Raw genomic sequence first — 57,671 nt, forward strand, 5'->3', positions numbered from 1 at the left:
GGGTACCACATCGCTGCGCGATGTGCAAGCGAACACCCGCGCTGCGCGCGGGTGTTGCCGCTCACGCTCCGCGTGAGCGCTGGCGGGTGGCTGCGCCACCCGCACACCTTGCTTGCTGCGCAAGCAAGGTGACGGTCCGTCCGCTGCGCTCCCGGACCCGCGGGACTGTGTCCCGCTACCAGGCTTCCGCTTCGCTCCAGCCTGGCCGGCGGGTCCGCTGCGCTCCCCCGCCTGACAGTCCTTCCGGCTGCGCCCTCAGAACCGTTGGGCCCGCTGGCGCGGGCCGGGCTGGCTGCAAGGGGTGGGGGTCGCTCGTTTGTGTGGGTTCCAGTGTAGCGCGTGCATCAGCTTGATGCAGCATGTACCGTTGGCGGGAACACGGGACACCCACCAACCACCCGGGAACCTCCCCGGAATTCCGAGAGGAACGACCGCAGATGACCGGTCACCACGAATCTACCGGACTCGATCCCGCGTTGAGCAGCGATTCTGTGCGCCGGGTGACGCAGTACCAGACTGCAGGCGTGAACGCCCGGTTGAAGGTGTTCGCGCTCCTGGAGGCGCAGGGCGTGCCTGCGAGCGAGGCGGACAACCTGGTGGCCGGGGCGGTCGCCGGGGCGCAGTGCCAGGTGGTGGAGCTGGGCGGCATGGCGCCGGCCTCTCGGGGCTCGCTGTTCGCGGACGGCTGGGATGACGGTGTGGCGGCCATGAGCGAGGCCCTAGTGGGCATCGCGGAGCGGGAGTGGTCGGCGGCGCGGCGGCCGGTCGGCCGGGGCCGCTGAACTGGCCGTACATGTCCCGGACGTGAGGCAGCGTGAGTGGGTCGACCTGGTGCGGCTGGAGAGGTTCGTCCGGGAGAACGTGCTGTCGGGCACCCATCCGCACACCACGGCGCGGCGCCGGGTGCTGGAGGCGCTGGGTGAGGCCGGCGGTCTGTGCACGGCCCGGACGCGGAACGCGGACGGGGATGTCGTCGTCTGCACGCTCGCTGCCGGGCACTACGACCCGAACGACAAGCCGCCGTTCAAGGACGGAAAGCCGGGCGGCTGGCACAAGACGGATGCGTCGATCCGGAACGACTTGGGCGCGGCCTGCATTCCGCACGCGGCCCTCTGAAAGACCACAGGATTGACCGCTCAGGGAGGCATGGAAATGTCAGCGATTCAGCTCAAGGAACACCAGGTTGATCAGTGCTCCGCGTTTCGCAGGTGGGCGGGATTCCCTGCAAGGTCATCTGTGCCCCCTCAGGGTGCCCGGGGCACGATCGTGTCGGCGACCGGTTCGGGCAAAACGATCACAGCCGCCGCGTGTGCGCTGGAGTCATTCGCGGACGGCCGAATCCTCGTGACGGTGCCCACCCTGGACCTGCTCGCGCAGACCGCCCAGGCGTGGCGCCTGGTGGGCCACCGGGCGCCGATGGTCGCGGTGTGCTCGCTGGAGAACGACCCGGTGCTGAAGGAGCTGGGCGTGCGGACCACCACCAACCCGATCCAGCTCGCCCTGTGGGCCGGGACCGGGCCGGTGGTCGTGCTCGCCACGTACGCCTCCCTGGTGGACCGCGAGGACATCGACGCACCCGAGGGCCAGCGGATGGTTCGCGGGCCGCTGGAGGCCGCTCTGGCGGGCGGAGAGCGGCTGTACGGGCAGCGCATGGCGGGCTTCGACCTCGCGATCGTGGACGAGGCGCACGGAACCGCCGGTGATCTTGGTCGGCCGTGGGCGGCGATCCACGACAACCAGCGGATCCCCGCCGACTTCCGGCTCTACCTCACCGCGACCCCGCGCATCCTCGCCGCGGCCCGCCCGCAGAAGGGCGCGGACGGCCAGGAGGTGGAGATCGCGACCATGGCGGACGACCCGGAGGGCACGTACGGCGCGTGGATCGCGGAGCTCGGGCTCTCGGAGGCGATCGAGCGGGAGATCCTCGCGGGGTTCGAGATCGACGTCCTGGAGATCCGCGACCCCTCCCCGGTGGTCGGGGAGTCGGAGGAGGCGCGGCGCGGCCGGCGCCTGGCGCTGCTGCAGACCGCGCTCCTGGAGCACGCGGCGAAGTGGAACCTCAAGACCGTCATGACGTTCCACCAGAAGGTGGAGGAGGCCGCCGCGTTCGCGGAGAAGCTGCCCGAGACCGCGGCCGAGCTGTACGTCAACGACGCCACCGACGAGGACCTGGCCGCCGCCGACAAGCTGCCGAAGTCCTCGATCGACGCGGAGTTCTACGAGCTGGAGGCAGGCCGCCACGTCCCGCCGGACCGCGTCTGGTCGGCGTGGCTGTGCGGCGACCACCTCGTCACCGAGCGGCGCGAGGTGCTGCGCCAGTTCGCAGGCGGCATCGACGCGGCCGGGCGCCGGGTGCACCGGGCCTTCCTCGCCAGCTGTCGCGTGCTCGGGGAAGGCGTCGACATCACCGGCGAGCGGGGAGTCGAGGCCGTCTGCTTCGCCGACACCCGCGGCTCGCAGGTGGAGATCGTGCAGAACATCGGCCGCGCGCTGAGGCTCAACAAGGACGGCAGCACGAAGGTCGCGCGGATCATCGTGCCGGTCTTCCTGGAGCACGGCGAGGACCCCACCGACATGGTCGCCTCCGCCAGCTTCCGCCCTCTTGTAGCAGTCCTCCAGGGCCTCCGCTCGCATGACGAACGTCTGGTCGAGCAGCTCGCCTCCCGCGCGCTCACCCACGGCAAGCGCAAGGTCCACCTCCAGCGCGATGAGGACGGGCGGATCGTCGGGGCCGGCGGCGAGAGCGACGGCGAGGACCAGGAGGACGACGACACCCAGGCCGCCGCCGAAGCGGCCCTGCTCCACTTCTCCAGCCCGCGCGACGCCGCGACCATCGCCGCGTTCCTGCGCACCCGGGTCTACCGGCCGGAGTCCCTGGCCTGGCTGCAGGGCTACCAAGCCCTGCTCCGGTGGCGCAGGGAAAACGGGATCACTGACCTGTACTCCGTCCCCTACGACGTCGAGGTCGAAGTGGGGGCGACCAAAGCGTTCCCGCTTGGCCGATGGGTCCACCAGCAGCGCAAGGCGCTGCGCGCAGATGAACTCGATCCTCACCGCAAGGAGCTGCTGGACGCGCCCGAGGCTGGCATGGTGTGGGAGCCGGGCGAGGAAGCGTGGGAGGCCAAGCTCGCCGCGTTGCGCTCCTACCGGCGGGCCACCGGGCATCTCGCACCCCGCCAGGACGCCGTGTGGGGCGAAGGCGAGGCGATGGTGCCGGTCGGACAGCACATGGCCAACCTCCGGCGCAAGGGCGCGAAAAACGGCCTGGGCAAGGACCCGGAGCGGGCCGCCATGCGCGCGGCGCAGCTGACGGAGATCGACCCGGACTGGGACTGCCCGTGGCCGCTGGACTGGCAGCGCCACTACCGCGTCCTCGCGGACCTGGTCGACGCCGACGGCGTCCTGCCGGCCATCGCACCCGGCGTCCTCATGGACGGCGACAACATCGGCAAGTGGCTCCAGCAGCAGAAGCAGCCGGGCACGTGGGCTCGGCTCCTGCCCGAGCAGCAGGAGCGGCTGTCGAAGCTGGGCGTCAAGCCGCTTGAGGCGCCGTCTGGCGCCCCGTCGGCCGGACGCGCGGCCAAGGGCCCGAGCAAGGCACAGCAGGCGTTCCAACGCGGCCTGGCGGCACTCGCGCAGTGGGTGGAACGGGAAGGCGCCCACCGGCCGGTGCCAAGGGGCCACAGCGAACAGATCACGGTCGACGGCGAGGCGGAGCCGGTGACCGTGAAACTGGGCGTATGGATCTCGAACACCAAGTCGAGGCGGGACCGGCTGGACGCCCACCAACGAGCAGCACTCGCGGAGCTGGGAGTTGAATGGGTATGAAGGACGTCACCACCGCGACCGGCACCACCGTGGTCGTCGTCTCGGCCCTCCACCACGTGACGGCGGGCCAGCACGTCTGAGGGCCCCCGCCGCAGGGTGCGGCGGGGGCCCTCAGATGTGGCTGGGCGGGTGTCAGTCCTCTTGTCGTACGACGGTGCGCATGGGGCGGCGCCGAGGAACGCGTCTGTTGTTTGCGTGCTGCAGGGCCTTGGCCGCGGTCTTCTGCCGCATCTCGGTGGCCTCGAGAACGAGACGTGCCTCGAGCCAGTCGTTGTACTCGGGGTCGCTGTCGGTCATGCGGAGGCCGGCGAGAATGCCCTTCATGGCGTTCACGGTCGGCAGGATCTTGGCGTTGAGGATGTCGGAGATCGTGGTCGTCGAGACGGGCTGGCGCGCTTGGGTGGAGCGGTGGGCCATCGCCGCGTAGGTGGGGTTGCCCTTCCACAGGCGCAGGTCGCGCAGACCGATCGCGCAGTCCTGCAGGTTGAGCACGGACTTGGGCATCAGTCGCTGGTAGGCGGCGCGCTGGGCGGGGTCGTCGGGAATACCGGCCTCGCGGCGCTGGCGCTCGCTCGCACACATCTCCCACTGAGGGCGCCAGTCGTTGGGGTCCTCACCGAAGGCGGTCAGGTACTCCACCATCGTCTTCCACGAGGGGCACTTCGTGGGGGCGGTGGCCCGGGAAAGCGTCGCCGGCGAGAGGCCGGTGATCTTGGCGAGGTCCTTGAGCTTGATGTCATCGGGCCTCAGCTCGGCGAGCTGCCGGGCGAGGCGGGCGATCTTGCCGGTGTGGGTGGCGTTCTCACGCCGGGGTCGTCCCATGGTCGTCCTCCCTCGGAACCGGGAGTGTCCGGAGAGGGGAGGCGCGCCGTGCGCCTCCCCTCTCGGACTTCTCTCAGTTCGCCCCGCCGGGCTGCTCGTCGGCCGTGGCCGGGGCGGACGGGGGGACGCGGCGCTGCGGCTCGGCGGCCGGGTGCTGACCGGTGGGCTGCGGCTTCTTCTTCCGCTTCCTGCGGCGGTCGGCGACCACCAGCGCGGTGATCGTGGCGGCGCCGACCTTTCCGGCGGCCACCGTGACGGCGGTGGCCGTGTGCTCCTCGTACCCGAGCTGGATCAGCCCGAGAGCGGAGACGCCGGCGAGGGCGACGGAGCCGAGCGTGATGCCGATCTTGGTGATGATGCCCGTGGGCATGGTGACGCGGGGGCGGCGGAAGCCGAAGCCCCCGTGCGCGGGCGCGTTGATGACGCAGCCCGCGCCGGTGGTGGAAACGGGGTGGTTACCGTTCCAGTTGATCTTCATGTGGAGCCCTCCCCTGAGGCGCTTACTTGTGAGTGACCCGGACGATCCCGTCCGTTTTCCTTTTGGGTACGGGTTTGCCCTCCCGTACCTGAACGAAGAATCGCACGCCCGCATACACCTCGACAAGTTCCTGATCCAGAGGTCCCGGAATAACGGCGATGTTGATCTAGGAGGCTTCGATCTTGCCGATTAATGGCCAAGGGTTTTTTCTCAGCTATCGGGCGTTGGGGATGCACAGGGGGGCGCGCCGCGCATTTTTTTGCCCCATACAAGCAGGTCAGAGCTGCGGGTGGAACCGAAGATTCCGGATTCCGGGGAGTTTCACTACTCAGCGGTAAAGCAGCGTTCGACCTGAACGAAAAGGGCGATATAAGCGACTCATGAAGAAGCCCTGTTCACCTTGTCGACCCTCTCTCCATATCTCGCCACCCCCCTCCTCTATTCCGGCCCCCACGCCCCGCACATGCCTTCTACGCAATCAACGACCCCTTCCCTCACGCAGACCCGAAGTCCAGTTTTTTCCATGAAACAAAGAAGCATGAAAAAACCAAAAAACTGCAGGTGGGGAGATTTTTGCGATCTCCTTTTTCCGGGACGTTCGGCGCGGATCGGATGAGCCGCCTGCGCTTGCTTTGAGAGCCAACCGTCGTAGAGGCTGTTCGCCATGGACCGGCGGGTACTGCCCGAAGGTCCACCCCTGAGGCGCCTTACTTTGACCCGGACAGGCGCCCGTCCACCTGGCCATTGCCCTGGCCACGGTCGCGGTGCGCAGGGCTACTTGCGTGCCGCCCCGACGTAGCAACAACCGTTAGACCAGCAGTGATCCGACCGGCACGAACGCCGGCAACCGACGCTCAGCAGCAAGGGAGGGACGAACAATGGCGCACCTGGCATCATCGCCACCGCTCCTGTTCGCACTGCTCATCGGCTCCCTGATCTGCGCCGTCGTCGCCGCGCCGCCGCGCCAGCTGACAGCGTCCGCGCTCTCCAGATCCCGGGCCGCACGGCGGCCGGCCTCAGCCACCAACTGGGCGGGACCAGGACGACAGCGGCGCCGATGGCCCGCACAGCTGCATCCAGGCAGCGGTCCACGCCAGCGACCCCGCAGGCCCTAGCCGCCGGTCCGCGCATCCTGCTGAACGGATTCCCGGCTGCCCTTCGCACAAGGGCAGCCTCCACCGCGCCGCCAACGCCATCTGTCCGGCCGCCGGCCGCGCCGCAGCCTTGGGAGAGGCGAGAACCGCCCTGCCGTTGCCGAGCACCCCGACCCCGGCCTGTGCAGCGAGTCCGCCACTGCCCGCACGGGCCCCGCTCCGCCGGATCCGCGCCGCCGCAGCCCCTCGCGCAGACCGTGGCGGCAGCCCCTGAGAGCGCATAGCGGCCGCACTCCGCAAACCCTCGCACCGACCCGTCACCAAGCCTCTGCAAGGCTGCCCACAGGGCTACAGCCCGATTCCCGAACCACCTGGACGCTGCCGTCAAACCCAAAGCGGCAGACACACGAGCCGGCGAGAACCACCGCGCCAAAGAGGCGCGCTACAGCCACGACCCGCCCTGCAGCAGCCATGCAGCTGCAGCCCGGCAGTCCAGCCCCCTGCGCAGGAAGCAGCCGAGGACTGCCCCCAGGGCACACAGCAGCTGGCCGCAGGAATGCCCGAGCAAGCGGCGCAAGCCTGCCCAGCAAGACCCCCACGCCGGGCCTGCGCAGCCCGTTCCACCCCAAAGTGCGGGCTTCTGCGCGCTGCACCGGCCTGTGCAGCGCCCCACTGGCCTGTCAGGCAGATCCCGCGGTTGCGCGTCCTGCCCGGCAGCACAGGCCCCCGCACAGCTCCCCACAGCAGAGCCCCCGGTCAGATCCCCCATCGTTCTGCAGCCCCGAAAGCGCACCGGGCGCTTCCCTTCCACAGTTCCGTCCTCTTCGGCAGCTTGGTTCTTCCACAGCATTCGGACAGATCCGGCGAGTTCCGCCGAGGCCCGGGATGCACCCCTGACGGGCAGCGGTCCGCTTGCCCCAGCGCCGAGTTCTGCGCTGAAGGTCCTCGCCGACAGGCGGCGCAGCGGTGTGTGCGAAGGGAGCGTACGGTCAGTCAGCCTGCAGCCAACGGCCAGCAGCCGGATCCCATCTGCCGGTGGCGTCATCGCCCAGCAGCGGCGTGAGGAATGCATCGGCGGCGGACGCCGCGGCATCCCAGGTGTCACACCCGTCCAGGCCCGTCACATCGGCGGCTGCCCGCGGGTAGCCCGCTCTCCACGAATCGTGCGGCATCGCGAAGGCCCGGGGCAGGCGCAGCAGGGCGCCGCCACCCGACCGGCGGGCGGCCTCGGTGCGCAGCGCGTGCCGGGCCTGCGCGGCATCGACCGTCTCCCGCTGGCTGATCAGCAGCAGGTCCGCCAGGTCGCGGAACCGGCTGGAGGGGATCGTGCCGCGCCACTCGTACATGGCGCAGACCTTGTCGGCCATGTGGTCGACCACCGGATACAGCCGGACCTCGGGCCAGTCCGCCGGCCACGGCATCGCGACCGTCGGCTCGAGCCGGGCCGCTTCGGGCACGGCGGTAGGGCTCCGACCGACCACGAGGTCGACATGGATGCTCTCGGACTTGCGCACACCCAGCCGCACCTCGAAGCTCTGGCGCGCGCCGCCGCTCTCGTCGCCATGCGGCTCCAGACGCGTGGGGACGAAGGTGAGATGGTCCTGCAGGTCCAGCGCGGCCGCCGACAGCAGCGCCTGGACCGCTTCCTCGATGCCGGCGCTGCTGTCGGCCCGCTGGATGTCGATGTCCTTGCTCAGGCGCGCATCGGTCGAGTACCGCAGCAGCAGCGCCTGCCCGCCCTTGATCATCCAGCCGTCGGGGTCGGCGATGAACACCCGCGCCGCGAGCCGCTGGAAGAAGAAAGCACGCCGCAGGGCCCCGGCGTCCTGGGCAGACTTGGCCTGCCGCCGGGCATAGTCCTTCAGGGCGGTATCGAGCGCCTTCGGGGTGGCGTAGCCGTCGTGCATCGAGCTCCCCGGGTCGGTGATGCGCCGACCCTAAAGCTCCCTTCCGGCGGATGTCAGCAGTTTTCCTCTGCTCCGGTCTGCTGCGGGCGGTCCGGTGGCGGGGCTGCCGGAAGCCTCCCCAGAGCCTTCAGCGTGCTGTCGTAGCGGGCCAGGGCCTGCTGCATCGGATTCGACCTGGCTGCGAGCGAGCCGAGGGCGGACTGACGTGCGGCGGCGCTCTTCATCATCTGCTGCAGAGCACTGGGCCGGGCCAGGGCAGCGCGCAGGCCGGCATCGCGCGCTGCCGCATTCTTCATCAGCTGTTCCAGGGCACTGGGCCGTGAACCGAGCGAGGACAGGGCGTCCTGCTTTTCGTCCAGGCTTCTGGCCACCTGCCCCAGCCCGTGCAGCGAGGACTGCTGCCGGTGGAGGGTCTTCATCAGCTGATCGAGGGTGTCGGGGTGGGACGCCAGAGTTTCCACGGCGGTGACGGCGGACGCGAAGCCCGCAGCGGCCGCCTGTTCACTCTCCCGGCTGCGCAGCGTGCGACCGGCCTGGTCGCACAGGGCCTCGAGCAGGTCCTCGCCGGAAGCCACGGCAGGCAGGCCGTAGGCCCGGGCGAAGGAGCCGACACGGGCGGCCAGGAGCCCGACGTCGAGCAGGCCCTTGAGATCGGCATCGGCGATGACGGTACCGACATGCGCGCCATCGGCCCTCGAGCGCAGCAGATCGACGACCGTCCGCTCCACAGTGGTGACCGGCAGCCCGTCCACCACCGTGACGTCCCCCTCCTCCAGGGCCAGGCGGTGCAGCAGCACGCCCTCATCCCGGGTGGTGCGCCGCACCGGGACGATGAGTTCCACCCGGTCGGCAGGAAGGTCACCCAGGCCGTGCAGCTCACAGGCCGAGGCATGCGAAACCACGCCCGAGCGCTCGCTGTCCGCGGGGCGCTGCCAGGCCGGCGTCTTCGGATCCAGCCGCAGCCAGGCGACTTTGGTCTGCAGGTGCTCCGGCGGCACGGCCGCCGCGATCAGGTACACCCCGCGGCCGACGCCCTCCAGCAGACCGGCCCGCTCCAGCCGCAGCAGGTCCACCCCCTGCACACCGTCCAGCTTCGCCTGGGCAGCGGTCACCAGACCCCACTGGTCAGAGGCCCTTTCTCCCAGCCTTCTCAGCACATCAGCCCGCTCCATACAGCAATTATTGCACCCAGGAACAGCATTGTTTACAGCTAATCGGTAACTTTCGCTGTACCGAACTAGCCCAGCATGTAACTTTCGCTGATCTCACATGAGGCAGCGGGCCCGCGGGCAGCCGGGAACGAAGCCGTGGGCCCGGGTGAGCAGGTCGCATGGGCTGCGGCCCGCGCCGCGCCGAGCCGCCGCAGCGCCAGCAGCGCTCTCCCCACCGCCCGGAGCCCTGCTCCCTCTTTCCCGAGGCACACCCCGGGCAGGCGGTTTCCGTCATCCCATCGGACGAGGACCGGACGCGCCCAGTGCGGCCCGGAGGCCCCCACAGCCCACCGAGGCAGCAGTGACACCGACCAATTCCGCTCCACAGCAGACCCCGAAGGGGATCTGCGGGCTGGTGGGTTAAGGAGTGCCCGCTGAGGTGCCGCGCTGTTTGGGGAGCCTGACCACACGCCGGCGCGGGGTGACGGCTGCGGGCTCGGCAAGGCGCTCCAGCCGCAGGAAGTGCACGTTGCGCATGTAGAGCGCTTCCGCCTGGAAGTCAGTCTCGTTCACTGGGCGGCGCTTGGTGGTGATGAGCCCCGCGTGCACCAGTTCTCGCAGCCCCTTGCTGCGGGTGTCCTCGCTCAGCGCGAAGCGGCTCTCCGCCTCCCTGGGGCTGAACCACAGAGCACGGTCCTCGCCGAGCCCGCCGTTCTCGCACAGCAGGGTGAGGAACATGGCCACCGCGGCACCGGAGAGAACGGCGATGTGCCCGCGGGTCCAGAAGGTCTGCGGAATCTGGACGTAGCGGTGCAACAGGGCGCCGAGGTCGCTGGACTCCTTCTCCTTCTTCGCGGCCGCGCCCGGAGCGATCCAGGGCTCTCCACGACCGGTCTCGTCGAGAACAGTGACCAGGTTCAGGCGGCCGGTGCGGGTCACGTCGATGAAGCGGTGCTCCTCCAGCCACGCCTGCGCGTCTCCGATCCGGCGGGCTCCTGCCTTCTCGGGATCGGGGAGGTCGAGCAGCGTGGCCCAGGCGTTGTGCCGAATGGCCAGTTCCCGGGCGGTGTCGTCCTTCTGCAGCCACAGATAACTCAGGTAGAGCTTGAGCCGGACCTGGCCGCCCCGGCCACCGCGGAGCATCCGGGCCAGCGGCGGCGGCTCTTCGGCGTGGGTGAACCGTTCGACGAAGGTGTACCGGACCTGCGCCCTGCGCCGCCCCAGCCGTGCCGCGCTCTCAGCCATCCTCAGCGAGCGCGCCGAGGGGGCCCTGGTCGCTTCTGACGTCCGTTCCGCTTGCACCGGGTCCTCACTGTTCATCGAAGTAGGAGAAGTTCTTAGAGTACTTTAGTGCCGGGCGCTAGCAACAAACCACCCCTGAGCAAAGGTTGGTAATGAGCGTGATGCTGACGTCATCTGACCGGTACAAAGGTAGGGTTCCCAACGGCTGCCCCGCATAAGCTTGTTGCCCCCGCTCGGCGGGGTCCTGTACCGTCGAAGACACAGCAGGCCGAGGACGGATCTCCGGAGGGGTTGTACCCCCCAATCTCCGCGTGATCGACGGTGCCTGCCGCAGGGTCAACCGGCAGTCGCAGCCCGTCGTCCACCAGGAGATGGTTTCGGGCAGTGACGGCGGATCAGGGCTCAGCGGGGTCGTGCCTCCCCGCTCCTGATCACCGGAGAGCACCCGCCCGCCCCGGGGGCCTCGTCCCCCGGGGCACTTTTCTGTGCACACGCGCCGAGGCCTGATGGCCATTCTCGCTGAACTGCCGCTCCGCACCAACGCAATCCGTCTCTGACGGCCCAACAGTCCCAGCTTCGTGCCAGCAAGTTGAACCGATCCGCCGCCCCCTATCACTGAGTACGCCCCGCCATGCCCGGGGCAGATGAACCCTGCCGGCCGAAGGTGGGGCGGCATGCCCCTTCGCCGGTACGTGCCCGGGTTCCGTAGCCCACGACGGCTGGTGCCGTCCCGAAGACACCAAAACCGGCGGGAAGGGGCCACCAGGTGTGGGAGACCTGATGCCACGGGCGGCGGGAGCAGCCCCCGCGAGCTGATCAAGCAGGGGATGAACGTGGGAAAGATCACGCAGGGGCTGCAGCGCGCGCTGCGCACCCGACCCGTTCCCCTGGGTACCGAGGCCCGCCTGCGCTTCCTGCTCGCGGCGCACCGGGGTTCCACCCGGCAGGTGGCCGCCGTGCTGGGGGTGTCGCAGCGCACCGTGCAGCGGTGGGTGACGAAGAAGCCCGGAGCACGGCGCCCGCCTGGACCTGCGCAAGCCCGGGCGATCGAGGAGGCGGTCCTGGTGCGGTGGCAGCCCCGGGTTCGGGCCCGCCTGCGTGCCCGGGCCGAAGCGGAAGGCTTCGTCCTCCACACCAGGGCGCGGTTCGGGTTCGCGGCCGCGGCGGGGTCCTCCGACGATCCGCGGGTGCGGTGGATCACCCAGTCCCTGCCGGGAGAGGTGGCCCGTGAACTGTTCGCCGCCAGGGACGCCGGCGCGGGCGAGCAGCAGCAGATGGTGATCCTCGCCCGCGCACTGGGGCACGCCTACTTCCGCGACGGCGGCCGGCGCGGTCATGGCCTGCACATCGCCTTCACCGACGTCGAGTTCGCCGACTTCTCGATCGGATGACCTCCTCGCCGCCGGGAATCCGCGAGGCACGCGGCCGATCCCGCCGGCGAGACGGTTCAGCCCCGTGAGGGCTTCTCGCACACGCCCAGCATCGCGTCGTACTTCTCGGCCTCCCGCCGTTCGCGCCAGTCCCACTCGACGCGGCCGGCCCGCCTGGCAGCGGAAGGCTGCGGCGGGCGCAGCCTGGCCGTCTCCGCCAGGCGCAGCAGATGCGTACGGTCCCCGGGCGCGGCGAGCAGTGCCTGATCCTCGCCGGAGACGAGGCGGGCGAAGCAAGCCGCGGCCCGAAGGAAGACGCGCGCCCAGCCGGGTACGGGGTAGGCGGCGCAGCCATCGGTGTAGCGGGCGCGGTCGTGCAGGGCGAGCGTGGCCGCGGTCTCGTCGTAGTCGCGGAGGCCGGCGGTTTCGAGCTGCTGGAAGGAGGCGCCGGTGAAGAGCGCGGCTGCCAGGGCTGCGGCCAGGCGGGGGTGCGCGGTCGAGTCGGCCAGGCGGCGGGCGACTTCCCGGACCGTGTGCGCGGTGAGAGGTGCGGGTTGTGAGCGGTGTCGCCAGACGATCTGCGGCGGTGTGCAAGAGGCCCGGCAGGAGGCGGGGCTGTCGTAGGAGACGAGGCGGTCCAGAGCGGGCAGGGTGATCCAGCGGCCGGACCGCCGGACAGCACCGCCCGCGTCGTCCGCGTGGGCGGGCGGGCTGTCGCCGTAATGGTGCTGGGCGGCCTCGGGGTCGGTGATGACTGCGTGGTCGACCGCTTGGAGGGCCTGATGCAGGGCGGCGGGGAGGCGGGGGCGGTGACAGACCAAGGTTAGGTAGATGCCTGTGACCGCGCGCAGCTGGAGGAGGCGTTCAGCGCGGCGGGCAGTCAGGCGGTGGGCGCGCAGGACGGTCAGACGAGTGACCGGCTGGGCTGTCACCCATGCGGTGGCCGCTTCCCAGGCGGGCTGTCGGCCTGAGGGGAAGCGGCCCGGCAGCAGCGGCGGCCTGCCCAAGGCGGCCAGGAGGTCGTGGGCGAGCGCGGTGTCGTTGGTGGTTCCGGGACCGGGGTGCAGGGTGATCCGGCCCGATGGCGGATGGTGCGCTGCCAGGGCGGCGTGGGTGTGGACCACATCGTCGTGGGGGTCCATGACCAGGGTGAGGGCCGGCACTCCCATGGCGGGGAGCAGGGCGGGCGGCATAGGGGTCATGCGAGGCGGCTGAAGGCCCAGCGCAGCAGGTCCTGGTCGACGCGGGCACGCCCCGTGCGGGCCAGTGCAGTACGGGTGTGGGCGGTCAGCTGGGCCCAGGCGCGGAAGTTGCCGTGTGCGGCATGCTGGTCGGCGAAGGTGATGTCCTCGGGGTCGGCGTCGGCCCAGACCGGGTGGAACAGCGGGATCACCTCGAGGACCTCGTCTGGTGTGAGGCGGGTGAACTGCTGCCAGATGAAAACACGGGAAGACAGCATCGGTTCGCGGCGCAGCACGGTGTGGCAGCCCGCGCCGCCGACGAAAATGATGGCGAGCTGGGTTGCGGGTTCATCCCAGAGGTAGCGGAAGTATTCGAAGGCCTCCCCGTTGAGCCACTGGGCCTCGTCGACGAGGAAGGTACGGGGGCGTTCGGCCAGGGCGGTTTTCAGCAGGCGGTCGAACTCGCTGGGGTGGCGCGGCGGTTCACCGGCCAGGTCGAGCGCGGTGAACAGTTCGTAGCGCACCGCGCGGGCGGTGGGCCGGGCCCGGAAGGTGATTTTGCGGACATCCTCGCCGGGTTCGAGTTCGCGCAGGCAGGTGTTGACGGCGAGGGTCTTGCCGAAGCCGGCCCCGCCGTGGATGCACATCATGGCGCGGGCGGCGACGGTGTCGGTGATGTTCTCCCGCGCCGCCAGCAGCGCGCGGGTGGTGACCACGGAGGCGTCGGGCAGGTCGACGTACTGGTAGGTGGCCGCGGTCACGAGGCATCTCCGTCTTCGTCGGTGGTGAGACGTGCGGCCCGCCCGCCCGGGCCGTCGAGGGCAGGAGTGGGATCACCGCCGGGCAGGACCGGGGCGGGCCGGCCCGGCGTTGTCAGTGCGGCCAGGGAGGCAGGAGTGCGCCACCCGACCGGAGGCGCAGCGGGCGGGATGAGGTCCGGTAGCGCGAGATCCGACAGGTCGGTATCGGTGGCCTGGGCGAGCTCGGCCTCGGCCTGCGCACCGGTCAGCGCGCCGAGCCGCTGAGGTGCCTCAGGCTGGGTGGCGGCGGCGTAACGCTCGCGCTGGGAAGCCTCCAGGTCCTTCTTCAGGCGGCGGGAGCGGGCGGACCGTGCCCGCCGTACCGCGCGGAGCTGTTCCTCGGTGGCCTGATCGGCCAGGTCCGCAGAGCCCAGGTAGCGGCCGGTGGCCGCGTGGTACACCTCGATCCGGTGGTCGTGGTGAGGCATGAAGCGAACCCTCACCTGGATCCCGGCCTGCCCGGTCATCCACGCCCCCACATAGTCGCGTCTCCTGAAACGGATGCCGCGGGTGGTCAGCGTGCGGGTGCCGGCGTCCTCCAGGGTGAACGTCCACAGATCCGTGGCCGGCACGTCCCGCAGCAGGGTGGGATCGTCCTGCCACGCCTGAAGCGGAGTCTTGCCCCGCAACGGTGAGGGGCGGTGCTCGGTGTTCCACCAGAGCGTCCAATCCAGCAGCCGGGCGGTGAAGTCCTCGAAGCCCAGCAGCACTTCGTCCTTCGGGCGGGAGGAGCGTTTGCCGGGGCGCGGCTGACGGGCATAGCCAGGCAGCGCGGCAAGGAACATGCCCTCCACCGCCCGGTTCAGGCCCTCCACCGTGCCCTTGAGGTGGGGGGTGTAGGCGGGCAGGTCCTCCACCGTCACGTCCAGGAGATCGAACGCGGCCGTCACCGTCCGGGACAGGAAGTCCTTGCCACGGTCCACCCGCACTTTCTCGGGCAGGCCACCGAACGGACCGTAGGGGTCCTCGCGCAGGACCGCGGAGCGCAGCGCGGCCAGCACCGACTCCCGCGACGGATCCCCCGGCGTGACCGCCACGCCGGTGATTGCGTTCGTCGCGCAGTCGGTGAACCAGGTGATCCACGGCCTGCGGGCCTTGCCATCGACATCGACCAGCACCGGCGCCTGCATGTGGTCCGTCTCCCACACCTGGTTGCGCCAGCCCCGCGGCCGGGCCAGGAACACATCATGCTTGCGCGCCGCCCGCTCCCCACCCGCGAGCCCCGCCCGCTCCCCCGGCGTCAGATCACGGCGGATCGCCCGGTGCAACGTCGGAATCGACGGAGGCGGCTCCCCCTCGCCCTTGACCGCGCGAGCGGTCAGCTCACGATGGACCGCCGCGACGTTGCCCTTCCACAAGGCCAGCAGGCGGCGCACTTCCGGGGTGACGGAGAAGCGGTCTTTGCTCTGGGCCCGCGCCCCGGGCTCCGCGGCCGCGGACTCGTCACGCTCGGCGGCGGCAAGCCACCGCCACACCGTGCGCTCGGTCACTTCCAACGACTGAGCCATCAGTCGTACATGCCGGGTCGTCAGTTTCTGATCCTGCCTCAGGGCGAGCAGCCGGCGCACGGCAGGGCCGCGCAGCGCCGACAGGGAGGAAGAAGGCAGACCTCCCCGTGCGTGCGGACCGTCCCCGTGCACGCCGGAGCGGGAAGTGCCCTCTCCCGGCCCGGCCGCCGCACCGGTCACAGCGGCCCCATGAGCCGTGCGCAGGCCCGCTCCAGCAACCGGCGGTCCACCACCGCACGGCTCTTGCCGTAGATCTCGGCAGTCAGGTGCGAGGTGAGCTTCGCCCACGTCCGGAAATTGCCGTGGCCCACATGCTCGTCCACCCACACGACATCGTCCTCGCTCACGTCCTCCCACAGCGGGTGGAAGGCCGCCATCGCCGCTGCCACCTCGCCCGGGCGAAGACGAGGCACCAACTCCCAGGTCAGCACCCGAGAGGCCAGCGCGGGCACCCGGCGCAGCGCCCGTTCGCTGCCCGCACCCGCCAGCACGAGTGCCGTGTCCGTGTCCGGGTGGTCCCACAGGCCGCGCAGAAACTCCAGCGCCGGCCCCGGAAGGCGCTGTGCCTCGTCCAGTACCAGCACGCGCGGCTGCCGTAGCGCGTTCACCAGCATCAGGTCGGCCTCCCCCGCCCCGCGCGGCAGACGCCTGCCCAGCTCAAGGGCGTCCGCGAGTACCCGGCGCAGTTCGGGGACCGTCGGGTGCACACCGACGTGGACCCGACGGACTCTGGCCGGGTGCGGCAGCTGGGACAGGGCGTACTGCAGCGCGACGGTCTTCCCGTGCCCGGCGTCGCCGTACAGACACACCACCGCCCCGACCGCGGCCGCGTGCGCGACCGTCCGTAGCACCGACCGCACAGCGGACGTATGCACCACCTGCGCGCCCGGCACCAGAACCGGGACCTGCGCCAGATGCTTCTGCTCGCGCAGAAAAACCTGCCCGCTCGTACCTTGGCCGGCCACGACGTTCAGGCCGAGTTCGCTGAGCGGATCGGACCTGCGTGGCCCGGCGACCTCAGGCTCCCGCTCGACCATCAACGCCCGCCCCGCCCGGCGGTCTCTGCGGATCACCCGGTGCAGTGTCGACGCCGATGGCACCGAGGCCCCGCCGCCAGCCGCGGCCAGCCGGCGCCTCAGCTCAGCGACATTCCCTCCCACCTCGCCCAGCAGCGCCCACACCTCGTCCGACACCGCATACCCCTGCCGGACCGGCGCCTCCACCTGCCCGGTCGTCTTAGCCTGCTCCAGCCAACGCCACACCGTGCGCTCCGAGACACCCACCGTCTCAGCGACCGCACGCACATGCCGCGTGGCCAGCTCCCCCGCCTGCTGCCGCTCCAGCAGCCGACGCACCACCAACCCCCTGGGCAGCACAGGCCCACGACCGGCCCTTACCTCTTGGTCCACCCCACCATCACACCGACCCAGCCCGCCTCACCGCATAAGAACTCACGAACCTGAGACACCATCAGCCGCCATGCGATAAAGCCCCACGACAGCGATCCCACCCGTCAACCTCTCACCTCATGACAGCGGACCACCCACCCGCAAACGCCCGCTGACCAGCCCCGTAACGCCAACCCCTGAACCAGCGCGACTGACTCTCACCACCACCGACACCAACCCGAGAGATCGCACCAGGCCGGACGTGGTCGCGCAGGTCCCGCCGGAGGACAAGATCCGGGCGGTGGCCGAGTTGTCGCGGGAGGATTGCGTCGCGGCGGCGGTCGCGCCGGAGATCCTGCGGCGTCCGGATGTCGTCGCGAGGGTCGCGCCGGCCGACAAGGTGAAGGTCGTCGAGGAGCTGACGCGGGACGAGTCCGTCGCGACGGAGGTGACGACGGGTCTGCTGCGCAGGCCGGACGTCGCATTCAAGGCGATGAGCGACCACACCGCCCGCCATCAGGTCAACCGGGCGCAGGTCGAGCGCGGCCGGCAGGCCCGTGAGGACTTCGAGGAGAACCATCCCGCCGCGCCGGCGGTCCGCGCGATCGACCGGTCGGTGGAGTTCCTGGACCTTGTCACCGCATGCCACGCGTTCGTCGCGGCGGCCGGCCGGGTCGTACCGAGCCTCCGCGGCCGCCAGCTCGGCGACGACGAGCGCGTCCTCGTCCACGAGAACGTCGCACGCGTGAGGGCGACGCTCGACTGGATCGAGACGGCCGTGGACACCGGAAAGGTCGACGTCGACGAGGCGCTCGCCAAGCTCCTGCAAGGCGAATAAGCAGTGCCCCGCGCCTCCAGGCGCCAGTCGGCGGCGTCCCTCAGACACGCCGACACGATTCGGTTCGTCCTTTTCGAGGCCCGCCCGGCTGGGCTGTCCTTCCCTCAGCTCCTCCGGGCGAGCGAGCTGACGCCGAGCCAGGCCCGCGCGGGCCTGGCCTACCTGCGCGACACGATCACCGAGAGGGGCTGGCCCCCGCTGATCTGGACGAAGAAGGACGGCTACCGCTTCTGCTCCGACCCCGCCGAACTCCAGGCATACGAACTCGTGGTCATCCGGGAGAAGCTCACCGAGATCCGTCGGTTCATCACCGCCGTCGTCGCCCCGCACGCCGCGCTCCAGCCGAAGGGACGGTGGATCAGGCACCTGCACACCCAGTTCACGTCGGTCGAGTCGACGCTCGACGTGATCGCCGAGTTCATCGAAACCTGACGGGTGGGGAACGGCGCAGCCGTCCCCCACCCCCGCCTGCAGAAGGGAGGTTCACATGGTGAGGCGACGCTGCTACCCCTCCGACACCTTCGACGACGAGTGGGCACTCCTCGAACCCCTCCTCCCTCCGCCGGCCTGCGAGTCCCGGCGAGGAGGACGTCCCGAGAAGCACCCCCGCCGCGAGATCGTGGACGCGATCCGCTACATCGTGGACACCGGCTGCAAGTGGAGGGCGCTGCCGAAGGACTTCCCTCCCTGGCGGACCTGCTACAACTTCATGGCCCGCTGGACGGCGGCCGGCGTCGTCGGGCAGATCCGCGACCACCTGCGCAAACGCGTCCGGCGCGAGATGGGACGCGCTCCCGGCGCGGTCGCCACCGTCATCGACTCCCAGTCCGTGAAGGCCGCGGAGACCGTCGGGCGCGACTCGCGCGGCTACGACGGCGCGAAGAAGATCAACGGCCGCAAGCGCCACCTGGTCGTCGACACCAAGGGCCTGCCGCTCTTCGTGATGGTCACCCCGGCCGACACGACCGACCGCGACGCCGCGAAGGAAGTCCTGTTCCGGCTGCGGCTCATGCACCCCGAGATCACCATCGTCTGGGCCGACTCCGCCTACGCGGGGAAGCTCGTCACCTGGGCGAAGACCCATCTCGACCTCACCCTCAAGACTGTCTCGCGGCCGAAGGACGCCACCGGGTTCGTGGTCCTGCCTCGCCGCTGGGTCGTCGAACGCTCGCTCGCGTGGATCATGCACGCGCGCCGTCACGCGCGGGACTACGAGCGGCTGATCCAGCACTCGGAATCGTTGATCACCTGGGCAGCGATCACGCTCATGACAAGGCGCATCACCCGCCGGACCTCACGCAGGAGCGGACAGTCCGCCTCCCGGGAGGCCCACCGCGACTGATCCTTCTCAAACTCGCGGTCAGCGGGTCCGTCCGGACCGTCCCACCACTACGGTCCCACGAACTCCCCGGCCCAGAAAGCCGGTTCACCCTTCACACGAGGATGAGCCGCGATCGCTCCGTTTCAAGGGCGGGCCTATGGTTGTTCCTCGACAGTTTTAGGTAGAGGTACCGCACCAGCTGATGGGCCGTTGTGACGCTCCGGGCTGACGGCGAGCGGCAGCTCACGCGCCTTGCCCGCAGGGCTGAGCGCCAGGAGCAGCCATGTGAGAGCAAGGGGCACCGTCAGCACCCACATGGTGGGACGAATACCGATGGCCGAACCGAGAATGCCGCCGAAAGCCGAGCCGATCGCGATCGTGCCTTGGTTGGTGGCCATGGAAGCCGATGACACCCGTCCCAGCAGGTGCGGCGGACAGTAGCTCTGGCGGAATGTGCCCACAACGACGTTGCCCACGGACACCCCTACACCGAGCACAAAGGCTCCTGAGGCGAAGAGCAACAGGCCCAGACCGGGGGTGGTGAGCGGCAAGAACAGCGCAAAGGGGCAGGCCACGGCCTGAGTGAGCACCAGTGCCCGCGCGTTGCCCCACCGGCGGCACAGCCGAGTCGCAAGCAACGCACCCAAGACTCCGCCAAGGCTGGCACACATGACGAGCAGACCTACAACGCCGGCGCTGACCCCGATCGTCCGGACCAGGAAAATGACCTGCACGGCCTGGTAGCCCATCAGCAGCAGATTGAGGGCGGCGCCGTAGATCACGATGGGCCGCAGATACGGGTCACGCTTCAGGAGGCGCAGCCCCTCGGCAATCTCCCGGACCAGACTCCTCCCCCCTGCCTGACGTGCGCGCTTTTCCTCTCGTGTTCGGATGCAGAGAAGGCACACCGTGGAGACAAGGAAGGTGAGGGCATCCAGCAGAAGTCCCACCGTCGCGCCGAGTGCCTGGGCCGTGAAGCCGGCCGCGCTCCTGCCCAGGACCCGGGTTCCTGCTTCGCTCACCTGCAGCTTTGCGTTACCGTCCGCGAGATCCGGCTGTGCCAGGATGGCCGGAACGTACGCGTGGCAAGCCGTATTGAAGAACACGGCCGAGGTGCCACAGACGAGTGCCACGATGAACAGATGCGTGAGCGTCAACTGGTCGAGCCAGCCCGCGATGGGCACGCTCGCGTACATCGCGGCCGACACGAGGTTGCAGACAATCATGATGCCGCGTCTGGACAACCGATCGACCCAGGCGCCAGCGGGTAACCCCACGATCAGCCACGGAAGCCACACTGCTGCGGCAAGAAGACCAACATCCAAGGCCGTGGCCTGCAAGGCGAGCACAGCTACAAGCGGCAGGGCCACCGTGGTGATGCCGTTCCCCAGACCACTCGCAGTTTCACCGACCAGCAGCAGACGGAAATCCCGCTGCGCCAGTACACCCCAACGGCTTCTCTTCGCAGGCACAAGCATCCCCCTCCCAGCTCAGGGCAACGCTACTCGTGCCTGGGAACCACGCCGGGGCATGCTCTTCATCCATGTGGCCGAAGACAGTCGAGGATCAGGAACAGGTACTCAGTGTGTGCTGTCGAGTGCCGTGACGAGGTCGGCGGGAGCGGGGGTCGTGCCGGTGGCGAGGTGGCGGATCCCGTCGCCGGGCGGGGGCCATGCTGCGCCCCGGCCGAGCGGGTGCCGTCGGGAGGTCGCGGTGCGCCAGCCGTGCCGCTCGGACCACACCAGCGCGGGGGCCGGCGCGGCGGGGGCGTCCAGGACGAGCACGGCGACGCATTCGTCGTCCTCGGGGTGCTGAACGGCCGGCGGGGTGTCGGCGGTGGTCCAGCCGCGGGCGTGCAGAGCGCGGGCGACCTCGGCAAGGTAGGGGCGGGCCTGGCGGCCGCGCAGGACGGCTGCGGCCCGGATGCCCGCGCGGCGGGTCAGGCCGGCCGGGTAGCCGAGTTCGGCGGCGGCCTGCGCGGCGCTCGCCCCGCGCTGCTCCATCACGTCCGCGATTCGCTCCGCGCGTAGGGCTGTCAGCGCGGCCTGGGCGGTGTTGCGGTGCACGCCGAGCCGGGCGGTGACACCGGCCGCGGTGACGGTGGAATCCTCTTCCAGGAGCTGCGCGACGCGCGCCGGGAGCTGGTCGCGGGGGACCTGGTCCCCGACGCCCGTAGGCCGGCCCCCGCCACCGGTGCCGGTACTGCGGCGGGGCGTGGGGGTGTGGTCACGCACGATGTGGCGGGGCCAGTGCTCGACTCCGCCCACGAGCACCGTGTGTTCGCGCACGGCCGGATCCTTCTTCCGGCGGTCCCATGCCTGCGGGTCCATTCCGCGCAGCGCGGCAGCCTCCTGGCGGTCCAGCAGGTCGTCGTCATCGTCCGCCGTCGGCAGCGCCGGAACGGGACGCCCGGCAAGGTAGGCGTCGACCTGCTCGCCGTCGTAGAGCCGGGTCCGGCCCGCGCCCAGCGGAGCCGGGAACCCCTCGGCCTTGAGGCGGCCCGAGTTGATCAGGGTTTGCACGGCAATACCCTGCTGCGCAGCAATGTCGGCGAGGGTGCGCACCAGGTGCCGGCGACCAGCGCGGATCATGGGTTCCTCCCACGGTCCGGCGAACACCGGACCCATCAAGAAAACAGTACCGAACTTCCCTACCGGTAGAGAGCGGCGGGTAGGATGCTGCCCGAGCACACGCCCCTCGGGCGGTGTCTTGGGGGTCGGCACCCGTGCCACCCGCCTTCGGACGGACTGAGGGTGCCGACCACTTCATCGTCGACTGCTACAGGTCGATCTCCAGCTGCTCAATGTCGGTGAACTCCACATCCAGGCCGTGAGCGCGGCGCCCGCCGTCACGGAAGTACACCTCCCCGAACGCCTGGCCCGCGAGCTCACGCAGCTGCTGCTCGCTGGCACCGGCATCCTGAGCGTTGAACAGGCGGGCCGCATGCTGTGGAGGCCAAGGCGAGGGTGAAATGGCGAGTCTAGGAGTCCGTCGGCGGAACACCCCCGCGTCGGCGGGGAGGACGAGGCAGGTACGGGAGGCCGCCACCCTCCTGGCGGAACACCCCCGCGTCGGCGGGGAGGACCCGAGCACCGTATTCGGGCGCGCGAATGTCGACGGAACACCCCCGCGTCGGCGGGGAGGACGCCAGCGTGTCCGGGTCGGTCTCGATGGCCCGCGGAACACCCCCGCGTCGGCGGGGAGGACTCGTCGCAGCGGACCAGGCCGAGGCCGATGGTCGGAACACCCCCGCGTCGGCGGGGAGGACCAGCCGCACCACGGGATCGTCCGCCCGTGCGACGGAACACCCCCGCGTCGGCGGGGAGGACGAGGCCGATCAGCATCCCGCCGGTCTTGAGGTCGGAACACCCCCGCGTCGGCGGGGAGGACAGGCTGTCGGCGGGCAAGCGGGTCTCCTGACGCGGAACACCCCCGCGTCGGCGGGGAGGACACTCTCTGACCTGCACCTTAAGAGAGGTTTTGCACTTCCTTTACCTTCGGTGCGGCGGTCATACGGATCAAGGTAAGGCCGTCGCAGTCGACTGGGGCCGGGCGGCGGGTTCCTGCGGTACGGATGGCGTTTCCCTGTTCCGTGGTGGCGGGGTGGACGAGGAGCGCAGCGCCCCGGTTCCTACGACTTCGGTGACGGCGTTCCACAGTTCGTCACGGACGCGGGCGGAGACGCTGCCGACGAAGATGCCGGGTACTACCTCGCTGGTCCATCTGCTGAGGGCACCGCGAAGGTGGTCGGGGACGGCGGTGGTGGCGATGACGACCATGGGGGCATCAGGTTTCTCCTATGGCGTAGTTGACGCCTGCGGGGAGGGCTCCGGTTTTGGGGTCCCAGAGGTGGACCATGCGTACGTCGCGCCGTTCGGAGTGTTCCTCGTCGGTGTCGTCGGTTGTGGTGGTGTGGGGCGGGGTGAGCAGGGATTGGACGTCCTGGACGATGCGGGGCAGGAGGCGGAGGAGTCGGAGGTCTTCGCGGAAGCGGCGGCGTGCTTGTTGTTCGGGGTTGTCGGAGTTGTGGAGGGCGAAGGCGAGGGGGAGGGTGGTGTCGGCTTTGTAGAGGTCGGCGATGTCGTAGACGAAGGCGTGTTGGGTGCCGGCGTGGACGTAGCCGAGGGCGGGGGAGAGTCCGAGGGCGAGCAGGGCGGCATGGACGATGCCGTAGAGGCAGGTGTTGGCGGCGGACAGGGCGAGGTTGACGGAGTCCTGGGAGTCCCATTGGTCGGGGCGGTAGTTGCGGCGGAAGCGTCCGATGCCGTGTTGCTGCGCGAGGATCTTGTAGAAGGCCTTCATGCGCTGGCCTTCCATGCCGCGGAGCTGGTCCAGGGTGACGGATTCGGGCAGGTCGGCGTCCTTGAAGCGCGCCTGGTACATGCGGACGGCGACCTCGAGGCGGTGTTCTGGGTCGGCCCATGTGGCGACCTGCTGTTCGAGCCAGTGTGTGGTGAGGGAGTCCGGGAGGATGCCGGCGTAGGCGCGGACGCCGCCGGCTCCGACGCAGATGACGCTGGTGTTGTGGCGGGCGAGGGTGGTCAGGGCCGGGGTGGTGATGGAGACGCCCGGGCCCAGCAGGAGGCAGGACAGGGCTGCGGTGGGGAGGTAAACGAGGTCGGTGCGGTGGTCGTCGACCTGGATCTGCGCGCATACTCCAGTGCCGTCCTGCACCACGCGGACCATGTCCAGGTAGAGAAAGGACAAGGAGTCCGCGACGCGCGGGAGCATAGCCAGGGTGGGAGCGGCCAGGCGCTTATGGTTCTGGCCGCCGTCGAGGGTGGGCTCATGCGGCTGAGCGGGCAAGGCTGAGCAGGCCGGCGCCGTAGGACTTGGCCCGTCCGATGCCGGTCAGTACGGCCTCGGCCAGGGCGTCAGGGTCGGTGACGATGGCGGTGCCGTCATAGCGCACCAGGTGATGCCGCACGGCGGTGCTGTCGCCGCTGCTGTGCACGGCAGCGACCGGGGTGGGCAGCGCTGTGGTCAGGTGCAGTCCGGCCTGGTGGGCGCGGCGTGCCCACCACTGGTCGGCGTCCGGTCCGGTGAGCGCGATGCGTTTGCCGCGTCGGCCCTTGTTCTCCAATGACAGGCGTTCGGTTTTGACCGGGTTGACGACGGTGCGGTAGCGGACGGCGAGGCCCTTTTTGAGGGCGTTGAGTACCGGGGTGAGGTCTTTGACGTCGGCGTGGCCGTAGTCGTCGGGCAGGCGTGTCGGGTCGAGGGCGGTGGCTTGGACCAGGAGCGTGCTGAAGGTGTCGGTTACGTCGAGGCGGTACAGGAGTCCGGCCGCCTGGCGAGGGCTGCCGCCCAGTCCGTCGGGTACCAGACGCATAAGGGTGCGGTGCATGTTGGTGGCGTTGCGCAGGTCGCGCTGGACGGCGCGGCTGTGGGGATTGAGGCGGATGCGGGCGAGGGCCACGCCGGGGCTCATGTGGCGGCTCCTTCCTGGCGTAGTGGATCAGCTTCGTGGGCAAGGTGTGGGGTCGGTAACTGCAGTCATCGGGTGCTTCTTTCCGCCGTCGTGAAGTGGGCGTCGATGTAGTTCTGAAGCGTCTCCAGGTAGCCGGTTCCGAAGCCTTTGTAGGCGGCGTCCGGCAGGTGCACGGCACGCCGGTACAGCGGGCGAGGCCGGTACTGGCGCGCCAGTGGGGCGAAAGACATCGGCTCGTCGGTGATCTCGCCACTGTGGTGATCCCCGTCACCTTTGTCCGGGGCGTCGGAGTTCACGGGGAGCGCACCGAGCGGTCTGTCGCCGTAGAACTCGATCGGCTGCCGGCCGCTGCGCGGTCTCTTGGCCGCCAGGGGCAGCTGGACCAGGTGGCGCAGCGGATCCTCTCCGTGGCCCAGCAGGATCGGGCCTTCCGGCGGGCATGACCGGCGGCCGAGATAGAGCGGCCAGTACGGGTCACGCAGGGCGGCGGCGCACTCGTACAGCAGCGCTTCGTCGTCGCACGTCAGCGCGAGCGTGAAAGCGGCGTCGGCTAGGTACTGACGCTTGGATGTCAGAGTGCCCTTACCTTTGGGGCGGTGTTTTCCATCGACGGTGATCACCGTTTCATCGGCGGGCAGTCCACCGCCGACGGTGTGGAAGTCGGACAGCACGACACCGGGTCGGTCGACACGTACGGTCATCGACAGCTTCGTGAGATCGTCCACGGGGGCCTGGCGGGCTCGTCCGAGACCTGCGGCCAGCATGCCCACGATGCCGGACCGAGTGGGGAATCGGGCTGTGTCACGCCGTGTGTACTTGCTGTGCGTGCCCCAGGACTGGAGCGGGCCTGCCAGACGCAACAGCAGCCCTTGGGAGGGACGGTCGGTCACTGCGGGACCTCGGCGAGAGCGAAGTCCACGGTAGTGGTGACGAGAGCCTCGAAGGACGAGTGACGCTCACCGAGGTGCTCGAGCTTGTCGAACTGGAGTGAAGCGTGTGCCGCGTGTAGAACGCGGTCGGGGCCGAGGAGGGTGTTCGCGGCCTTGGCGTACGCATCGATGCCTTCCACGGAGCGTCCGACGAATCCGCCGTGTCCGGCTGATCGGACCGGTTCCTCGAAGGCTGCGGCGAACGACAGCGGCCGGTCGGAGCGGACCGCCACGTGGACCAGATGCGGGATGGTGTGCGGGGCGGTGGAGTTCTTCTTCGCCTGCGGCAGGGACTCGATGAAGGAGAGCAGGAACTGGCCGACGAGTTCGCGGGCTGCATCGAGTGCGATGTCGCTTTCATCGCTCAGGTTCTTGGTGAGTTCCTTGAGATCGACGGTGGCGAACCGGTAGAAGGTGCCGGTGCTGAACTCGGCCGTGCCCATGTGACCGCTGCCCGTTTCATCGCCCTTCGCCTCGGTGACATCGTCGACAGCTGCGAAGTAGTCGAGTTCGACTTCGGTGGTGTGCGTGGTGAAGGCGTGCGCGACCTGGACGGCACCGTCGACATTGGCCTGGTCGACTTCGGTGAGCATACGACCGAAGAGGTTGATGACCCCGTTCCTTTTGGCCAGGACGTTGTCGATCTTTCCTTTCAGGGCGCTTTCGGGTTTACTCTTCCCTTTGCCGGTGAAGTCGGTCGTGAGCGCTTCCTTGTGGGCTTCGGCGATGTCGGCCAAGTCCTCGACAGCGTCCTCGGGGAGATAGACGAGTGCGTTGGTCAGGACCTTGTTCGTGATGGGCTGCTTGTCCTTCCCCTTGGCCACCTCCCACTTGATGCTGCTCCCCGCCGCGACGTGCGCGCCCGCACGTTCGGCAAGGGCCTTGTCCCACCCACGCTCGTGAAGCACCTCGGCGACCCGCTCGCCGATACGGCGTGTGCGCAGCGCGTTTTCGCCGAGCGTGTCCTGGAAGTGCTCGCGGATGGCCCGCTTCCAGGACTGGCTGGAGATGCGGGTGCGCAGGACGTCACCGTAGAGCATGCTTTTCACCGAGTTGGTGTCGTCCCGGTTCAGGTTCGCGTAGGGAACTGGCTGGACGACGTGGATGTCGATGAAGCGTGGCTTGAGGTTCATCGGGGATCTCCTGTGGGTGAGGGGTCAGTCCTGGTCGGCGCCGGCCGTGATCCGGTAGAAGTCCTGCAGCCAGCGGCGGCTGATACGCCCCGACTGGTACTGCCAGTCGATGAGGTCTGCCAGCAGCTGTCCCCAGTCGATGGAGGCGTCGGTGGTGCGTACCTGATTCACCGCAGCAGGAAGGTGCAGGTGGATACCGCGCAGGCTCTGCCGCGTCAGGAGGTTGATACGGCTCTCCGCGGCACTCATCCGCATCGAGGCGCCCTTTGCGGTGACGGCCTGGCCCAGGGTGGCACCGAACGAGGAGCCATACGGGATCGGCCCGGGCGGAGTCTGCCTCTCGTCCGGTTGTCCCTCCTCCTGGGTAGCCTGCTGCTTTGCCGCCCGGTGTTTGTCTGCGGTGTCTTCGTCATCTGCCTGGTCGGGTGAGAAGGCGTGCCGGGGCTGAGCTGCGATCAGCGAGGCCACCGTGTAGTAAGCCTGCGCTGTCTTGTCGTCGCACCCTTCCGGCAGCCGCGGCGTCAGCAGCCGGTGCATGGGGCGTGTGCGCGGGTGGTCCAGGTCGCGGCGCAGGCCCGCGCGCAGTGCCGCACGGGCACCGGGGTCTGTGCGGCACAGATGCTCGATGTGTGCGGTGAATGCGGCGTACGCGGCGCGTTGCGTCTGCCGCTTGCTCGGTTGGGATGCTTGGAAGGTCACAGCTTGTCCTCGGGTTGGCGGGCGACGGTCACGACTTCTTGGCCGCGCTTTTCGTCACCGCTTGTTGCATCGCCTTGTGCGGGTCTTTCAGGGCGGCGAGGATGACGGCTTTCGCCTTGGTGACGGCCTTCGCACCCCGTGGTGTGCGCGTCACGGAGTCGGTCACCGCCTCGTAGGCGTCGAGAGCGTGCCGCCCGAAGGCTCGGCACGCGGCCTCGAAGTCGAACCCGGTGTCCATGGCGCCGTCAGAGCGTGTCAACTGCATGAACCGCGACCAGAACTCGTCCTCCGCCGACGGCCAGTACCGTGCCGCGACCGCGTCCAGCCAGGCCCCCGGGTCGTTCTTCTTGTCATCGGTGTACTTCAGCCAGGCTTCCTTCGTGGCCTGCTCCAGCCGGTGCCCGAAGAGCTCGCCGAGTTCGCGGAGCTGGCGTACGGGCCGCTCGGTGCTTGGCGCGTCCTCTTCCACTCGGGACAGGAGCACCGGGGTCACGGAGTCGACGTACTGGTGGTTGGCTGCCTGGTTGGCGTCCTGTTCGAAGCCGAGGGCGCGTACCCGTAAGTACTCGCTGACGTCGAAGGCATGGTCCATGACCTTCGGCTGGACGGGGTGTGCGTCGTCCAGTTGCTTGAGCAGGAGGGCGTCGATGTCGCGCCACAGGGAACGGGAGGAGTGTGCGAGCCGGGGGGATGTCTTCCCGTCCTTGCTGATGTCCCAGATCAGGTAATCGTCTTCCGGCCGGATCCGCTCGGCGTCATAAGCCCAGGTGATGTACGCGTCGGCCGTATGCTCGCCGTCCGGGGCGGGGACGAGATGGAGTGCGTGCTGTGAGCAGGCGGTGAGCCGTGAGCAGGGACCCTGCGGCTCGGGCATCGGTTTGAGCGGGTCCGGGAGATCTTCACGCTCCCACGGGCACAGGTCCGTGTGCCGGCTGACGCTGCCGTCCGGCGGAGTGAGACCGGCCAGGAGCGTCAGGAGCAGGTTGTCGCACTGCGGGTGGTACGACAGCGCGGCCCGCAGGGGTGAGGCTTTCGCATAGTGGCTCCTCACCGGCCCGACCGCACGTCTCGAAAGGCCGCCGGGGTCTCCCCAGTAATGCCAGGTCAGCAGCGCTAATGCCGACTGCGAAAGATCGAGAGGTACGGGATTGTCGTGGCTCCAGTGCTCGAACCAGGAGTGATTGTTGCCCGCTGCCCGGCTCATGAGCAGCTTGTGGACGCCGGCAGTGTTGTTCCTGTCGCACTGGTCAGGCAGGCGGGGGTCCTGGAGCCACGGACGATCGCCGTTAAACAGGTCGAAGCGGTGGCTCCACTGACCGAAGTAGCCCTCGATGCCGGCTTTGCGGCCGTCCGGCAGGTCGATGCTCTGCTCGAGAAACCCCTGTTCCCTGACCTGTTCCCGCCGCTCGCCCCAGCTTCCGGGACCTGCCTCGTCCAGGGCGGTGATCCGGGCGGTCAGCGCATACAGCAGGCGCAGCAGCGCCGAGTGAGCCGGAGCTTCCGGGACCAGCAGGGTGCGGATCTCCCGGGCGTGCACAAACAGGTCCCTGAGCCCCACTTCAGGGGGGCCCGACTGCCCCTTCACCCATGCGACCGGGATCCATGGCTGGTCGATCAGATTGGACGCAGACGTGTTCACGCGCCCCCTCCCCCCTTGTTGCGCGTCACGGAATCCTAGAAGGACAAGCAGGGAGGATGTGGGCTGTTACGGTAATTGATCGACAGTCAGGCCCAGTTCGCTTAAGCGGAAGCGGTGCCCCTCGCCGGTTCGCACCCACGTACCGTCTTCCGGGGCCATGTTCAGCCGGAGGACATTTTTGAGGGCGGCCATGCCGCGCCAGACGCTGTTCGCATCGCCCGTCACGCCCTCGACGAGCCGCTGCGGTACGGGGATCAGATAGGGGACAAGCTGGCCCGGCTTCGGTCTGCGCTTCTTGGAGTCGAGTGCAAGCTTCTCCTTGGGGATTCCGTCCTCCAGGAGAGACCCCTGGTGCAGGCACACCACATGCACCATCTCCTCGCCGAGCACGCAGGAGAGCAGTTCGGGCTCCATACCGGGGTGGTCGCGGCTCAGCAGGCCGAGGTCGCCGTCAAGCTCCCGCGGCCCTGGCACCTGCAGCCAGCCTGCGGTACCGGTGGCTCTCCGCTCTCGGACCGTCCGCCGGTTGTCCAGCTGCTGAAGCTCACGCGCCGCAGCCTCCCCCACCCTGTCGACGAGTTCGTCGGCGTACACCTCGTCCAACAGCAGGGGCACGTCCTGCGGCATGGAAATCGTCCTGCCGGCCCCCAGGACCATGCCAGTACGCCGCACCAGGGCGACGTCGTCCAGTTCAGACGTGCTGTCCGCCTTGAGCACCACGAGCCGCGGCCGGTCGCCCGCGCCCTGCGCCGCACGGGCCAAGAGGCCCGCGAGCGGCGCCGGCCCCGATATGACGAGGTCGAATCGCAGACCTCTGACGTGTTCCAGCATCGGCGTCGTCACCAGCACGGAAGGACCGCTTACGCCGACGCCGGGAGAGAAGGTGTCCCGGCAGGCCGCCAGACGCCGCCACCGGTCCTTGTTGTGCATCTGCTGATGAACCAAGCTCACGTCCAGGCCGGGCAGGTCCTGCGAGAGCTGACAAAACGTAGCGATGGCGTCCGCAGGCGTCGGCCGGTAGACCACGGCCCTGCCGCTGCCGGCCTCGGCCAGCGGCACAAGAGCCGCCTGGATCTCGTCGTACGGCGCACCATCACGGACCCTGACGCTGAGCGTGCTGGCGCGAACGGCTCCCGCGGGCTGCCGCGGCACGTGCCCGCGTCCGCTATGAGCATCCACGAACGACCACGCCGGCAGCCGGCGAGGCTGCACCATCGGCTCCCCGCCCCCTCCAGCGCCACGCTGATAGGCCGCCAGCATCGCATCAACCGACTTGTCCGCAGACAACGCAGCCAGGACAACCGGAATCCGCAGCGCAGCGGCCCACTCCAGGAACCGGAGCATCAGCTTCTGCCCCCAGGCGCCGCGGGCATGGGCCTCATCCACCACGACGACCTTGCCGGAGAACGCGAAGAGCCGCATCACGTTGAACTTCACCGGCATGACCGCCTGGAGAAGTTCGTCCACCGTCCCCGTGCCCAGCGCAGCAAGCAGCGCGCGGTGATGGGAGTTGAGCCAGCTGTTCGCCGCCGGCGCCCACTCCTCGCCAGGCTCCGCGCTGACATCACCGGCCGCACGGGCCTGCGCCCACTGCCTTGCGGCTTCCGCCGGCTTCAACCGCGAAGAGCTGTGCAACAGCAGCGACCGCCACGGGCCCGTCAGGGCCTGCTCAGCGAAAGCATGCACCTGCGCCATGTGGCTGTCGGCCGATGAACCGGTCGGCAGCGCATAGAAAAGACCGCGCGCGCCCGCTGCATGCCCCAAGGCCGCCGCTGCGCGAAGAGCCGCCTCCGTACGCTCCTCCGACGGCGAAGACGTCACCACCACCAGGCCCGGACCGTGTTCGGTCACCAAATCAGGCAGCTGGCCCTCCATGCTGGCCAGAAGGCTGGTCTCATCCGCACACTGAACCGGGTCCGGCCGGGTGAAACCCGTCCCGAGCAGGTCGGTCTTCTGCACCAGACGGAGAGCCGCCTCGCGGGCGATCTGCCAGTAAGTGTCCAGGTCTTCAGGAGCCCCGGCCCATCCCTCCTGCCTGAGCCTGGCCTGAATCTCCACCTCGATGCTGGCCAGCCAGTCCGACAAAACCACCAGCCCCGTCAGAACGACAGCCGCTCCCGGCGTCATCCGCCCTCGCGGAACCGAGGTCGCCCCTGTCACTCTGCGCACCTCATCAAAGTGGACCCGCCGCTGCTCCTCCCACCCACCCGTGCCCAGACCAGGATGACGGACGGCAGGGCACCTGTAGTCCTTGCCGCGGACGACCGGGTGGTAGCGACCGCCGTGCCCGCCGAGCATCTGGGCCACCGCGTGACTGAGCTGGGACTGCGGACGCCGCCTCGACGACGGATAGCCGATCTCCTCGAACATCCCCACCAGCCACCAGTGCGCTGCCGCCTCGTGCGACTGCCTGTCCTGCGCGGCGCCAGCCGCGAATCCGTACCCCCGCTCACCGCACAGCTCCTGCGCCAGCAGCTCTCCATCCGCGTTCTTCGGGCCGGCCCAGTGGAGCTGGAACGGCACGCTGATCTTCCCGATGTCGTGCAGTCCCGCCCAGAACGCCGCGAGCGCCCGCATCTCCTCCTCCGGAACCTGCAGCGCCCCGACCACCATGCTCCGCTGGTGCGAGGTCAGCAGCTCATCCCAGACGACCTCCGCGACGGCGGCCGTATCCAGCAGATGACAGATCAAAGGGTGCGTGCGGTGAGCCCCGCCGGCGTCCTTGCCCAGCCCGGCAGCCTTGCCCCACAGGCGGGGGTCCAGGGACATGGGGTGCTCCTTGTCACGGATGCAGTGCAGCTGTGCCTCAAAAGGTCGCGGCAGAAAGACCCGACCGCAACTCCCCCCTCCCCCGCCCTCCTGCTGCACTTCTTTGAAGACCAGCGGGGAGGGATTCCCTCAAGCGCTGCCACACCAGCGTGCATCCGCCGTAGAGTACATACCGCTGCACGCCTCCCTGGGAGGTGCGCGGAGCCCCATTGACTCTCCAGACGACGACAACGCCGAGACGAACCCACGACCCTCCCGAGGGATGTGGCGCAACCTCGGCCCAGTCTGCGCTCTGGAGATGCAGTGTCCCGGTTCCTGCACAAGTTCGTCCTGCGTCGCGAAGTACTTCTCAGTACCTCACGCGTAGTGGTCAGCGCGGTAATCCGTGCTCTGACCAGCGAACTCGTCAGCTGGCTCTTCTGAGCCAACGGTGACGGACCCCAGGGGTCCGTCACCTCTTACATGCAGACGACCCCCGCCGGCCGAACACGTTCTGCGCAACCGGGCCACACCGCAGGACGAAACGCCCGGTCACAAGCGGACATGCTGACTCCACACGAACGTAGATGACCCCGCCCTCACCGCCGCACCGGACGGCACAAGCCGCCTCGAACGTGCCAAGGGCCTGGACGTGCAGCAAAACCCCAACAGCACACCCCTGTCACCCCTCAACAAGCCGGCCAAATGAACCGCCCCTCCGACGTTCATCGTGATGTCCTCCCCGCCGACGCGGGGGTGTTCCGTGGTGCGCGGGTGTACGAGAGGAGGCCCTCCTCCTCCCCGCCGACGCGGGAGTGTTCCAAATCGGGCGACAAGGGCGTTTGGGTCGCCCGGGTCCTTCCCGCCAACGCGGGGGTGTTCCGACGAATCCGTTGTCCTCGCCACAGACCGGCCGGCTCCTCCCCGCCAACGCGGGGGGTTCCTACCCGGCTCGGATACGGGGACGCGCAGGGCAACTCCTCCCCGCCGACGCGGGGGTGTTCCGCCGTGTTTCCGGATCCCGTGCCCAGACCCGGTGTCCTCCTCGCCGACGCGGAAGTATTCCGCGCAGGTCGCTCGCGGACAGTTCGGTGGCGAGGTCCCTCCCGCCGACGCGGGGGTGTTCCGGTGTTCGCGCAGATCGGCCGGGACACCGGGCGGTCTTCCCGCCGACGCGGGGGTGTTCTACAGCCGACACCGTCGCCCTGCTCCACGAGACGTCCTCCCTGCCGACGTAGGGGGTTCCGTCCAGCGACCGGGCGTAGGAACCGCGGAATCCGTCTTCCCCGCCGAAGCCGGGGTGTTCCCGTCGGCGCAGGCTGGGGCTGTTCTCGAGTTAACATCCTCCCCGCCGAGCGGGGGGTCTTCCGATGTGGCCGCCGTCCTTGGGGCCGGTGTCGGGTCCTCTCCGCCAACGGAGGGCTCCGATCGTCGACGATGCGAACGCGGTTTCAGACGTCGTCCTTGCCGACGCGGTGGCCCCGATCGGACAGGATGGTGCCCGTGACGCTGCCTCTCTTCGCCGACGCGAAGGTGCTTCGACTGGCAGGATTTCCCCGCGGTACCGGTCGCCGTCGTCTCCGCCGATGCGGAGGTGGTCCGTTGTGAATCTCGTCGACGAAGAGGTAGTCGATGTCGTGTGCGCCGACGCTGAGGGGTCCCGCCTCAACAAAGTGTGCCGATCGCGTGTTTGCGTCCTCCCCGCCGACGCGGGGGTGCTCCGCTGCGCATGTCACTGGTCGAGGCCGCCCGTGAGTCCTCCCCGCTGACGTGGGGGTGTTCCGCCCTCGACGTGGTCGCCGAGCCAGGCAACGTGGTCTTCCCTGTCGACGCGGGGGTGCTCCGGCCGGGGCTTCCGCGACCTTGGCGAGCATGTGTCCTCCCCGCCGACGCGAGGGTGTTCCGGACCGGTGGGGCGAGATCCTGTGGCTGCTACGGTCCTCCCCGCCGACGCGGGGGTGTTCCGGCTTCGGCTTCGGCTTCGCGGGCGGCTTCGGCGTCCTCCCCGCCGACGCGGGGGTGTTCCGCCGGGGATCGGGTCCGTGACGGACCAGTCGTCGTCCTCCCCGCCGACGCGGGGGTGTTCCGCAGTCCCGCGCGTAGTTCCCCGCTTCGACGAGGTCCTCCCCGCCGACGCGGGGGTGTTCCGAAGTCGACGAACGGCCCGGCGAACCACGCGCCGTCCTCCCCGCCGACGCGGGGGTGTTCCGGTCGGCAAGGTCATCGGCGAAGACTCGTACAAGTCCTCCCCGCCGACGCGGGGGTGTTCCGTCGTTGAGGGTGATGTCGCCGGTTGGGGCGATGTCCTCCCCGCCGACGCGGGGGTGTTCCGGTGAGCGTCTTCTTGAGTGACCACGTGGTGGCGTCCTCCCCGCCGACGCGGGGGTGTTCCGCTGCTGCAGCCTGCCGAGTACCGGCTGGCGTCGTCCTCCCCGCCGACGCGGGGGTGTTCCGCCCAGGCTTTGCCACAGCGGCCCGCTGTTGCGGTCCTCCCCGCCGACGCGGGGGTGTTCCGGTGGCGGCGTTGGCGGCGAGGCGGTGGACGTCGTCCTCCCCGCCGACGCGGGGGTGTTCCGGTGAACATGTCCACCCCCACCCCCGACACGGTGTCCTCCCCGCCGACGCGGGGGTGTTCCGCCGTACCCGTGGCAGGTGCCACCCGACCACGTGTCCTCCCCGCCGACGCGGGGGTGTTCCGGTTCATAACGAACCTTCGGGGACGTCATGCAGGTCCTCCCCGCCGACGCGGGGGTGTTCCGGCCCGCCGCATCGTCGACGTCCCCGCCCAGGCGTCCTCCCCGCCGACGCGGGGGTGTTCCACCGGGCTCCCTCGCGCGCGCACGCGTAGGGCCGTCCTCCCCGCCGACGCGGGGGTGTTCCAGGCGGCCCCGCCCTCCCACAGGGGGAGAGCGGGTCCTCCCCGCCGACGCGGGGGTGTTCCGCGGTGCACGTCCCAGGGGCTGACGCTGGGGGAGTCCTCCCCGCCGACGCGGGGGTGTTCCGCGAACGCCGCGTCCCGCAATGTCAACGCGATGGTCCTCCCCGCCGACGCGGGGGTGTTCCGAACCGCAGGCGCGCCGACCCCGGGCATGTGGCGTCCTCCCCGCCAACGCAGGGGTGTTCCGTGAGACGTCGAGAGCCCCGGCCGGTGTGGGTTGTCCTCCCCGCCGACGCGGGGGTGTTCCCTGGGCCCAGTGACCTACAACTCGCTCCCCCCGGGTCCTCCCCGCCGACGCGGGGGTGTTCCGCCTTGGCGCTCCGATGTTCGTCAACGGGTCGTGTCCTCCCCGCCGACGCGGGGGTGTTCCGATCGCTATGGGGATCATCGGAATCGGGATGGCGTCCTCCCCGCCGACGCGGGGGTGTTCCGCACGAGGAGATTCGGGCGCTGCTCGGGGCCCGGTCCTCCCCGCCGACGCGGGGGTGTTCCGCCCAGGCTTTGCCACAGCGGCCCGCTGTTGCGGTCCTCCCCGCCGACGCGGGGGTGTTCCGCACCGCCGGACACGGACATGACCGACGAGCGGGTCCTCCCCGCCGACGCGGGGGTGTTCCGCCCGTGCAGTTCTTCCGGCCCCGTTCGGACACGTCCTCCCCGCCGACGTGGGGGTGTTCCGTTCCGCCCGGCCGACGGCCCCCAGGGCGAGGGGTCCTCCCCGCCGACGCGGGCGTGTCTACGCGTAGTGCAGCCCGCCCGGGGTATTCCGCTCGGTGGGGGCCGCAGTGCCTCTTCGGCAGGAGGCGACCCGCTGTCGGTGCCCCGAACCTTGCCCGCCTCCACGCGTCCCGCCACCATGAACAAACCAGGACACAGCACGAGAACAGGGGGCAGCATGGATTGGCCCAAACCGCCTGTATCCACCAACCCGTTCCTACCTCCCCTCGAGCCTCCACCTGCCGCAGCGTCAGGCAAGACCTCCGCCCGGGCCCGACAGGAGGCCAACAACCGCCGCCGCGCCGTCAATGCCGAGCACCACCGCCGTGCCGAGCAACCCGTCGGCGAGCCGCAGCGCAACGCAAACGCGAGGCCGAGGCGGTAGCCCAGGCAGCTGCCGGCAGCAGGAAGCCCCCCGTCGTCCAAGTCGGCCAGAGCATCCACACCATCTCCGCTGGACTACCTGGCCTCGGCAAACGACGCTGACCACACCCAGGCAAGGCCGTGGCCGCCCGCCCCCGGCCACTGACCTGAACTTTCGTTCCCCCGATGCGGGGTGTTCCACTCGCCCAGCCCGAGGCCGTCAAGCAGCTCGGGTCCTCCCCGACGACGCGGGGGTGTTCCGGCCAACCGGCCCACCGCGCCCGACGCCTACCGGTCCTCCCCGCCGACGCGGGGGTGTTCCGTCCTCCCGTCCCGGACAAAGGGCGGGGGCGACGTCCTCCCCGCCGACGCGGGGGTGTTCCGCGGTCGGGCATCCCCGCGGTCGAGACCCCGGGGTCCTGCCCGCCGACGCGGGGGTGTTCCGGCTTCGGTGACGATGTCGACGTTGTTGGCGAGGTCCTCCCCGCCGACGCGGGGGTGTTCCGCCCTTCTGGGGCGGAGTCACGCGGTCTGGGTGGTCCTCCCCGCCGACGCGGGGGTGTTCCGCTCACCGAGAACGACGTCAGCGTCCGCAGGGAGTCCTCCCCGCCGACGCGGGGGTGTTCCGTCGTCCCTGGTCATCGCGCTGCTGCTGGGGGCGTCTTCCCCGCCGATGCGGGGGTGTTCCGGTGGAGGGCGGCCCGGTGCTGCGCTTCACGGGATCCTCCCCGCCGACGCGGGGGTGTTCCGTAGTTGATGTTGGTGTTGCTGTAGGCAGGCTCGTCCTCCCCGCCGACGCGGGGGTGTTCCGCTGGCCGCGGTCGGCATGGAAGACGCCCTCAGATTCCTCCCCGCCGACGCGGGGGTGTTCCGCCGTGCCGCGCGCCGAGAGAGAGAAGGTCCCCGTCCTCCCCGCCGACGCGGGGGTGTTCCGGCGTGACGGACGTAGCCAGTGCCGGCAGGGAGGTCCTCCCCGCCGACGCGGGGGTGTTCCGTCGTGGGCGAGGCCGGCCTGGTGGCGGATGGCGTCCTCCCCGCCGACGCGGGGGTATTCCGAAGATCAGGCCCGAGGTGAAGCTGGGCGGCCGGTCCTCCCCGCCGACGCGGGGGTGTTCCGACCAGCGGGTCGCTGTAGGGGTCGGGGGTAGCGTCCTCCCCGCCGACGCGGGGGTATTCCTTCGGTCAGGTCCGCCACGTCCTCATCGATCTCGTCCTCCCCGCCGACGCGAGGTGCTCCGTGGCAAGACATCCTCGAGGGCCTGGAGTGCGAGTCCTCCCCGCCGACGCGGGGGTGTTCCGTCTGCGGCGGCCTCATAGCGGCTCGCACCGCGGTCCTCCCCACCGACGTGGGGGTGTTCCGCGCATATGCGAGGTGCTCGACGTTCGGCTCGAGTCCTCCCCGCCGACGCAGGGGTGATCCGCGGACGTGGACCTGGGCGATGCGGTCGAGGTAGTCCTCCCCGCCGACGTGGGGGTGTTCCGAACTGGGTCGTCGACCAAGTCCCGGAGTCTCCGTCCTCCCCGCCGACGCGGGGGTGTTCCGCTGCTCCAGCTGTCCGGGGCCGGGATGGCGGCGCCCTCCCCGCCGAACGCGGGGGTGTTCCGCGCAGCTCGATCCATGCCTGCGCGGTGACGACGTCCTCCCCGTCGACGCGGGGGTGTTCCGGACGGCACGATCTACCTCGTCGGCTACGGCCGGTCCTCCCCGCCGACGCGGGGGTGTTCCGGCCCGAGGCGTCATCGGGGACCCGGTGCCCGCCTCGTCGGCGGGGGGTGTTCCGGAGTGGGTGGAGCGGGCCCGTGCCAGGCTGAACCAGATCGCGGTCCGTAAGATCTGCCCACTCAAGAGAAGTATTCTGCCGTTCGCGCAGCTTCGCGTGTGGTGGAGGATGAGATCAGTGCTGGCCTAGACAGGGCCACAGCCTTCTGACCTGGGTGCTCCTGCTCCAGCAGGCCCGGTCGCGGCAGCACGTCTTCACCCAGTACGTTGACCATCCAGGGGACTGAGGGGTGGGGGACATGGATGTACCGAACGTCATCGGCGACTGGCAGGAGTACCAGTCCGACGAACTGTCTGGGCTGCGGGTACGCGTGCACGACCTGAAGAAGGCCAAGCCGTCACGTGGCCGAGACGACGACGCCAAGGGCCTGACCTACGTCAGCTTCCAAGTCACCTTCGAAAACCGCGGCAGCGAGTACTACGGCATTGACTTCCGAGACCACCCGAAGCACGTCGATGTGAGGGTGGGACGTGACGGGCACGAGGCCTTCGTCGACATCTACGGGTCCAGCCGTATCAGGGAGTTCAACCTCTACCCGCATCGTCGCGTGACAGCAGTCATCTACGCTGCCGCGACTCCCGCGAAGCTTAAGCAGATCGATATCCAGATCTGTCCCGAGATCGACGACGACACCATATTCGGATACCACTGGGTCGGCGGCCTCGGCGTACACGAAGGATCCACGCGCACCAGTCGCCGCGCCTCGACCGCCGAACCGAGCGTCGCCAACGAGGTCGAGCAGTTTCTCAAGGGCGCAACCTCCGAGGGCACCTGACAGCGGTCGGCCACCCACCGCCCGGTATTCGGACCGCAGCAGCACTGGCGCGACCCGGAAGCGTGTACGGGCGCCTGCCCGGACGCAACACCCGGCTGCACGAACTCGACCGCGTTTGGGTCTACCGGATCGCGCCCGTGATTGAGGAGGGGCTTCGCGCTAGCCGACGCCCGTCCAGATCTCCTGCGTCAGGTACCAGCTCGGCAGGCGGGCGGCATGGCTTGGATAACTGCGCACGCTCTGCCGCTCGTGCAACAGAGCCGTCGGGCGGTGTCTGGTGGTCAGTTCCACCTATGCCTGGACTGCTTAAACTCCGATGGCGCGTGGTCAGGATTCCCAGGGCGCCCGCTTTCGTGTGGGTCGGGCGCGGCGTACGGTCGGAGTCATGACCAGCGGAGACCGGCAGAAGCGTGATGGTTCGGCTAAGCGGGTTCAGCTGACCAGCGGTGATCACAGCGGGCCGAAGGACACGAAGGCGAAGAGGCCGCGTGTCGGCCGGCCGGACCGGGCCCAGCGGAAGGCGGCCGCCAGTCGGGCCTGGGTGGAGCTGTTCGATCGTCTTCGCGAGGTGAGACAACGGGAGCAGGCCAGGGTTGATCCCTTCCAGGAGTGATCAAGGGGCCGGGCCTGTGCCCGCCCGATCAGTCTGCGGGTTAGCCGCTCATGCGGCTCTCTGTGATCTAGTGGTCTGTATCCGTGGCGGTTGTAGTCCTGCTCGTGGCTTCTTGTGCATCGGCGTCGGTTCGTCCAGGAGGAGAAGTGTCCTCCCCGCCGACGCGGGGGTGTTCCGACGATCAGGCAGCACGTGACGGCGACCGCGCCGTCCTCCCCGCCGACGCGGGGGTGTTCCGCGCCACGCCTTGCGCCACTGCGATGCGGCGTGGTCCTCCCCGCCGACGCGGGGGTGTTCCGATCCGACGCAGGCCCTCGACCACCTCGCTGGTGTCCTCCCCGCCGACGCGGGGGTGTTCCGCTGATCGCGCCGAACCTCCTGACCCGGTTCTCGTCCTCCCCGCCGACGCGGGAGTGTTCCGGCTTCCTCGTAGGCGCGGGTGGTGGGGTAGTCGTCCTCCCCGCCGACGCGGGGGTGTTCCGCCGCAGGTCCACAGCCGGGCCATCGTCCACCCGTCCTCCCCGCCGACGCGGGGGTGTTCCGATGTGGGCGTCCGGGCGGCTGCTCATGATGGCCGGGTCCTCCCCGCCGACGCGGGGGTGTTCCGCGAGGCCTGGAGGACGACTGGCCCGAGCATCAGTCCTCCCCGCCGACGCGGGGGTGTTCCGCTGGTGTCGCGGGCGGCGCGGTCCTGCTTGGCGTCCTCCCCGCCGACGCGGGGGTGTTTCGCAGAACGTGCGGTTTCGGTCCTCGGCGGAGGGAGCGCCGGTGGGACGGTGATGCGGTCACAGTGGCGAGAAACAGCGAGAGTCCGGACGCGCGACTTCACCGCACCGGACGGCGAGCTGGGCCTTTCGGTTACATGGCCGGTTCGTACGTCACGCTCTGGTCCGGACAGCCGGCCGCCGTCTCCTCCAGGGCTGCCACCTCCGCCTCGTCAGCCGTCAGGCTCCAGCGGAGCTTCGTGGCCACCCATTCCGCGACGTACCGGCAGTGCACCTCAGCGGCTGGCGGCAACCACGTCGAAGGATCCTGGTCGGCCTTCGACCGATTCGAGCGGGCTGTGACCGCCACCAGACTCGCCGCCGCTCCCTGATCGTTGGCGTACGCCTCACGGCGCTGCGCCGACCAAGCCGACGCCCCGCTGTCCCAGCTCTCCGCGAGCGGCACCATGTGGTCGATGTCCAGACCAGAGGCGGAGGTCACCCACACCTGGTCGTAATACGACCACCAGCTGCCGCCCGTCAGGCGGCACCCGGACCCGACCGTGGGCGGCTCGACCGCCTCCGCGATCAGGACCTCGTTGCGGGTGGAGCAGCCGTCGGACGGGTTGTCTCCGGTGTTCCAGTGGCGGAAAGCGTCCCGGCTGTAGCCGTCGCGGGACTCGGTATCGACCGGCAGACGGGTGACAGCCTCGGCCAGCGGCAGCGTCTCCGCGGCATGAGCGGAAGAGGAGACCGTGAAGGACAGAGCAGCGAGGGAGGCGGCGGCCAGGCCGCGCAGCACAGTTGTGAGCATGAGCCGTTGGTATCGGCTCCGTGACAGCGCTGTCGGGCGATCCTCCAGTGCGCCGCCCGTGTGGGTGGAATGGTCGTACCGGACACGGCCAGGCACCGCACATTCAGGTACGCGGTCGGTCAGGACGCATTCCTCTCCCTACCCGGTCGGGTGACGCTGCCCGGACGCGAGAACTCCGGCCAGCACCGGCGCGTCGTGCTGGGTATGAAACCGATCAACGAAGCACATGTGGCACAGCCGGGACTCGCGGTCGTGGAGGTCGCCGCCGCCGATGACGACACTGCTTTCGCCGTCCAAGAGCTGCTCGCCACACGGTGGGCGATCGCGCTTGCGGACCGCACCACGCACGAGCCGGGCGAGCCAGGTGTCCGGCTGCGCTGCTTCCTGGACCTGCGGCAGCACCCCGGACACGAGGCAGACGAGCGGGCCTAACCGTTGCTGATCAACTGCGCGCTGCCGGAGCCGAGCTGGATGGTTCCCGAGCAGGGCGTGCTGGGCCGGTAGACGGCTCCTAAAGATGCGGGCCGCTGAACGTGTCAGGAGCTCGACCACGTGATCGTGTGCGGTGTCGGAGTGGGTGTCCCAGATGAGCCGGTCCGGGCGGGTGGGGTTGCCGGGGACCCAGACCGGGCTGAGGTCGAAGCGGTAGTGGTGGGCGGGGGCCATGCCGACGTCGTCGGGGAGGGACAGGTCCGCCGTGGCGTGGGTCACAGGGGCGTGCTGCTGCGTGCGTCGGTCCATACCGGTGACAGCCGGGCCGACAGGACCGGATCCAGGAGCGATGTGCCGACGTCCTAAAGTGCAGGACGTTTAGGGGGGAAGATGGCAAATATGCGCGACCGTGCGATGCGGGTACGCCTGGCCCGTCATCGTCCCGCACCGGGTCGGGTGCGGGCTCGACCTCTGCCAGCAGGCCGCTGGTGGCAGAGTGTCGACTGGACACGCTGGAGCACGATCGTGGCGATCATCGCGGCGATCGGGACTCTGCTGTTCACTGGCATCGCAACGTACTACTCGGCCGAAATTGCCCAAGAACAACTGAATCAGTCACGCGAAGACGCGGAGGTGGACAGGCAAAGCCAGGCCACACGCGTCTCATTCTGGGAGCAGCTCGACGGGGTGACGTCAGAGTCATCGGACTCGTACGAGCTGCACATTATGAACCGGTCGCCCGATCCGATTCCCATCTACTTCGTCGTGATCGAGATGCAGGTGATGTTGCCTGACGGCGTGAACTCGAAGTCAGTACTCGTGCAGTTCGAAAACCGATCTCTCCCTCCGTGTACCGAAATAATTATGACGGGGCGTCACATGCAGTACCACGAACCTAGCTCGGGAAAGTGGGTGAAGATGCGGGGGATAGGGCGCGTCCTCATGAGCTTCATGGACCGCAACTCCGAGGAATGGCAACGCTCTGAGGGCAAGCTCAGCCAGGGCGACGAGCTCAGTACTGCGTTCATGGAAGGCATCACCGATGGCTACCCGGGGCGCGTCACCGGGCCAGTACTGGAGAAAACTGCTCCAGCGTGTGGCGCACAGCCGGAGAACTGACGACTCGGTGAAGGGAGCCGCGAACCGCCTCCACCGAACGGTGTTAGCCCCGTCTCTGGCGGGGCTGGCACCACGCCGAGGCTCTGACCAACTGGACGCATACGGACGCCCTACCCCTTGTCGAATACCGGCCGTGGGCACTGGCCGGACGCCTGGGCGCTTCGCCCGGACCACCGCCACGGCTGCCGTGCTGGCCACCCTGCTCATCTCGACCACCGCCCACGCCGCCCCGGCCGCGGCACTGGGGGAAACCATCACGCTGCCCGTGCGCCACGCCCTCGGCCAGATGCCGATCGTTGCTGAGGACCGCACCGGTTACGAGCGCGCCGCCTTCAAGCGCTGGGTCGACGTCGACCGGGACGGTTGCAGCACCCGCGCCGAGGTTTTTTGATGAAGCCGTCGTGGCGCCCGAGCAGGGCGCGCGGTGTGCGCTGAGCGGCGGCCAGTGGTGCAGCGTCTACGACGACCGTTACATCCAGGGCCCGTCCGGCCTGGACATCGACGACCTGGTGCCGCTCGCCGAGGCCTGGGATTCCGGCGCCTCCGCCTGGAGCGCTGCGGAGCGGGAGGCTTACGCCAACGACTTGGGCGACGACCGTGTGCTGATCGCCGTCTCGGCCGCCTCCAACCGATCCAAGGCCGACCAGGTCCCGGCCACGTGGCTGCCGCCGGCCAGCGGGTACCGCTGCCAGTACGCCACCGACTGGGTCGCCGACAAGATGCGCTGGGGTTTGAGCGTGGACACGGACGAGGCCGAGGCCCTCGCTGATCTTCTCGGCGACTGCCCCGACGTGCCGGTCACCGTCACCCTGGCGCGCTGAGTCCGGCACCACCGCCCTCGGCCGGGTGACGAGAAGCGGCACGCCACCTGGCTGGTGGCGTGCCGCTCGGGTTTGGGGGCCGTGCCGGCGGGTCAGGTCACTGGCGCGTCAGCCGGTCGTCAGTCGCGGCCGCCGTGGCGGTTGCGGCCCCAGGACGCCTCGTCGATGAAGCGGCCGTGGTGGTTGCGGAGGGTGGCGGTGTCGGAGCGGTTGTCCCAGACGTAGTGGCGGCGGTCCTGGTAGACGTCGGTGTCGGTGTCGCGGCCACGTCCGGTGTGGACGCGGACGGTGGACCGCCCGTCCAGGCGGTAGCTGTCGAAGGTGTAGCGGTGGCCGTCCTCGTCCCGCAGTGTCCAGCCGTCGAGGTTGACCGAGCGGCGGCTGTGGTTGGTGATCTCCACCCACTCCTTGTTCAGGGAGCGGTTGGAGCGGTCGTCACGGCCCGGGGAGTTGTACTGGGCGTCGCTGATCTCCACGTTCGGGCGCGGTGCCCGGTGGTGGTCGGCGGCGGTGGCCGGCACCGCGAGGACGGCGGTCAGCGCGCCGGCCGTGAGGGCTGCGGCGGTCAGGCGGCGGGCGGTGAAGGACTTCGGCACAGGTTCCCCCTGCTGGTGCGGGCACCACCTGGTCGCTGTTCGCCGGGTGGCGCGTGGTGCTGCGGCCCGGTTGGCCGCGCAGTCACACGATGCCCACACTGCGCCCGGCATGTGGAGAATTTGTGGGTCGTGTTACGAGTTATCCATGCTGCTGAGACTGTCGGATGCATCACCCATTAACACCATGTATACACCGGGTTGACGCCACGTCAGGGCGGCGAGCGGTGCGGGCAGCGGCCTGTCGGCATTTCCGCCATGGCACGGCACCCCCTGGCGGGAAGTCACCGTCACCCGAAAGTGAGTAACAGCTGTTCCGCCCTTAGACGACGTTGAGCCGTGAAGCTCAGGCCCGGGGGTCGGCGGGTGGGAGCTGCTCGGGGTTCATGTCGTCGCGGACGCGCAGGTACCGCACCGGGTGCCGGTAGCGGCCGGCATCGACCGCGGTGTCCCCGGCGAACTCCACGACGACGTCCGGCTGGACCGGCCGGTGGTCGATGGCCTCGCGGGTGCCCCAGCCGGCGGAAAAGCGGCGCTGCTCCCAGGGGTGGTTGTCGTCGCCGGGGTAGAGAAGGGCGCCGACCTCCCGCCGGGCCGTCGCCGACAGCGGTGCCGTCCGGGCGATGAACCGGAGCTGGCCGCGGGCGTCGTAGCGGCCCAGCAGCAGCGTCGACGGCGCGGTCACCCGGCCCGTGACGGCGGCGACCACGGCCTCCGCGCTGGCACGGGCCCGCACCTTGATCCAGCCCCGGCGGCCCGGCTGGTACTGCTGGGCCAGGCCCTTCACGACGACGCCCTCGATGCCCGCGGCGCCCCAGGCGGGGTCGAGCCAGTCCTCCGCGGTCGCCCGGTCGGTCGTGGCCGAGCAGAGCACGAAGGGGTCGGCCAGCACCCCGTGGGCGAAGAGCTCCTCAAGGAGTGCGCGCCGGGCCCGGTACGGCTCGTCGAGGAGCGGGCCGTCGACGGTGTCGAGGATGTCGAACACGATCAGGTGCGCGGGATTGTCCCGGGCGGCCAGTCGTGCGCCGGCGCCGCGGCGCCGGGCCCGCTGCTGGAGCTGGCCGAAGTCCAGGCGGCCCTCCACGGCGACGACGAGCTCGCCGTCCAGGACCAGCGGCACGCGCAGGGCCCGGCCGGCAGCGGCGATCTCCGGGAACGCGGGGCTGAGGCCGCTGCCGTTTCGGGACTGAAGGTACGCATGGCCGCCGGGTCCGGCGAAGAGGAGCGCGCGGTAGCCGTCCGGTTTCTGCTCGAAGGCCAGTCCGCCCGGCAGCGCCCGCTCGGGCGGCAGCTCGGAGCGGGCCTCGGCAAGCATCGGCTGGACCGGCGGAATCAGGACCACGGTCCAGGTCTATGCCGAGATCTCAGGCAGTGCGACCGGTGCAGCGCCGCCGACGAGGGGGTCCGTTGTGGCCGCCACAGCTCGGGACTGGACGCCACGATGGCCGCGAGGGCGGGCGCGGTGTGCGTCCGTGACCTCCCTGCCGTCAACGAGTTCTGCGTATTCCACTCGTGCGTGTCCCAGCCCAGCTCACGCCCCCGCGAGCGCCGGTGTGAGCTGGGGCACAATCGCGGGGCTCGCTCCTCTCACCGTTTATATGACTAATTGAAAACAGCAGATCACTGCGTGTTACCGGGCAGTAGTTTAGTGCTGAATGTCTTGTCCGTGATCATGAGGGCGGAATTCGCCTGCTCGTCCATGAGCGATCGGGCGTTCGGCGCGCTTGAGTAGTCGTCATGTAGGCGCGGCCCAGGCGCTGTTGCCCGGGCGAGGGGGGCGCTATCTGTCCTCGCGCGAAGAGGAGACATGAACGACAACGAGTACGCAGAGCACGCCAGTGCTGGCAGCGGTGGTGACCCGATCGGCACCTACACCCACCTGCCCCTGAGCTACCAGGCGCTGTACCTGTCCGACCAGGAGGCCTTCCACGACTACGCCTTCGTCGTCCTGGAGGACGACGAGGCCACCGAGGAGGCCGTGCACACCGCAATGACGCGGGTGCGGGACAACTGGGAAGAACTGCTGGTCGAGAGCAACATGCAGCAGCAGGTCTGGGCCATCATGCGCCAGACCGTGGAGGAGTACCGGCAGGCTGCGGAGGAGCGCGCGGCAATAGCCCGGAGCCTTCACACCTACCGGCAGGGCCTGGGCCGCCTCAACAGCGAGCAGGGTGTTTTCGAAGCCCTGGCCGGTCTCCCGCCCCAGCAGTTCGACGCAGTCGTGCTGCGCTACATCCTCCGGCTCTCGGCGCAGCGCATCGGCTGGTACATGGGCCTGAGCGAGCAGACCGTCAACTACCACTGCCGCCAGGGAAAACAGCGCATCGAACAGGCCGTGCCCACGCTGCTCAAGAAGGACAGCGACGCCATCACCGGCGATGGCAGCGAGACGGACACGAAGGACTGACGCCGTGAGCAGAGCAAAACTCAACCGATCCCGTCCCGCCGACACTGTCGAAGAGATCCTTGCCAAGGCCGGTGACGCCCTGCGTGCCCGCCGCCGCCCGTTCAACGAGGCCGACGGCCTGCGCCGACTCGCCCGCAAGTCCCCGCTCCCCCGCGCTCAGGAAACCGCCCTGGTGACGCGGGCCCGCCGCCAGCTCTCCGTCCTGACCCGCCTCTACCTCAAAGACGCCCAAGCGGCCCGGCATGTCGAGGAACTCGCCGCCAGCCTCGGCGACGACGGCGACGGCAACCGCCACCCGCCCTTCGAAGACCTCGACATCGACGGCGCCCAGCTCTTCGGCTGCATGCTCCACCTCGCCGGCCACCCCCAGAGCGCCCAGTTCTGGTGGGAGCTGGCAGCAGGTGCAGGCCACCTCGGCGCCACCTACTGCCTCCACCTGCATCACACCGCACAAGGCGCCCGCGCCCAAGCCATCCACTGGCTGGACCAGTTCCGTCTGCAGGCCATCGACCTCGACGAGGAGTTCCTCCTCGGCACCGCCCGCTTCACCCAGTGGATGCACGAGCACTGGCCCCCGACCGCGCACCCGTCCCTGCTCGACGAGGTCCTACGGCTGGCCCTGCACCACAGTGACGACCAGCCCCTGGTGTGCCGGCCCGAACGGCAGATCGCCGACCGCCTCCACCACCTGGCCGACCATCGCACCTGACCCGCACAGCAGACGAGGAGCCCTCCCCACGGTCACCGGTTCCGAGGCCACCGACCGCAAGGCGAACTCCTCGCCCGGGAAACCACTTCACGAAAGAGAGCGTCCCCGTGCCCAAGCGTACGCGCCGAGCCGCCCGCACAACGGCATCCCGCAAGAAGCGCACCCGAACCCAACACAAGCCGACCACCGTCCCCCAGCACCCGCAAACACACGGACCCTGGAAGCCCTCCCGCCGGCGAAACAAGCGCCGGAACGCAAACCGTCGCAACACCCTGACCCGCTACCTGCTGCGCGGCGCCGCCTACAGCACCGGCTCCGGCATCATCGGCCTCCTCTTCTGGTCGCTACGCCTCTGGATGACCTAGGAAGACGCCCACCCATGGACCGCAACGCCGCGCCGGCGAGTGGACACGCGGTCGGCCATCTCCACGGCGAGCTTGTAGAGCTCGAGTATGTCGCCGCGGTTCGGTTCTGGTGGTGTTGTCACCGAGGTGCTCCCGCGTTTGGGCGAGTGTGTGGTTAGCGCATTCGACAGCGCGCCAATTCTGCGCGGTACGCAGACGCGAAGTCGCGGCATGCGCGCTCTTAGGCATCACACGCCGTTGGGTGTGCCGTACAAGAGCCCGTGGTTGTGCCGTCGTTAGGAGGGGTTCTCCTTCATAGCGTGCGCTGCCATGAGTAGCGCTGCGGCAGTCTCAATGCCGTGAATGTCCTCACCGATCCCGGCGAGGGCCTCGGTCAGCGGTAGGGAGCACACACTCATGTCGAAGTACTTCTCGATCTGCGTGTCGCCGGGCGGCTCTGTGGTGGCCGCGAGTACCAACGGGGCCAGGAACAGGTGGGCGTTCCGGTTGGTCTCCGAGGGGAGAACGAAGTAGTTACCCAGGTCAACCAGGGAAGATTGCGGATCCAGCTCGAACCCGGTCTCCTCCCAGAGTTCGCGGAGGGCAGCATCTTTCGGGCTCTCCCCGCGCATGACTGTGCCAGCCGGAAGCTCGAGCGTATGTGTCTTCAGGTTGTGGCGATATTGCCGGATGAGTACGACGTCACCGTCTGCGGTGATGGGCACGATCATGACACTGTCTGGCGTGTCGATGTAGTACCAATCGATCTCCGTGTCGTCCGGCATGCGCACCTTCTCGTGCACGAACCGCTTGGGACCCTCTGTGATCACCTCTGTCTCGACCACTTCCGCATCCTCCATGGTGCATTTAGCGGCTTGCTTGCGAAAGCGACGTTTCATAGCGAACATCTTTCACCCTTTCCATGGCCGCGACTCGTCCCATACTTTCCGAAAATGTCGCGCATAGCGGACAAACATGCCATTTGATTCTGCACTTTCCAGCTCAAAAGTGGGCGTGTTGTCGCCGGAGATATACCGAACATAGGGTGTGACGAGGATGCGGTCGTCACCTCGTACAATGCTGACCGTGGGCGGCCCGTCATATACATGCACTCTCATGTTGCCGCCGCAGGCTTCGGCCATAACTTGAAACCGGGCTATAGCCGCCCTGATCCGTGGAGCGATGGTCCCAGACGGGTTTCCTTCTTCCCGGTCGACCATGAGGGTTCCGCTGTGCTCGGGGTCAAGTAGGAGCACACGGATCTCGCAGCCTCTCCGTGCTGCGCTCGTCAGAAGCTCGGGAACCTCATCATCATCGGCGTACCCGTGCTCAGCCATCCCGTAGAGCCACACATGCTGGCTAGCGTTCTGCAACACCTCGTTCCAGGTGTGACGCGGGACGCTTCCCCGCATCGGATAGGCCTTGACCAGATCGGGAAGCCCCGGTGCCCGCACAGGAGCTACCTTCGCTGCTTCTAGACCTTTCAAGATCCGATCGGCGGCAGGACGAACGGCGGTAGCGAGCTGATTCAAATACGCGACTGTATCCCCAGATGGTAAAGCCCCGTTGCACCGCGGGTCTTGGTACTCAACCCAGGTGACGCCGAAAAGGTCGCTGGGCAGCGTCAGCTTCTTGGCGCAGTGACTGCAGAGAAGACCAAATGTGCGGTCCCTGCCAACCGAGCCGATGAATAGGCCTAATTCGAAAATGACGTTATCCCGCGGAGTCCAAGACTGGATTCCGTCTCGCTTACGAAGATCGTCAGTGGTGAGGACCAGGACAGCACCATCGACCTCCGAGTGTGCGATTTTATCCAGCCGCTCGATCACAGTCTTGGAAGCGGCGATAGCATCGTCGTGGTACCAAGCGATGGGGGCAGCTGCAACAGACAGAACCTCGTGCAGTGCATGCACTATGTCCTTGGCCCCGCCCGCTGACCCGATGAAGATCCGCGGCTTGAACGTTACCACTGCCAGCTCCCCCGTTTGATGTCACGCATGCCCCCAGGCCTCCACGAGAGTCTCGCACTCAGAAGCCCGCTTTATGCGTCAAGGGCCAAAGAGGGTATGGAAGTTACCGCTCCGTTTGGCGCGATACGCAGTCAGCCTTTCCATCCTTGAGCAGCTTCTGGCCGGCGTGGATCTGCGCGCCACCACCCTGATCACCCATATCGCGGCGCTCGCCCGCGACGCCGGCCGCACCGACGCCGACATAGACAACCGCGCTCAGATGCTACGCGCCGAGATCCGCACAGCGGGCGTGACGTACACCGAGCTCGCCCTGGACCTCGCCCTCGCCTTCCACCACGCCGTCCGCGACGACCAGGACCAGGTGGCCATGACGATTGCCCGGCTGGAGGAGAACACCCGCGGCGACTTCGCCTACTACAGCGACATCGCCGCCTTCATGGCCGACCTCGCTCCCCATCAGGCATCCGGCGCCCGCTGAATCGACAGCGAGCCAGCCACCCGCCAGCGCTGGCAGGCCCTGGTCGTGGCACGCCGCCATCACCTCGGCACGATGCTGGACACGGCGCGGATCTCAGGTGCGTCTGCTCAGTCCGCGAAACCCGCGCACGTGACCGGCTCGGCGCGGGACATCAAGGCGCAGCTACGAATCCACGAGGTATGCCTTCTCGCCCGTCATCAGCGGTGCGTCGGCAGGTCCTTTGATGTACGGGCCTCGCCAGATCACCCGGTGCTCCTGGCGGCTGGGATACCACTGCCGGACCTTGTGCATCCGCACTGGCCACCGGTGGTGGTACACCCGCTTCGTCTCGCCGGCCGGCTCCGACGGGCGAGGCGAGGGCGCAGCAAGCCGGATGACCCGCACATCGGGGTCCCGCGGTGCGGATCCGTCCAGTCCAGTTGCGGTCGTGCGCATCGCAGGCGCGGGGTGTGAGGGGCTGACAGCCGTGACGCCCTGGGCGAGGAGGCGCCAGCAGGCGAACATGTAGCGGCCTACGAAGTCGTCGTAGGGGTCGTCCACCCGCCCGCCGGCCCATTCGCCGGTCTCGGGGACCGGTTCTGCACGCCGCTGGGAGGCCTGGGTGAGGGCCCGTTGCATCTGGCGGTGGAACTCGGACAGGTCAGCGAGCGTCTCGGTGCTCTCCTCCGCCAGGCAGGCATCGCCGCGCATCCCGTACATGCCGTCCGGCATCAGTGGCGGCAGCGGATTGCCGGAGGCGCGTGCCTGGGAGACCGCTTGCCGCCATCCGGCCGGCTGCACGGGGCCATCGCGGTCCATGAACGTCGTCACCCGCACACCCGGATACCGAGCGGTGGGCAGGATCTGGTGCTGGGTGATGAACTGCCAGCCGAACGCCCGGGTGTCCGAGAGTGTCCCGGTGCGGTTGACGACCACGATCGGTTCGGGCAGCACCAGCAGCCCGGTGGGCATGGAGATGTCCCGGTCGCGGTCCAGGGTGCTGATGTCGGCTGGTTCGAGGGTGGCGGCCGCAGCCATGACCGCGGCGTGTGCGGCTGGAGAGATGACGAGGATCTCCGCTTGCCTCAGCAGCTTCTGGATCTGGCGTATCTGCCAGGCAGCGGCCTCCCCCGCCGACCGGGGCCACGGCGGTGGATGGCCCTGCTTGCCCAGCGTCATCGACAACGCCGCGTCCCGCTCGATGTCCACGGGCTTGTCCGGCATATCGGTGAGATTGCTGTTCGCCAGCACGGCATACAGCTCGCTGACCACGTTGTTCATATTCGAGGCCATCGTCATCTGCACCCACGGGTTACCAGCCAGACACCGCTGAGTCTGATCCCGCAGACGGTGTGCCACCCGCGCCGCGGCAGCCGCGGTCCACTGCCCGTCTCTGTCCCTGCTGCGCTCCCGCTTACCCCGGCTCGCCTTGCCCACCCCGAAGCCCCCTCCACAACGGCCAATCGCCGAAGCCGTACCCGACCAGCACGGACACAACACGGCACGATCCAGCCGACAGGAGGGCAGTACTGCGGGGCCCCGGGGGGGATGCCACTGAGCGCAAATCGCTGAGCAGCTGCACGTCGAGCCTCGGCGTCGGTGAACTCCACCTCCAGGCCGTAGGCCCGCCGGCCGCCGTCGCGGAAGTAGAGCTGCCCCGATCTTCGTACGGTTCCACGACTCGGCGTACGCGCAGGCGTACAGTGCTGCTGCCGCCCTCAGCATCGGTCACACACTGGCTCAGCCGCCTCGACCTGCAGCAGAGATTGCCTGGTGGTCAAGGGGAACGGTTCTGCACGCCGTCCCTTATGTACTTCACGTCAATGAGGGACGACCTGAGGAGCGTCAGGTTGCGCGGCGGAGAGGGATGACAACGTGCTCGCCCATGCGCTTGGGGTCGAGCCTGTAGTACCTGATGTGGCCAAGCCTCTCGGTCTCCTCGAGCCAGCCAGCTTCGATGACCTGCTTGCGAGTGCGGGAGAAGACGGGCGCGGCCATTCCGACGAGTTTGGCCAGGTTGGCGGCGGTCTCGAGTACGGCTCCGGACCGGTCGGTCGGGTGCAGTGCGTAGAGCATGACGACGAGACGCTGGTTGGCGGTCATGCCGGCGGTCTTCTCAAGCAGCTCGAGGTTCTTCTGCTTGTCGTCGCTGCTGGTCACTGGGCCTCCCACCGTGCAGGCACGTTCTCGTTGAATCCGGGGATGTCCGGCGGGTTGCACGTCTTCACCGCTTCACGCTGTTCGATGCCCGTTCCGTGGAAGGCGATGTACGGGCTGATCCGGTAGAAGTTGTAGTTGCCGATGCGTCCGCGGACGATCAGGATGCGGTGCTTGGCCAGTTTCCTGTTGATTTTCCCGACAGCGTCGGTGGACATCCCTACCCGCTTGGCGATGTCGGCCCCGGTGGCTCTCAACGGTTCCATGCCCTCGGGTGAGACGCCGATCCACCACAGGACGAGGAATTTCTGGCTGGGCGTGAACGCCTTGGATTCGGTGATTGCCTCGACGCGTGCCTTGTCAACCTGGGTGTGCCTGCCGGAGAAGGCGTACGGCGCGTAGGGGACCGCCTCGCCAGTCTCGGCATCAACCAGCCTGCGTACTGCTCCCAACGGGTCCTCCGTGCACGGGGCTTGTCGGACGGTTCATGAAAGGCGGCTGCGAGGCCGACCAGATGAACTTAACGTACATGAGCAGGGAGTCAATCAGCCCAGCCTGTCGGCCGTGTCGCCTGCTCACGCGCTCAGGAGTCGCACCCTCCAGCCCAGCCGCATTGCTGCCCTCTCATGTACGTCACGTCAATCTGCTACGGCTGCAGGATCGTGGTGCTCGGGTCGTCAGGTCTGGGTGGCCGCTTGCAGGATCGCTGTCCGCGGCGGTGAGATCGTGGTGCACGTTTCATGCGACTGTGTGACACGGCTGCCGGATCTGTTCACTCAGCTCTCCTGATCGCCCTCTGCTGCCGTAAGAACTGCCTGCCAGTTCTTACGATCTTGGTTGTTCGAGGTAACTGCGCAGGTCAGATGCCTGTTAACGGCTGCGCTCTCTTACCTCAGGAACCCGCCGTGCACATCCCGGCACGTGCAACCACCGAGCACTGTCAGTTCGGCGGAAGGCCAAGCTCACCTCGTCGAGCCTTGCGGAACTCATGGGACGAGTGGACCTGAACCCACGATCGAGCACGCAGCCGCTTCGCAGTCGACTCAGATACCGACTGCGCGAGGTGGTGCCAGTCTTCGGTCCCGCCGCCACCCGTACCCCGCCGCTTTCCGGCGCGTACGGCCTGGGCCACCACGAAACGGGTTCGCGCCGGGAAGTGGCGGGGGCAGCGGGGTCCAGGGGCCGGCAAAGGCCCCTGGTACCACGCTGCTCAGCCCCCTGGGGGTCGTCGTTGACCGGCAGTCTGATTGACGGGCAGTGGCACCTACGGCCTGAAGTTGTGACCCGCACGTAAGTACCTGCATGTACCAACAGAAGACTTCTGCGCGAGGGGCACTATGCAAACGCCTGCGAACTGGGTCCGTCTTAAAAATGATCTTACCCAGCAGCCGGCGGGCGCTCCGGTTGCGGTCTTGTCATATCGGGTGGCAATGCCGCGGAAGCCCTTGAGGCGGTTGAAGCAGCGCTCGACTACGGATCTCCAAGACCCTGCATATCCTGCGTCTGGCCGACGAGCCCGGCTACCGCCGCCAGATCAAGAGCCAGGCGAACCTCCAGTAGGGCCGCCACGCCCTCGCCCGGAAGAACTTCCACGGCAGGCAGGGGCAGCTCTACCAGCGCTACCAGGACGGCATGGAGGACCAGATCGGCGCCCTCGGTCTGGTCCTCAACGCCCTGGTGCTGTTCAACACCCAATTCATGGACGCCGCGGTCAACCAGCTGCGCGCGGACGGCTTCGACGTCCGCGACGAGGACCTCGCCCGCCTCTCGCCGTTCGTGCGGCACCACATCAACATGCTCGGCCGGTACTCGTTCCAGCTTCCTGAGCTGTCCGGCGAGCTGCGCCCGCTGCGGGATAAGGACGCCACCGACGACGAATGACACCAAGGAGCAGCGGTCTCGGAGGTTTCCGATCGGCACACGAGATCCTCGATAATCTTCCTCTCCGCACCGGAACTTGGGCCACGTGGCTAGGGGGATTACGTATGCCGAACTCTTCAGGCACCACCGGCGGAAATGCGAGCGGAAGCTCTGCGGCCGATGGAGCGGGTGCTCAGGCGCTTCCTGCTGCCGCACCAGGCGCGCAGGGGGCATTAGGGGCCCCCGCGCCGGCTCCACAGTCTCCTCCGACTCCCCCCACCACGCCGCCGCCGGGGACAGCAGCAACGTCAGCCGGTTCGTCGGCCACCCCGTCGGCCTCGGCAGGGGCGCCAACCGCGCCTTCGGCGACCGGCACCCCGTCTGCACCTGCAAGCGATCCGGAATCGAGATGGAGGCACAAGCCCAATCTCATCGGCCTGCTGACCCTGGTCGCTACCGTCGTGGGCATCGTTCTCGCGATCTATTACGGCAACGACTCCTCCGAGTCGGGGCAGTCGCAGGCGAAGAGCGGAGATGTACAAGCAAGCACGGGTGTGTCAGAGGCAGCCCGCCAACCCGATCTCAAGGTCGCGAGGATCGCCGCCTACATCAAGGAGGGCATCGACGGCAAGGAGCAGACCGATGAGGGACAAGAGGCCCTCACGGATCTGCGGGGCCCGCATCTGGACATCACGTTTGAGAACCGGGCCCCTGGCCCGTCTCTGATCACCAAAGCTACGCTGCGGGTTCGTGAAGCCGGAGTACTGCCGGGGTGCCATCAGATCGGAGGCGAGCTGGCGATCTCCATGAATTACGACTTCCCCCTGCCCGACCGGCTGCCGAAGACGCCTTATGAGCAGTCGAAGGACATCAGCTTCACGGTCGAGGACAACAAGCTCGATCGTCTGACCCTCACCATGGGGCCGGAGAACCACGGATGGGAGAACCCGTGGTACGGAGTGGTAGACATCGTCTTCGAGCACGACGGGACCAAGACCACTGTCGGCCCCATCGCTGTGGTCGACACAGGAGGCGATGCTGAGTTCTACCCCGATGGCGACACGTGGGTCATCGAGAACATCGACATCCCCACTTGCTTGGACGAGAATGCCGCGCTGGTGGACCGCCTCATGAGCATCCCTGATGTCACCGTCTCGAAGGAATTGAAGACGCTGCGAGACAAACTCACCTCGATGGGCCACTGATTCCCCGCACGGGACCCTGGCAGGCCACCGACGGGCACGCTTCAGCGCCTGCTGCCGCCGGGAGCGAGCAGGCTGGTGACCTCGGCGATCGCCTCCGCCGAGGGGTGGAAGTAGCGCCGTACGTTCTCTGGCTTCTTGTGCCGGGACTTCGCCATCAGCATCGGCAGGCTAGCCCCGGCCTCGCCGAGGTGTGAGGCCGGAGTGCCGGTACTCGTGAAGGTCCCAGCCCGTGCCCGGCGCCCCGCCGACCGCGGTGTGGGCGTCGAGCAGGGCACGGGCCTGCCCGTACGACAGCCGCACCAGCCCGGTGTCCGGGCAGACGTAACGGGAGCTGAGAACCTTTCAGCGATCACGCCGGCCGACAGGCCCGTGATCCTCCGGTCGCTGATGATCGCTGCACGAGACGCGTTCCCCACCACACGACCATGATCGACGATCCGGAGCTCAACGCCTCACCGCCTACCGTGCACGAGCTCGTTAGCGACCGCAGCTGACACCACGGCAATCAATCAACCAACCCGCTTCGGTGCCCGTCCGGCCTGCATCCGCGCCCGCTGGGCCCGCAGCAGCCCGAGCTTGCGCTCCAGCAAGTAGTGCGCAGTGCGTCGACGGGCTTCCTCTGCCGCTTCCTCCGCGGCCCCATGACCGCGAGGGCGGCGGCGCAGCATCGTGTCGTACACGGCTTCAGCCTCGGCGTCGGCTTCCTCACTCCGCAGCAGTCGGCTGTGCGCGCTCGCCCGGCGCTCGTCACGGATCCGTTCTGCCACCTCCCGGGCGGTGAACGCCAGCACCCCTTGATCGGTCCCGGTTTGGCGTCGGCACACGTCATCGAGCAGCGCACGGGTGTCGGCTTCGCAGCGCTCCGACAGCGCGGCGATCTGTGCCGGGTCATCCAGATCCGCCCGCACGGCGACCGCCAGGTCGACCGCCTCTTGGACCAGATCGTCCGTACACCGCCGGTAGGTGCACTCCGGACACAACCCCGCCGCACCCGGCAGACCGCACTCCACGCACGCGGCCGCCCACCGCTCCAGCGCAACAGCCTCCTCTGCTGCCTGGCGGCGGGCAGCGGCCGCCCGCCGCATCTCCACCTCGGCCACCGCTCGGTCGTGCCGCGCGCCTGCCTGCTGCGCCTCACGCCGGGTGTGCTCCCGCAGCCGCTCCTCGAGGACCTGGCGGCGCTCGCGCCCACCGAGGCCGGGCAGCTCCCGGTCGACCTCCGCCGCGATCTTCGCCCGCTGGGCACGCCGGATGTGGAGCACGTTGTTGCAGTTCTCGCACTCGCCGCCGGTGTCCAGCCGGATCCCGTCGTCGCATCGGGGGTCCGAGCAGGCCTGACGCTGCGCAAGGCCCCGCCGGATCAGCCACGGGAACGGGCGGTCGACCAGGGCATTGCCGCCGGTTTCCTCCAGCCGGTCGGTGAGCCGGTCGGCCAGCAGCTGCGGGGCCCTCTCCGGCCGCTCCAGCATGCCCGCCAGCCGCTTCGCTTCCGCCTTCACAGCCGCCTCGACCTGGTCCTGCTGCCAGCCCGACAGCCGCTCCCACAGCCCCGCGACCGGCCCCAGAGCCACCCGCAGACTAAGATCAGCCGGAAGCCCAATCCTCCGTTGCTGTTGCGCCTTTCCACCACCCACGGCCTTCAGCCGACCACCGGCTACGGCCCCGGCAGCACACCGCCCAGCACGCTCATTGACCGGGGACTCTTGAAGTTTTTCCCCGCGCAGCGGGCCGTCCTTGGCCTCTGACGGCGCAGACTCGGCACGGTCGGCCTGGTCCTCGCGCATGCACGCGCGCTCCGGCCGACGGCCTTCAGCCCCACGGCCTTCGCCGGAAAAGCCACCAGAGAGCGCGAGAAAACCACCAGGAGTAACCCCAGAAGCGTGGGAAGCGTGGTGCTGTGCAGTTACGGCGAGGTCTGCCGATCCGGCCATATCGCCCTGCCCGGCGCCCTCGATCCCAGTCATTACAAGGGCCTCGCCCGTCTCGCTGGACTCAAGATCTCCGGATGCAGTACCAGCGAGGTCTGTAATCAGAGCTTTAGCGACCCGGCGAGCCTCCTGCACGGCCACGCCGTGGGCCTCGGCAACCGGCACCAGGCGCACCCGCGACTGCGCGTTCAGGCCCGAGCCGCTCTCCTTGCGCACCACCTCCACGACGCCGTACTCCTGGAGCCGCTTGAGCACCTTCGCCCCGGCCGCCGCCGTGCAGCCCAGCAGCTGCCCGACCGTCGCCGCCGGACGCCCACGGCCGGTGTCCACCGACCCGGGGCACAGCTGCAGCCAACCCGCCGAACCCGTCGTCAGCACCATCAACAGCAGCCCGAGCCGGTCCGTCGCGGCACCCCGGCCCGTACGACCGGCGAGCAGCCCAGCCGGGACCGGCGCCTTGTCCTTCGGAGCCCACCCCGGACCGAACAGCACCTCGCACAGGCTCAGCAGCACCGCTAGCTCCGAGCGCGACAGCGCTAGCGGGTGCCGCCGGTCGCCGGCCTTCTGCGCCCGGTACATCGGGATCACCCAGCACTCCAGGCCCGTCGCGTGCCCGAAGCTGTTGGTCGCGACGTTCGAGCCGAGGAACCCGGCAGCGCGCAGCTCGGGCAGCACGGTGTGTGCGACCGTCGACTGCGACACCCCCAGCCACCGACCGAGCTCCGCCGCCCAGATCGACGCCTGGTAGTCGTCGGCCACCTTCGACTTCGCCGTCAGCACCACCGACGCCAGCCGCGCGCCGTCCGACGCACCGGCCAGCGCCGGAGACGTCACCAGCGCACGCACCGCAGCGAGCAGCCTGGCCCGCATCGACTTCGACAGCTGGAGCGGGTTCCCTAGCTCCAGCGGCAGGATCGGACCGGCCTGCGCCGGAACCGCCCGCAGCCGACGACGCGACGCCCCACCGGCGGACTTCGTGCGCGGGCGCGGGAGCACGGCGGCCGATGCCACCACGGCGCTCATCGGCCCACCCGAACGGACGAGAAAGAGATCATCTCGGCAGCCTTGCGCGGACCGTCCGTGGGCAGAGGCCAGGAACCAGCGAGACCTCCAATCCCTCCCGCCCGGCGGGCAGGAACTTCCGATCGCGTCCCGCCCCACGGGACGGAGCCCCGGAGCACCGCGGCGGCCGGTGCCGCCAGGAGGACAGGGGTCCTCCTCTCGGTATAGGTCTGCCGGCCCGGGGTCGGTGCGACACTCCAACCCGAGGCATCTTCGTGATTAATGCCGTGAACAGGGCAAACAAGTGCTGCCAATTCCATCACACGGGAAGCGTGGGAAGCTCGAATCCGGTCGAATCGGACATGGTCGAGCTGACAGGAGACACATGTCTCGTGCACTATGGCGAGACACCAACCTTCACATGGATCGCCTCGACCGCGACCAGGCCCCTGCCAAGG

At 68.9% G+C, this 57,671-nt stretch carries 41 protein-coding genes, 8 pseudogenes and 5 CRISPR repeat arrays; of the genes and pseudogenes, 17 read left to right on the forward strand and 32 right to left on the reverse strand.

Annotation, left to right across the window (positions count from 1 at the left end):
• Positions 1-524: 524 nt before the first annotated feature.
• Genes CCN29_RS35765 through CCN29_RS11155 form a run of 3 tightly spaced genes read left to right on the forward strand, consistent with a single transcriptional unit; the run spans position 525 to position 3,828 of the window.
• Positions 525-782 carry a hypothetical protein gene (locus CCN29_RS35765; protein WP_442538311.1) on the forward strand — a complete coding sequence of 86 codons (258 nt, stop codon included), beginning with the start codon at positions 525-527 and terminating at the stop codon, positions 780-782.
• A gap of 22 nt (positions 783-804) precedes the next feature.
• Positions 805-1,116 (forward strand): hypothetical protein, encoded by a 312-nt coding sequence (locus CCN29_RS35770; RefSeq protein ID WP_442538312.1) that lies wholly within the window; start codon positions 805-807, stop codon positions 1,114-1,116.
• Between the two features lie 36 nt (positions 1,117-1,152).
• Positions 1,153-3,828: a DEAD/DEAH box helicase gene (locus tag CCN29_RS11155; protein ID WP_086681292.1), complete on the forward strand. Its 2,676-nt coding sequence runs from the start codon at positions 1,153-1,155 to the stop codon at positions 3,826-3,828.
• A gap of 132 nt (positions 3,829-3,960) precedes the next feature.
• Here the strand turns inward: CCN29_RS11155 and CCN29_RS11160 are convergent, their stop codons facing one another.
• From CCN29_RS11160 to CCN29_RS11180, 6 genes are all read right to left on the reverse strand, one after another.
• A complete protein-coding gene (locus CCN29_RS11160; protein ID WP_086681294.1) occupies positions 3,961-4,650 on the reverse strand; it encodes a helix-turn-helix domain-containing protein in 690 nt (229 codons plus the stop codon).
• A 73-nt stretch (positions 4,651-4,723) separates the two neighbouring features.
• Entirely contained in the window at positions 4,724-5,128 is a 405-nt protein-coding gene (locus CCN29_RS11165; protein ID WP_086681296.1) for a hypothetical protein, read from the reverse strand.
• A 438-nt stretch (positions 5,129-5,566) separates the two neighbouring features.
• Positions 5,567-5,794, reverse strand: a complete 228-nt coding sequence (locus tag CCN29_RS35320) for a hypothetical protein (RefSeq protein WP_143661308.1) — start codon at positions 5,792-5,794, stop codon at positions 5,567-5,569.
• Positions 5,795-7,211: 1,417 nt separating this feature from the next.
• Entirely contained in the window at positions 7,212-8,129 is a 918-nt protein-coding gene (locus CCN29_RS11170; protein ID WP_086681299.1) for a nucleotidyl transferase AbiEii/AbiGii toxin family protein, read from the reverse strand.
• A 53-nt stretch (positions 8,130-8,182) separates the two neighbouring features.
• Positions 8,183-9,301 carry a type IV toxin-antitoxin system AbiEi family antitoxin domain-containing protein gene (locus CCN29_RS11175; RefSeq protein ID WP_442538313.1) on the reverse strand — a complete coding sequence of 373 codons (1,119 nt, stop codon included), beginning with the start codon at positions 9,299-9,301 and terminating at the stop codon, positions 8,183-8,185.
• A gap of 399 nt (positions 9,302-9,700) precedes the next feature.
• On the reverse strand, positions 9,701-10,525 hold the full coding sequence (locus CCN29_RS11180) for a hypothetical protein (RefSeq protein ID WP_086681303.1): 825 nt from the start codon (positions 10,523-10,525) through the stop codon (positions 9,701-9,703).
• 830 nt (positions 10,526-11,355) lie between these two features.
• Between CCN29_RS11180 and tpg the strand changes: the two genes are divergently transcribed.
• Positions 11,356-11,913, forward strand: coding sequence for a telomere-protecting terminal protein Tpg (gene tpg / locus CCN29_RS11185; protein WP_442538314.1), 558 nt, complete (start codon positions 11,356-11,358; stop codon positions 11,911-11,913).
• Positions 11,914-11,969: 56 nt separating this feature from the next.
• Here tpg and CCN29_RS11190 read toward each other — a convergent pair whose 3' ends face one another.
• From CCN29_RS11190 to CCN29_RS11205, 4 genes are all read right to left on the reverse strand, one after another.
• The gene (locus CCN29_RS11190) at positions 11,970-13,094 is read right to left on the reverse strand and encodes a hypothetical protein (protein WP_442538315.1); all 1,125 of its coding nucleotides are present in this window, start codon (positions 13,092-13,094) and stop codon (positions 11,970-11,972) included.
• Complete coding sequence (locus CCN29_RS11195; protein WP_086681307.1) at positions 13,091-13,834, reverse strand: AAA family ATPase; 744 nt, start codon at positions 13,832-13,834, stop codon at positions 13,091-13,093. The genes CCN29_RS11190 and CCN29_RS11195 overlap by 4 nt, the downstream gene beginning before the upstream one ends.
• Positions 13,831-15,441, reverse strand: coding sequence for a TnsB C-terminal domain-containing protein (locus CCN29_RS11200; RefSeq protein ID WP_086681309.1), 1,611 nt, complete (start codon positions 15,439-15,441; stop codon positions 13,831-13,833). The genes CCN29_RS11195 and CCN29_RS11200 overlap by 4 nt, the downstream gene beginning before the upstream one ends.
• Before the next feature lie 116 nt (positions 15,442-15,557).
• Positions 15,558-16,736, reverse strand: a complete 1,179-nt coding sequence (locus CCN29_RS11205) for an AAA family ATPase (protein WP_143661310.1) — start codon at positions 16,734-16,736, stop codon at positions 15,558-15,560.
• 235 nt (positions 16,737-16,971) lie between these two features.
• Here CCN29_RS11205 and CCN29_RS11210 point away from each other — a divergent pair.
• The 3 genes and pseudogenes from CCN29_RS11210 to CCN29_RS11220 all read left to right on the forward strand — a co-directional run.
• A pseudogene (locus CCN29_RS11210) lies at positions 16,972-17,607 on the forward strand (DUF6192 family protein); the annotation flags it as partial.
• Positions 17,608-17,610: 3 nt separating this feature from the next.
• The gene (locus tag CCN29_RS11215) at positions 17,611-18,039 is read left to right on the forward strand and encodes a RacP protein (RefSeq protein ID WP_086681314.1); all 429 of its coding nucleotides are present in this window, start codon (positions 17,611-17,613) and stop codon (positions 18,037-18,039) included.
• A 58-nt stretch (positions 18,040-18,097) separates the two neighbouring features.
• Positions 18,098-18,927 (forward strand): annotated as a pseudogene (locus CCN29_RS11220) (IS5 family transposase); the annotation flags it as partial.
• Positions 18,928-19,083: 156 nt separating this feature from the next.
• Here the strand turns inward: CCN29_RS11220 and CCN29_RS11225 are convergent.
• From CCN29_RS11225 to CCN29_RS11275, 11 genes and pseudogenes are all read right to left on the reverse strand, one after another.
• Positions 19,084-20,400, reverse strand: coding sequence for an MFS transporter (locus CCN29_RS11225; protein ID WP_442538316.1), 1,317 nt, complete (start codon positions 20,398-20,400; stop codon positions 19,084-19,086).
• Between the two features lie 108 nt (positions 20,401-20,508).
• Entirely contained in the window at positions 20,509-21,519 is a 1,011-nt protein-coding gene (locus CCN29_RS11230) for a DUF6292 family protein (RefSeq protein ID WP_086681405.1), read from the reverse strand.
• A 187-nt stretch (positions 21,520-21,706) separates the two neighbouring features.
• A pseudogene (locus tag CCN29_RS11235) lies at positions 21,707-21,905 on the reverse strand (telomere-protecting terminal protein Tpg); the annotation flags it as partial.
• Between the two features lie 18 nt (positions 21,906-21,923).
• A CRISPR array of direct repeats spans positions 21,924-22,379; the repeat unit is 29 nt; unit sequence CGGAACACCCCCGCGTCGGCGGGGAGGAC.
• 17 nt (positions 22,380-22,396) lie between these two features.
• Positions 22,397-22,707: pseudogene (gene cas2e, locus CCN29_RS11240) on the reverse strand (type I-E CRISPR-associated endoribonuclease Cas2e).
• 7 nt (positions 22,708-22,714) lie between these two features.
• Positions 22,715-23,659: a type I-E CRISPR-associated endonuclease Cas1e gene (cas1e, locus tag CCN29_RS11245; RefSeq protein ID WP_086681320.1), complete on the reverse strand. Its 945-nt coding sequence runs from the start codon at positions 23,657-23,659 to the stop codon at positions 22,715-22,717.
• Between the two features lie 55 nt (positions 23,660-23,714).
• Positions 23,715-24,359 (reverse strand): type I-E CRISPR-associated protein Cas6/Cse3/CasE, encoded by a 645-nt coding sequence (gene cas6e, locus CCN29_RS11250; RefSeq protein ID WP_086681323.1) that lies wholly within the window; start codon positions 24,357-24,359, stop codon positions 23,715-23,717.
• Positions 24,360-24,424: 65 nt separating this feature from the next.
• A complete protein-coding gene (cas5e, locus tag CCN29_RS11255; protein WP_086681326.1) occupies positions 24,425-25,249 on the reverse strand; it encodes a type I-E CRISPR-associated protein Cas5/CasD in 825 nt (274 codons plus the stop codon).
• Positions 25,246-26,421, reverse strand: coding sequence for a type I-E CRISPR-associated protein Cas7/Cse4/CasC (gene cas7e, locus CCN29_RS11260; RefSeq protein ID WP_086681330.1), 1,176 nt, complete (start codon positions 26,419-26,421; stop codon positions 25,246-25,248). The genes cas5e and cas7e overlap by 4 nt, the downstream gene beginning before the upstream one ends.
• 24 nt (positions 26,422-26,445) lie before the next feature.
• Positions 26,446-27,120, reverse strand: coding sequence for a type I-E CRISPR-associated protein Cse2/CasB (gene casB / locus CCN29_RS11265; protein WP_086681334.1), 675 nt, complete (start codon positions 27,118-27,120; stop codon positions 26,446-26,448).
• Between the two features lie 28 nt (positions 27,121-27,148).
• Positions 27,149-28,759, reverse strand: a complete 1,611-nt coding sequence (gene casA / locus CCN29_RS11270; protein ID WP_086681336.1) for a type I-E CRISPR-associated protein Cse1/CasA — start codon at positions 28,757-28,759, stop codon at positions 27,149-27,151.
• A 66-nt stretch (positions 28,760-28,825) separates the two neighbouring features.
• Positions 28,826-31,528 (reverse strand): CRISPR-associated endonuclease Cas3'', encoded by a 2,703-nt coding sequence (locus CCN29_RS11275; RefSeq protein ID WP_086681339.1) that lies wholly within the window; start codon positions 31,526-31,528, stop codon positions 28,826-28,828.
• Between the two features lie 1,673 nt (positions 31,529-33,201).
• Positions 33,202-35,183: direct repeats of the CRISPR family, unit length 29 nt; unit sequence GTCCTCCCCGCCGACGCGGGGGTGTTCCG.
• A 572-nt stretch (positions 35,184-35,755) separates the two neighbouring features.
• Positions 35,756-36,701: direct repeats of the CRISPR family, unit length 29 nt; unit sequence GTCCTCCCCGCCGACGCGGGGGTGTTCCG.
• 91 nt (positions 36,702-36,792) lie between these two features.
• A CRISPR array of direct repeats spans positions 36,793-37,065; the repeat unit is 29 nt; unit sequence GTCCTCCCCGCCGACGCGGGGGTGTTCCG.
• A 476-nt stretch (positions 37,066-37,541) separates the two neighbouring features.
• Here CCN29_RS11275 and CCN29_RS11280 point away from each other — a divergent pair.
• Positions 37,542-38,078 (forward strand): hypothetical protein, encoded by a 537-nt coding sequence (locus tag CCN29_RS11280; protein WP_210909871.1) that lies wholly within the window; start codon positions 37,542-37,544, stop codon positions 38,076-38,078.
• A 385-nt stretch (positions 38,079-38,463) separates the two neighbouring features.
• Positions 38,464-38,691: a hypothetical protein gene (locus tag CCN29_RS11285; RefSeq protein ID WP_247692796.1), complete on the forward strand. Its 228-nt coding sequence runs from the start codon at positions 38,464-38,466 to the stop codon at positions 38,689-38,691.
• A 148-nt stretch (positions 38,692-38,839) separates the two neighbouring features.
• Positions 38,840-39,420: a CRISPR direct-repeat array (repeat unit 29 nt; unit sequence GTCCTCCCCGCCGACGCGGGGGTGTTCCG).
• A gap of 129 nt (positions 39,421-39,549) precedes the next feature.
• Here the strand turns inward: CCN29_RS11285 and CCN29_RS11290 are convergent.
• On the reverse strand, positions 39,550-40,209 hold the full coding sequence (locus tag CCN29_RS11290) for an HNH endonuclease family protein (RefSeq protein WP_086681345.1): 660 nt from the start codon (positions 40,207-40,209) through the stop codon (positions 39,550-39,552).
• Positions 40,210-40,413: 204 nt separating this feature from the next.
• Here CCN29_RS11290 and CCN29_RS11295 point away from each other — a divergent pair, with 204 nt between their 5' ends.
• The 3 genes and pseudogenes from CCN29_RS11295 to CCN29_RS35775 all read left to right on the forward strand — a co-directional run bounded on the left by CCN29_RS11295 (position 40,414) and on the right by CCN29_RS35775 (position 42,581).
• Positions 40,414-40,641, forward strand: a complete 228-nt coding sequence (locus CCN29_RS11295; protein WP_086681411.1) for a DUF6207 family protein — start codon at positions 40,414-40,416, stop codon at positions 40,639-40,641.
• A gap of 525 nt (positions 40,642-41,166) precedes the next feature.
• Positions 41,167-41,760, forward strand: coding sequence for a hypothetical protein (locus tag CCN29_RS11300; RefSeq protein ID WP_086681348.1), 594 nt, complete (start codon positions 41,167-41,169; stop codon positions 41,758-41,760).
• 286 nt (positions 41,761-42,046) lie between these two features.
• Positions 42,047-42,581: pseudogene (locus tag CCN29_RS35775) on the forward strand (HNH endonuclease family protein).
• Between the two features lie 119 nt (positions 42,582-42,700).
• Here CCN29_RS35775 and CCN29_RS11310 read toward each other — a convergent pair.
• Positions 42,701-43,177, reverse strand: a complete 477-nt coding sequence (locus tag CCN29_RS11310) for a lamin tail domain-containing protein (protein ID WP_442538317.1) — start codon at positions 43,175-43,177, stop codon at positions 42,701-42,703.
• A 343-nt stretch (positions 43,178-43,520) separates the two neighbouring features.
• The gene (locus tag CCN29_RS11315; RefSeq protein WP_442538318.1) at positions 43,521-44,516 is read right to left on the reverse strand and encodes an ATP-dependent DNA ligase; all 996 of its coding nucleotides are present in this window, start codon (positions 44,514-44,516) and stop codon (positions 43,521-43,523) included.
• Between the two features lie 465 nt (positions 44,517-44,981).
• Between CCN29_RS11315 and CCN29_RS11320 the strand changes: the two genes are divergently transcribed.
• Both CCN29_RS11320 and CCN29_RS35780 read left to right on the forward strand, forming a co-directional pair.
• Positions 44,982-45,581 carry a sigma-70 family RNA polymerase sigma factor gene (locus tag CCN29_RS11320; RefSeq protein ID WP_086681353.1) on the forward strand — a complete coding sequence of 200 codons (600 nt, stop codon included), beginning with the start codon at positions 44,982-44,984 and terminating at the stop codon, positions 45,579-45,581.
• Between the two features lie 4 nt (positions 45,582-45,585).
• Positions 45,586-46,290: a hypothetical protein gene (locus CCN29_RS35780; RefSeq protein ID WP_086681356.1), complete on the forward strand. Its 705-nt coding sequence runs from the start codon at positions 45,586-45,588 to the stop codon at positions 46,288-46,290.
• A gap of 640 nt (positions 46,291-46,930) precedes the next feature.
• Here the strand turns inward: CCN29_RS35780 and CCN29_RS11330 are convergent.
• Positions 46,931-47,533 carry an NUDIX hydrolase gene (locus CCN29_RS11330; protein WP_442538319.1) on the reverse strand — a complete coding sequence of 201 codons (603 nt, stop codon included), beginning with the start codon at positions 47,531-47,533 and terminating at the stop codon, positions 46,931-46,933.
• A 12-nt stretch (positions 47,534-47,545) separates the two neighbouring features.
• Positions 47,546-48,604: a TIR domain-containing protein gene (locus CCN29_RS11335; RefSeq protein ID WP_442538320.1), complete on the reverse strand. Its 1,059-nt coding sequence runs from the start codon at positions 48,602-48,604 to the stop codon at positions 47,546-47,548.
• 115 nt (positions 48,605-48,719) lie between these two features.
• On the opposite strand from CCN29_RS11335, the gene CCN29_RS11340 reads away from it, so the two are divergent.
• Positions 48,720-49,082: a hypothetical protein gene (locus CCN29_RS11340; RefSeq protein ID WP_086681364.1), complete on the forward strand. Its 363-nt coding sequence runs from the start codon at positions 48,720-48,722 to the stop codon at positions 49,080-49,082.
• 162 nt (positions 49,083-49,244) lie between these two features.
• On the opposite strand, the gene CCN29_RS11345 is transcribed toward CCN29_RS11340, so the two are convergent.
• The 4 genes and pseudogenes from CCN29_RS11345 to CCN29_RS35785 all read right to left on the reverse strand — a co-directional run.
• Complete coding sequence (locus tag CCN29_RS11345) at positions 49,245-50,342, reverse strand: hypothetical protein (RefSeq protein ID WP_442538321.1); 1,098 nt, start codon at positions 50,340-50,342, stop codon at positions 49,245-49,247.
• 564 nt (positions 50,343-50,906) lie between these two features.
• The gene (locus CCN29_RS11350; protein ID WP_086681421.1) at positions 50,907-51,164 is read right to left on the reverse strand and encodes a replication initiation protein, RepL2; all 258 of its coding nucleotides are present in this window, start codon (positions 51,162-51,164) and stop codon (positions 50,907-50,909) included.
• Positions 51,165-51,217: 53 nt separating this feature from the next.
• Complete coding sequence (locus CCN29_RS11355) at positions 51,218-51,670, reverse strand: MarR family transcriptional regulator (RefSeq protein WP_086681367.1); 453 nt, start codon at positions 51,668-51,670, stop codon at positions 51,218-51,220.
• Between the two features lie 935 nt (positions 51,671-52,605).
• Positions 52,606-52,698: pseudogene (locus CCN29_RS35785) on the reverse strand (IS5/IS1182 family transposase); the annotation flags it as partial.
• Between CCN29_RS35785 and CCN29_RS11360 the strand changes: the two are divergent.
• Both CCN29_RS11360 and CCN29_RS11365 read left to right on the forward strand, forming a co-directional pair.
• Positions 52,692-53,099: pseudogene (locus CCN29_RS11360) on the forward strand (Tn3 family transposase); the annotation flags it as partial. The pseudogenes CCN29_RS35785 and CCN29_RS11360 overlap by 7 nt on opposite strands.
• A 440-nt stretch (positions 53,100-53,539) precedes the next feature.
• On the forward strand, positions 53,540-54,283 hold the full coding sequence (locus CCN29_RS11365) for a hypothetical protein (RefSeq protein ID WP_086681371.1): 744 nt from the start codon (positions 53,540-53,542) through the stop codon (positions 54,281-54,283).
• 41 nt (positions 54,284-54,324) lie between these two features.
• On the opposite strand, the pseudogene CCN29_RS11370 reads toward CCN29_RS11365, so the two are convergent.
• Both CCN29_RS11370 and CCN29_RS11375 read right to left on the reverse strand, forming a co-directional pair.
• Positions 54,325-54,625 (reverse strand): annotated as a pseudogene (locus CCN29_RS11370) (site-specific integrase); the annotation flags it as partial.
• A gap of 167 nt (positions 54,626-54,792) precedes the next feature.
• Positions 54,793-57,234, reverse strand: a complete 2,442-nt coding sequence (locus tag CCN29_RS11375) for a hypothetical protein (RefSeq protein WP_086681374.1) — start codon at positions 57,232-57,234, stop codon at positions 54,793-54,795.
• Positions 57,235-57,671 lie beyond the last annotated feature (437 nt).

Source organism: Streptomyces pseudogriseolus (assembly GCA_002154585.1).
Classification (GTDB): Bacteria; Actinomycetota; Actinomycetes; order Streptomycetales; family Streptomycetaceae; genus Streptomyces; species Streptomyces pseudogriseolus.

Excerpts from the sequence above, each read along its gene's own strand:
- CCN29_RS11155 (WP_086681292.1), top strand. The coding sequence starts at position 1,153 with ATGTCAGCGATTCAGCTCAAGGAACACCAGGTTGATCAGTGCTCCGCG.
- CCN29_RS11160 (WP_086681294.1), bottom strand. The coding sequence starts at position 4,650 with ATGGGACGACCCCGGCGTGAGAACGCCACCCACACCGGCAAGATCGCC.
- CCN29_RS11165 (WP_086681296.1), bottom strand. The coding sequence starts at position 5,128 with ATGAAGATCAACTGGAACGGTAACCACCCCGTTTCCACCACCGGCGCG.
- CCN29_RS35320 (WP_143661308.1), bottom strand. The coding sequence starts at position 5,794 with ATGGCGAACAGCCTCTACGACGGTTGGCTCTCAAAGCAAGCGCAGGCG.
- CCN29_RS11170 (WP_086681299.1), bottom strand. The coding sequence starts at position 8,129 with ATGCACGACGGCTACGCCACCCCGAAGGCGCTCGATACCGCCCTGAAG.
- CCN29_RS11175 (WP_442538313.1), bottom strand. The coding sequence starts at position 9,301 with ATGGAGCGGGCTGATGTGCTGAGAAGGCTGGGAGAAAGGGCCTCTGAC.
- CCN29_RS11180 (WP_086681303.1), bottom strand. The coding sequence starts at position 10,525 with ATGGCTGAGAGCGCGGCACGGCTGGGGCGGCGCAGGGCGCAGGTCCGG.
- CCN29_RS11190 (WP_442538315.1), bottom strand. The coding sequence starts at position 13,094 with ATGACCCCTATGCCGCCCGCCCTGCTCCCCGCCATGGGAGTGCCGGCC.
- CCN29_RS11230 (WP_086681405.1), bottom strand. The coding sequence starts at position 21,519 with ATGATCCGCGCTGGTCGCCGGCACCTGGTGCGCACCCTCGCCGACATT.
- cas1e (WP_086681320.1), bottom strand. The coding sequence starts at position 23,659 with ATGCTCCCGCGCGTCGCGGACTCCTTGTCCTTTCTCTACCTGGACATG.
- cas6e (WP_086681323.1), bottom strand. The coding sequence starts at position 24,359 with ATGAGCCCCGGCGTGGCCCTCGCCCGCATCCGCCTCAATCCCCACAGC.
- cas7e (WP_086681330.1), bottom strand. The coding sequence starts at position 26,421 with ATGAACCTCAAGCCACGCTTCATCGACATCCACGTCGTCCAGCCAGTT.
- CCN29_RS11275 (WP_086681339.1), bottom strand. The coding sequence starts at position 31,528 with ATGTCCCTGGACCCCCGCCTGTGGGGCAAGGCTGCCGGGCTGGGCAAG.
- CCN29_RS11280 (WP_210909871.1), top strand. The coding sequence starts at position 37,542 with ATGGATGTACCGAACGTCATCGGCGACTGGCAGGAGTACCAGTCCGAC.
- CCN29_RS11285 (WP_247692796.1), top strand. The coding sequence starts at position 38,464 with ATGACCAGCGGAGACCGGCAGAAGCGTGATGGTTCGGCTAAGCGGGTT.
- CCN29_RS11290 (WP_086681345.1), bottom strand. The coding sequence starts at position 40,209 with ATGCTCACAACTGTGCTGCGCGGCCTGGCCGCCGCCTCCCTCGCTGCT.
- CCN29_RS11295 (WP_086681411.1), top strand. The coding sequence starts at position 40,414 with ATGAAACCGATCAACGAAGCACATGTGGCACAGCCGGGACTCGCGGTC.
- CCN29_RS11320 (WP_086681353.1), top strand. The coding sequence starts at position 44,982 with ATGAACGACAACGAGTACGCAGAGCACGCCAGTGCTGGCAGCGGTGGT.
- CCN29_RS11330 (WP_442538319.1), bottom strand. The coding sequence starts at position 47,533 with ATGAAACGTCGCTTTCGCAAGCAAGCCGCTAAATGCACCATGGAGGAT.
- CCN29_RS11345 (WP_442538321.1), bottom strand. The coding sequence starts at position 50,342 with ATGAACAACGTGGTCAGCGAGCTGTATGCCGTGCTGGCGAACAGCAAT.
- CCN29_RS11350 (WP_086681421.1), bottom strand. The coding sequence starts at position 51,164 with ATGACCGCCAACCAGCGTCTCGTCGTCATGCTCTACGCACTGCACCCG.
- CCN29_RS11375 (WP_086681374.1), bottom strand. The coding sequence starts at position 57,234 with ATGAGCGCCGTGGTGGCATCGGCCGCCGTGCTCCCGCGCCCGCGCACG.